52 protein-coding genes and 8 pseudogenes (2 of these 60 running past the window's edge) are annotated in these 56,938 nt (G+C 67.7%); 30 read left to right on the top strand and 30 right to left on the bottom strand.

The annotated features are described in order from the left end of the window. Positions 1–54: pseudogene (locus QF035_RS01055) on the top strand (IS5 family transposase) (it extends 773 nt beyond the left edge of the window). Between the two features lie 521 nt (positions 55–575). Here the strand turns inward: QF035_RS01055 and QF035_RS01050 are convergent. The 6 genes and pseudogenes from QF035_RS01050 to QF035_RS01025 form a co-directional block, all read right to left on the bottom strand. Continuing rightward, positions 576–1,103: a DUF6262 family protein gene (locus tag QF035_RS01050; protein ID WP_307517506.1), complete on the bottom strand. Its 528-nt coding sequence runs from the start codon at positions 1,101–1,103 to the stop codon at positions 576–578. Then, a complete protein-coding gene (locus QF035_RS01045) occupies positions 1,100–2,350 on the bottom strand; it encodes a site-specific integrase (RefSeq protein WP_307517504.1) in 1,251 nt (416 codons plus the stop codon). The genes QF035_RS01050 and QF035_RS01045 overlap by 4 nt, the downstream gene beginning before the upstream one ends. Positions 2,351–2,376: 26 nt before the next feature. Continuing rightward, the gene (locus QF035_RS01040; RefSeq protein ID WP_307517502.1) at positions 2,377–3,561 is read right to left on the bottom strand and encodes a hypothetical protein; all 1,185 of its coding nucleotides are present in this window, start codon (positions 3,559–3,561) and stop codon (positions 2,377–2,379) included. Then, positions 3,558–4,715, bottom strand: a complete 1,158-nt coding sequence (locus tag QF035_RS01035; protein ID WP_307517501.1) for a tyrosine-type recombinase/integrase — start codon at positions 4,713–4,715, stop codon at positions 3,558–3,560. The genes QF035_RS01040 and QF035_RS01035 overlap by 4 nt, the downstream gene beginning before the upstream one ends. A gap of 64 nt (positions 4,716–4,779) precedes the next feature. Next, positions 4,780–5,016 carry a hypothetical protein gene (locus QF035_RS01030; RefSeq protein ID WP_307517499.1) on the bottom strand — a complete coding sequence of 79 codons (237 nt, stop codon included), beginning with the start codon at positions 5,014–5,016 and terminating at the stop codon, positions 4,780–4,782. A gap of 4 nt (positions 5,017–5,020) precedes the next feature. Further along, positions 5,021–7,237 (bottom strand): annotated as a pseudogene (locus tag QF035_RS01025) (helix-hairpin-helix domain-containing protein); the annotation flags it as partial. 135 nt (positions 7,238–7,372) lie between these two features. Between QF035_RS01025 and QF035_RS01020 the strand changes: the two are divergent. Together QF035_RS01020 and QF035_RS01015 are read left to right on the top strand one after the other, a co-directional pair. After that, entirely contained in the window at positions 7,373–7,519 is a 147-nt protein-coding gene (locus QF035_RS01020; protein ID WP_306943964.1) for a hypothetical protein, read from the top strand. A 421-nt stretch (positions 7,520–7,940) separates the two neighbouring features. Further along, on the top strand, positions 7,941–9,614 hold the full coding sequence (locus QF035_RS01015; protein ID WP_307517498.1) for an FAD-binding dehydrogenase: 1,674 nt from the start codon (positions 7,941–7,943) through the stop codon (positions 9,612–9,614). A gap of 119 nt (positions 9,615–9,733) precedes the next feature. Here the strand turns inward: QF035_RS01015 and QF035_RS01010 are convergent, their stop codons facing one another. The 3 genes from QF035_RS01010 to QF035_RS01000 form a co-directional block, all read right to left on the bottom strand. Further along, positions 9,734–10,453: an IS6 family transposase gene (locus tag QF035_RS01010; RefSeq protein WP_307517496.1), complete on the bottom strand. Its 720-nt coding sequence runs from the start codon at positions 10,451–10,453 to the stop codon at positions 9,734–9,736. A 283-nt stretch (positions 10,454–10,736) separates the two neighbouring features. Beyond that, on the bottom strand, positions 10,737–11,972 hold the full coding sequence (locus QF035_RS01005; protein ID WP_307517495.1) for an MFS transporter: 1,236 nt from the start codon (positions 11,970–11,972) through the stop codon (positions 10,737–10,739). 288 nt (positions 11,973–12,260) lie between these two features. After that, a complete protein-coding gene (locus tag QF035_RS01000) occupies positions 12,261–13,088 on the bottom strand; it encodes an SDR family NAD(P)-dependent oxidoreductase (protein WP_307517494.1) in 828 nt (275 codons plus the stop codon). Positions 13,089–13,275: 187 nt separating this feature from the next. On the opposite strand from QF035_RS01000, the gene QF035_RS00995 reads away from it, so the two are divergent. Both QF035_RS00995 and QF035_RS00990 read left to right on the top strand, forming a co-directional pair. Beyond that, positions 13,276–14,481, top strand: coding sequence for a serine hydrolase domain-containing protein (locus tag QF035_RS00995; RefSeq protein ID WP_306934875.1), 1,206 nt, complete (start codon positions 13,276–13,278; stop codon positions 14,479–14,481). A gap of 25 nt (positions 14,482–14,506) precedes the next feature. Next, positions 14,507–15,250 carry a TetR/AcrR family transcriptional regulator gene (locus tag QF035_RS00990; RefSeq protein ID WP_306934878.1) on the top strand — a complete coding sequence of 248 codons (744 nt, stop codon included), beginning with the start codon at positions 14,507–14,509 and terminating at the stop codon, positions 15,248–15,250. A 12-nt stretch (positions 15,251–15,262) separates the two neighbouring features. Here QF035_RS00990 and QF035_RS00985 read toward each other — a convergent pair whose 3' ends face one another. Both QF035_RS00985 and QF035_RS56185 read right to left on the bottom strand, forming a co-directional pair. Further along, positions 15,263–15,433 carry a hypothetical protein gene (locus tag QF035_RS00985; RefSeq protein ID WP_306934880.1) on the bottom strand — a complete coding sequence of 57 codons (171 nt, stop codon included), beginning with the start codon at positions 15,431–15,433 and terminating at the stop codon, positions 15,263–15,265. A gap of 42 nt (positions 15,434–15,475) precedes the next feature. Beyond that, a pseudogene (locus QF035_RS56185) lies at positions 15,476–15,937 on the bottom strand (IS1634 family transposase); the annotation flags it as partial. Between the two features lie 213 nt (positions 15,938–16,150). On the opposite strand from QF035_RS56185, the gene QF035_RS00975 reads away from it, so the two are divergent. After that, complete coding sequence (locus tag QF035_RS00975; protein WP_307517493.1) at positions 16,151–17,578, top strand: non-reducing end alpha-L-arabinofuranosidase family hydrolase; 1,428 nt, start codon at positions 16,151–16,153, stop codon at positions 17,576–17,578. Positions 17,579–18,594: 1,016 nt separating this feature from the next. Here QF035_RS00975 and QF035_RS00970 read toward each other — a convergent pair. From QF035_RS00970 to QF035_RS00960, 3 genes and pseudogenes are all read right to left on the bottom strand, one after another. After that, positions 18,595–18,813, bottom strand: a pseudogene (locus QF035_RS00970) (YceI family protein); the annotation flags it as partial. Positions 18,814–18,921: 108 nt separating this feature from the next. Next, entirely contained in the window at positions 18,922–20,649 is a 1,728-nt protein-coding gene (locus QF035_RS00965; RefSeq protein ID WP_307517492.1) for an LPXTG cell wall anchor domain-containing protein, read from the bottom strand. 448 nt (positions 20,650–21,097) lie between these two features. Then, positions 21,098–21,480: pseudogene (locus tag QF035_RS00960) on the bottom strand (RNA polymerase subunit sigma-24); the annotation flags it as partial. Positions 21,481–21,870: 390 nt separating this feature from the next. Here QF035_RS00960 and QF035_RS00955 point away from each other — a divergent pair. The 6 genes from QF035_RS00955 (at position 21,871) to QF035_RS00930 (ending at position 30,627) form a co-directional block, all read left to right on the top strand. Continuing rightward, complete coding sequence (locus QF035_RS00955; RefSeq protein ID WP_307517490.1) at positions 21,871–23,343, top strand: non-reducing end alpha-L-arabinofuranosidase family hydrolase; 1,473 nt, start codon at positions 21,871–21,873, stop codon at positions 23,341–23,343. A gap of 203 nt (positions 23,344–23,546) precedes the next feature. After that, positions 23,547–24,752: an IS256 family transposase gene (locus QF035_RS00950; protein WP_307530821.1), complete on the top strand. Its 1,206-nt coding sequence runs from the start codon at positions 23,547–23,549 to the stop codon at positions 24,750–24,752. A gap of 45 nt (positions 24,753–24,797) precedes the next feature. Further along, entirely contained in the window at positions 24,798–26,486 is a 1,689-nt protein-coding gene (locus QF035_RS00945) for an SsgA family sporulation/cell division regulator (RefSeq protein WP_307517489.1), read from the top strand. 118 nt (positions 26,487–26,604) lie between these two features. Next, positions 26,605–27,168 carry a hypothetical protein gene (locus QF035_RS00940; protein WP_307517488.1) on the top strand — a complete coding sequence of 188 codons (564 nt, stop codon included), beginning with the start codon at positions 26,605–26,607 and terminating at the stop codon, positions 27,166–27,168. A 674-nt stretch (positions 27,169–27,842) separates the two neighbouring features. Continuing rightward, entirely contained in the window at positions 27,843–29,375 is a 1,533-nt protein-coding gene (locus QF035_RS00935) for an ISL3 family transposase (RefSeq protein WP_307517486.1), read from the top strand. Between the two features lie 460 nt (positions 29,376–29,835). Then, the gene (locus tag QF035_RS00930; RefSeq protein WP_307517484.1) at positions 29,836–30,627 is read left to right on the top strand and encodes a hypothetical protein; all 792 of its coding nucleotides are present in this window, start codon (positions 29,836–29,838) and stop codon (positions 30,625–30,627) included. Between the two features lie 211 nt (positions 30,628–30,838). Here QF035_RS00930 and QF035_RS00925 read toward each other — a convergent pair whose 3' ends face one another. Together QF035_RS00925 and QF035_RS00920 are read right to left on the bottom strand one after the other, a co-directional pair. Then, complete coding sequence (locus QF035_RS00925) at positions 30,839–32,089, bottom strand: IS701 family transposase (protein ID WP_307517482.1); 1,251 nt, start codon at positions 32,087–32,089, stop codon at positions 30,839–30,841. Positions 32,090–32,170: 81 nt separating this feature from the next. Next, positions 32,171–32,449: pseudogene (locus QF035_RS00920) on the bottom strand (flavin reductase family protein); the annotation flags it as partial. 298 nt (positions 32,450–32,747) lie between these two features. On the opposite strand from QF035_RS00920, the gene QF035_RS00915 reads away from it, so the two are divergent. The 4 genes from QF035_RS00915 to QF035_RS00900 all read left to right on the top strand — a co-directional run bounded on the left by QF035_RS00915 (position 32,748) and on the right by QF035_RS00900 (position 35,341). Further along, positions 32,748–33,221 (top strand): hypothetical protein, encoded by a 474-nt coding sequence (locus tag QF035_RS00915; RefSeq protein WP_307517480.1) that lies wholly within the window; start codon positions 32,748–32,750, stop codon positions 33,219–33,221. Between the two features lie 418 nt (positions 33,222–33,639). Next, entirely contained in the window at positions 33,640–33,873 is a 234-nt protein-coding gene (locus tag QF035_RS00910) for a hypothetical protein (protein WP_307517479.1), read from the top strand. A 55-nt stretch (positions 33,874–33,928) separates the two neighbouring features. Then, a complete protein-coding gene (locus QF035_RS00905; RefSeq protein WP_307517478.1) occupies positions 33,929–34,312 on the top strand; it encodes a hypothetical protein in 384 nt (127 codons plus the stop codon). Between the two features lie 195 nt (positions 34,313–34,507). Next, complete coding sequence (locus QF035_RS00900) at positions 34,508–35,341, top strand: DDE-type integrase/transposase/recombinase (RefSeq protein WP_307517476.1); 834 nt, start codon at positions 34,508–34,510, stop codon at positions 35,339–35,341. A gap of 506 nt (positions 35,342–35,847) precedes the next feature. On the opposite strand, the gene QF035_RS00895 is transcribed toward QF035_RS00900, so the two are convergent. Both QF035_RS00895 and QF035_RS00890 read right to left on the bottom strand, forming a co-directional pair. Beyond that, positions 35,848–37,008: a hypothetical protein gene (locus QF035_RS00895; protein ID WP_307517475.1), complete on the bottom strand. Its 1,161-nt coding sequence runs from the start codon at positions 37,006–37,008 to the stop codon at positions 35,848–35,850. A 395-nt stretch (positions 37,009–37,403) separates the two neighbouring features. Continuing rightward, positions 37,404–37,676: a hypothetical protein gene (locus tag QF035_RS00890; RefSeq protein WP_307517473.1), complete on the bottom strand. Its 273-nt coding sequence runs from the start codon at positions 37,674–37,676 to the stop codon at positions 37,404–37,406. Positions 37,677–37,874: 198 nt separating this feature from the next. Here QF035_RS00890 and QF035_RS00885 point away from each other — a divergent pair, with 198 nt between their 5' ends. From QF035_RS00885 to QF035_RS00870, 4 genes and pseudogenes are all read left to right on the top strand, one after another. Then, positions 37,875–38,177, top strand: a complete 303-nt coding sequence (locus QF035_RS00885) for a Pycsar system effector family protein (RefSeq protein ID WP_307517471.1) — start codon at positions 37,875–37,877, stop codon at positions 38,175–38,177. Between the two features lie 109 nt (positions 38,178–38,286). Next, positions 38,287–38,796: a hypothetical protein gene (locus QF035_RS00880; protein WP_307517469.1), complete on the top strand. Its 510-nt coding sequence runs from the start codon at positions 38,287–38,289 to the stop codon at positions 38,794–38,796. Positions 38,797–39,510: 714 nt separating this feature from the next. Next, complete coding sequence (locus QF035_RS00875; RefSeq protein ID WP_307517468.1) at positions 39,511–39,747, top strand: hypothetical protein; 237 nt, start codon at positions 39,511–39,513, stop codon at positions 39,745–39,747. A 66-nt stretch (positions 39,748–39,813) separates the two neighbouring features. Then, positions 39,814–40,640, top strand: a pseudogene (locus QF035_RS00870) (IS5 family transposase). 336 nt (positions 40,641–40,976) lie between these two features. Here the strand turns inward: QF035_RS00870 and QF035_RS00865 are convergent. The 5 genes and pseudogenes from QF035_RS00865 to QF035_RS00850 form a co-directional block, all read right to left on the bottom strand. Further along, positions 40,977–41,321, bottom strand: a complete 345-nt coding sequence (locus QF035_RS00865; protein WP_307517466.1) for a peptidase inhibitor family I36 protein — start codon at positions 41,319–41,321, stop codon at positions 40,977–40,979. Between the two features lie 149 nt (positions 41,322–41,470). Continuing rightward, positions 41,471–42,394: an IS5 family transposase gene (locus QF035_RS00860; RefSeq protein WP_307517465.1), complete on the bottom strand. Its 924-nt coding sequence runs from the start codon at positions 42,392–42,394 to the stop codon at positions 41,471–41,473. Positions 42,395–42,589: 195 nt separating this feature from the next. Beyond that, a pseudogene (locus tag QF035_RS00855) lies at positions 42,590–43,557 on the bottom strand (IS5 family transposase). 275 nt (positions 43,558–43,832) lie between these two features. Continuing rightward, on the bottom strand, positions 43,833–44,183 hold the full coding sequence (locus QF035_RS55555) for a peptidase inhibitor family I36 protein (protein WP_373466910.1): 351 nt from the start codon (positions 44,181–44,183) through the stop codon (positions 43,833–43,835). Positions 44,184–44,307: 124 nt separating this feature from the next. Beyond that, positions 44,308–44,430, bottom strand: coding sequence for a hypothetical protein (locus tag QF035_RS00850; protein ID WP_307517463.1), 123 nt, complete (start codon positions 44,428–44,430; stop codon positions 44,308–44,310). 515 nt (positions 44,431–44,945) lie between these two features. On the opposite strand from QF035_RS00850, the gene QF035_RS00845 reads away from it, so the two are divergent. Continuing rightward, on the top strand, positions 44,946–45,698 hold the full coding sequence (locus tag QF035_RS00845) for a GGDEF domain-containing protein (RefSeq protein WP_307517461.1): 753 nt from the start codon (positions 44,946–44,948) through the stop codon (positions 45,696–45,698). An 82-nt stretch (positions 45,699–45,780) separates the two neighbouring features. Here the strand turns inward: QF035_RS00845 and QF035_RS00840 are convergent, their stop codons facing one another. After that, complete coding sequence (locus tag QF035_RS00840; RefSeq protein ID WP_307517460.1) at positions 45,781–46,278, bottom strand: ExeA family protein; 498 nt, start codon at positions 46,276–46,278, stop codon at positions 45,781–45,783. On the opposite strand from QF035_RS00840, the gene QF035_RS00835 reads away from it, so the two are divergent. Then, positions 46,214–46,975, top strand: a complete 762-nt coding sequence (locus tag QF035_RS00835; protein ID WP_307517459.1) for a DNA polymerase III subunit beta family protein — start codon at positions 46,214–46,216, stop codon at positions 46,973–46,975. The two genes, QF035_RS00840 and QF035_RS00835, sit on opposite strands and share 65 nt — an antisense overlap. A 119-nt stretch (positions 46,976–47,094) precedes the next feature. Here the strand turns inward: QF035_RS00835 and QF035_RS00830 are convergent, their stop codons facing one another. After that, positions 47,095–47,565: a peptidoglycan-binding domain-containing protein gene (locus QF035_RS00830; protein ID WP_307517297.1), complete on the bottom strand. Its 471-nt coding sequence runs from the start codon at positions 47,563–47,565 to the stop codon at positions 47,095–47,097. Between the two features lie 331 nt (positions 47,566–47,896). Further along, positions 47,897–48,250, bottom strand: coding sequence for a peptidoglycan-binding domain-containing protein (locus tag QF035_RS55550; protein ID WP_373466591.1), 354 nt, complete (start codon positions 48,248–48,250; stop codon positions 47,897–47,899). 68 nt (positions 48,251–48,318) lie between these two features. Between QF035_RS55550 and QF035_RS00820 the strand changes: the two genes are divergently transcribed. The 7 genes from QF035_RS00820 (at position 48,319) to QF035_RS00790 (ending at position 52,962) form a co-directional block, all read left to right on the top strand. Further along, positions 48,319–48,936, top strand: coding sequence for an RNA polymerase sigma factor (locus tag QF035_RS00820; protein ID WP_373466590.1), 618 nt, complete (start codon positions 48,319–48,321; stop codon positions 48,934–48,936). Position 48,937: 1 nt separating this feature from the next. Then, positions 48,938–49,885, top strand: a complete 948-nt coding sequence (locus QF035_RS00815) for a CU044_5270 family protein (RefSeq protein WP_307517455.1) — start codon at positions 48,938–48,940, stop codon at positions 49,883–49,885. A 431-nt stretch (positions 49,886–50,316) separates the two neighbouring features. After that, a complete protein-coding gene (locus QF035_RS00810; RefSeq protein WP_307517454.1) occupies positions 50,317–50,568 on the top strand; it encodes a hypothetical protein in 252 nt (83 codons plus the stop codon). A gap of 50 nt (positions 50,569–50,618) precedes the next feature. Further along, complete coding sequence (locus QF035_RS00805; protein ID WP_143645069.1) at positions 50,619–50,960, top strand: hypothetical protein; 342 nt, start codon at positions 50,619–50,621, stop codon at positions 50,958–50,960. A 227-nt stretch (positions 50,961–51,187) separates the two neighbouring features. After that, positions 51,188–51,316 carry a hypothetical protein gene (locus QF035_RS00800; protein WP_307517451.1) on the top strand — a complete coding sequence of 43 codons (129 nt, stop codon included), beginning with the start codon at positions 51,188–51,190 and terminating at the stop codon, positions 51,314–51,316. Between the two features lie 240 nt (positions 51,317–51,556). After that, positions 51,557–52,291, top strand: coding sequence for a hypothetical protein (locus QF035_RS00795; RefSeq protein WP_307517450.1), 735 nt, complete (start codon positions 51,557–51,559; stop codon positions 52,289–52,291). Beyond that, on the top strand, positions 52,288–52,962 hold the full coding sequence (locus QF035_RS00790; RefSeq protein WP_307517448.1) for a hypothetical protein: 675 nt from the start codon (positions 52,288–52,290) through the stop codon (positions 52,960–52,962). The genes QF035_RS00795 and QF035_RS00790 overlap by 4 nt, the downstream gene beginning before the upstream one ends. 466 nt (positions 52,963–53,428) lie before the next feature. Here QF035_RS00790 and QF035_RS00785 read toward each other — a convergent pair whose 3' ends face one another. Then, the gene (locus QF035_RS00785) at positions 53,429–53,605 is read right to left on the bottom strand and encodes an HTH domain-containing protein (protein ID WP_307517447.1); all 177 of its coding nucleotides are present in this window, start codon (positions 53,603–53,605) and stop codon (positions 53,429–53,431) included. 340 nt (positions 53,606–53,945) lie between these two features. Here QF035_RS00785 and QF035_RS00780 point away from each other — a divergent pair, with 340 nt between their 5' ends. Beyond that, a complete protein-coding gene (locus QF035_RS00780) occupies positions 53,946–55,184 on the top strand; it encodes an alpha/beta hydrolase domain-containing protein (RefSeq protein ID WP_307517445.1) in 1,239 nt (412 codons plus the stop codon). A 288-nt stretch (positions 55,185–55,472) separates the two neighbouring features. On the opposite strand, the gene QF035_RS00775 is transcribed toward QF035_RS00780, so the two are convergent. The 3 genes from QF035_RS00775 to QF035_RS00765 all read right to left on the bottom strand — a co-directional run. Continuing rightward, positions 55,473–55,754, bottom strand: coding sequence for a hypothetical protein (locus tag QF035_RS00775; RefSeq protein WP_307517444.1), 282 nt, complete (start codon positions 55,752–55,754; stop codon positions 55,473–55,475). A gap of 71 nt (positions 55,755–55,825) precedes the next feature. Further along, a complete protein-coding gene (locus QF035_RS00770; RefSeq protein WP_307517443.1) occupies positions 55,826–56,776 on the bottom strand; it encodes a ParB/RepB/Spo0J family partition protein in 951 nt (316 codons plus the stop codon). Then, positions 56,773–56,938, bottom strand: partial view of a ParA family protein gene (locus QF035_RS00765; protein ID WP_444968424.1) — the final stretch only. 539 nt of this gene lie beyond the right edge of the window; 166 of the gene's 705 nt are visible here — the last part of the coding sequence; its start codon lies beyond the right edge, outside the window; it ends in the stop codon at positions 56,773–56,775. The genes QF035_RS00770 and QF035_RS00765 overlap by 4 nt, the downstream gene beginning before the upstream one ends.

The raw sequence follows: 56,938 nt of genomic DNA, 5'->3' as shown, positions 1-56,938 counted from the left end.
CTGGCCTGCGGCATCATCTGCTGGCGCCGACTGGTCAACCTCTCACTTTGTTAGGAGTTCTTAGAGGTGATCTCATTTGGGTGCGTATCTTCCGAGGGAGCAAGTGATGCGCTCTGACCTGGGCAATCAGTGATCGACCTTAAGGTGCTCCGACCAGCCGCGCTTCCATCTGCGCAGGCTGATCGGGGGTCGCACGGATCTTCCGCGCTCAACGTCGCTGAACCCGCCCCGACGGCACGTCATTCGATCACGACTCTGGTCGGGTCGTTCATAAAGCCGCTGGTCAGAGTGTCGCAAGCCGCCCAGGGAAGATACGCACCCAAACCGGTTGGAGCGAAACCCCGGCGATCGCGGCCGCCGTGGCTGGACTGCACTGGCTACACGCAGGATGCCCGGACACGTGTGTCACGAGGGATTTAGCTGCGACGACCCGACGTGTTTGTGTTTGCCGTCAGGAACTGGACAGAGCTGGCACCGGAGGCGATGGGTTCGACGACGTCACAGATGAACCTGTGCCACTTGGCGTAGTGGTTCGCGGTCTGCCTGGAGCCACGTTGACGGACACCATATCGTTGTCACAAACGAGCGGGGCGGTGGTTCAGCGACCGGGTCATCTCACGATTGGCCGCACGAGCCGCCTCGAGCTCTTCGGTGCGTTCGTCGAGTTCGCCCTGCATATTCGATACCTGCTGTTCCAGCGTGGTGATTCGCCGCTGGAGCTGGTCAACATCGGCCGACGCTCCGAGCCCGGAATCTGCCCAGACCTTCGCCCCTATCGACTGAGACAGTCGCTTTTCCAGTTGACGCACACGGGCGGCCAGGCGGTTGTTGCGTTCCAGGGCGTTGGCCAGATCGGTCTGCAGCGAGGCACGGCTGACTGCTGTCATCGCCTCGTCCCCGGCTGGGGCGGTGGCAGCGGCGTGGACGCGTGCGAGCAGGTCACGGTGGCGGTAGAGGAAGGTACGGTCAACCCGGGCGGCGCGAGCGAGACCGGAGACGGTGATGTCTCCACCCGTCCGCAGTGCCGTGTCGAGGGCCTTGAGGACCCTTTCGCGGCGGCGGGCGGAGTCCGCACGTCTGCCTTCGGTCAATCGGCTGGTCACACGGAGGGCCTCTCGGGACGGGGGTTGAGCACTGGCGCAGCGACGCGGGGCATGCCGAGGGTGACGACCTGGCGGCTGCGGCGGACCACTGCGACGGCTTGCTGGATCTGCGTCTGGTCCTCATCGGTGAGGTCGTCAAGGTCGGTGCGGACGCGCCGGATAAGCCGCCGTACACGAGTGATTTCCTCATCGGACGGCGTTGCCTCGTCCCTGGCCCAGGTGTCGGCGCTGAAAGCGGCGAGCCGTTCCCGACTGCGCAGCAGATCGGTGAGATAGGCCTCCAGATCGGGAAGGTAGGACACGTCGGTGCGGAAGTGCCCGCAGCCCACACAGCGGAAGCGGACGGGGCAGTCGTGACCGCCGGCCGCAACGTTCGAGGGCTCGGTGCACACCCCGTACGGCACCGCGACCTCCCCGACCGCGCGGCGGGCATGCTCGGAGTCCAGCAGGGCCTTCGCCCTCCGCCAGATCCGATTGCCGTGCCGGTCGAACTGCATCGCGGTGACCCTCTCGACGGCCTCCCGGCGGCGCTGCTCGCCGACCCGGTAATAGCGTTGAGTGGTGGTCAACTGCCGGTGGTCCATGAGCTGGCGCAGCACGTCGACCGGTACGCCGGCGTCCGCGTGCCGCTGGGCGTAGGTGTGCCGGTAGGCGTAGGGGAAGATCTTCTCCTTGTCGAAGCAGAACTGTTTGGCCACGGGTTTCCCCTCCTCATGAACTGGCATCGTTAGCGCCACGTCCGGCAGCGCTGCGACCCAGTCACGATGCTGGGTGAGCACATCGGAGATCGCCTTGGTCCCCTCGGGGTTGGACACGACGGACGGCAGCAGAACAAGCCGGCCGGGCGCCGTGGCGGGGAAGCGGGCGCGGACCCGTTCCTGCTGCGCGATGATCAGCGCTGCGGTGGCTTCAGGGATGGGCAGGCGACGGCGCAGGCGCAATTCCTTGTGGTTGTCGTAGAGCAGGACGGGCTTGCCATCGGTGTCCCGGGTCAGGCAGTCGTAGGGCAGGTGGCAGATCTCGAAGGGACGCCGCCCGGTGTCGATGAGCAGCTCGACGGCGACGCGTACCTCGCGGCTGGACCTCTCCTCCAGGAGGTAGAGGTGGGCGCAGAGCTGACGCATCACCTCATCGGGCAGGTCCTTGCCGGCTTCGGAGTCCTCGGGCTCGTCGGGGATGTCCTGGGTGAGCAGCATGAAGTCGGCGGGCAGGCCGTGCAGGGGCTGCCCGGGCCGGGTCAGGCCCATGCTCCGCATCAGACTGAGCCACTTCCTCACCGCCCGGGCGATAGAGATCCACGTGTAGGTGCTGATCCCCCCTGCTCGGCGAGGAAGGCCAGACGGTTGCTGAAGTTGACGATGTCCTGGCGTTCCAGGAGCGCGGGGTGGGTGCCGCGGTCGTCGCGTTGCAGGTGCAGGCTGTCGGAGAGTTTGACGAAGGCGTTGATGTGGGTCTGCATCTGTCCGCGAGCCTGAACGCCGCGACGCCGGGGCAACTCGTCGCACACGGCGGCTTTGACGGCTTCGCGCAGCCAGGGCTGACGTACCCCAGTGAAATTGAGGCTTCCGGACCGGCCGAACGCCGCCGCATCCCACACATCCTTGTGTCGCTCGCTCTCGGGCGTCATGCCGAGCCGGCGTGACGCGGTAGTGAGCGCGTTGAGAAGCGCCTGACGGCGTCGGCACAGCGATGCCGGGTCGAGCTCGTCCAGGGTCGATACCTGCCGGGTACGGGCAAGTTCGCACACCGGGCGCAGATGCCACGGCGGCGTCTTGGTACCGCCCCGGATGCGTTCCTGCAGGCCATAGATCACCTCGGCGACCACCAGCGGCGCCAGACCGCGCAGATTGACGTCGACGAACTTGCTCACCGCCCGCATCGCGCGCCGGAAGGCCTCGTCACCGGGGAATGTCCCTTCCTTGATCATGCGGGTGCGGCGCTGTGTGTGCTGCAGGCAGTAGGCAGAGACCTTCCCTGACCGCTGCCGGTCACAAGCCGCAACCTCGCATGTCCCAAACGACGGCAGAGGGTACACTGCCGGGTGACGCAAGAATTCTGGAAGGTCGAGATTCATCTTGACCCGCTGGTACTGGTGGGCGCTGCACAGCTGCCGCGTCCGTGTCACCCATGGCCGGGAACAGCCGCCAACGGCACAGTCCTCCACCCCGTTGCGTCGACGGACAGGCCGTGGCGCTGCGACGAACACCTCAAAGGCCCCGTCTGCGCTTTTCCACCGTTTCTCGCAGTTGCGGCACAGCCCGCTCGTGGAGTACGCGACGCAACCGCACTCCACCACCCGGCACAGCGGCATCCCGAGGAGCGGATGTCCGATGGGGAAGGTCAGGACGCTGCGATCAGGCGACCAGCCCAGCAGGTCCAAGAACTCGGGATCGACGGCAGCCATGAGCTCTTCCGCCCGGCCCACGAACACGCGCGCAGATGCCGCATGGATGCTCACGATTCGGCCTCCGCGCTCATCATGCGCGGAGAGGGCACCCGCTCGATCGCCTCGCGCAGCCGTCCCGCCGCGGGGTGCAGATAGGGCCGAGGCGAGCCAGGATGGCTCTGCCCCAGCAACGCCTGCACCTCGTCCAGAACCCCGCCGGCGTCGGCGACGTTACTGGCAAAGGCATGGCGCAGCATGCGCGCAACGACCCTGCGCCCCAGGCCAGCCCGGCGTACGAGCGCGGCAATCAGCTCGCCGATCGCATCCGTAGTCACCGGCGACCCCAGCGGCGCGCGGAAGAGATTCACCAGCAGGAAGTCGCTGCCCCCGGCGCCGACCATGCGGTGACGCTCAGCGGCGTACTGGTCCATCGCCTGGACGACCAGGAAGTCGACCGGCAGCACCCACTTCTTCCGCGACTTCGACCAAGCACCGTTCTCATTCGCCCGCCGGATGATGTGCAGATGCGGACCTTCCACGTCGCACCCCAGGGCCCGGGAGTCCATCAGGAGGTGACAGTCGCTGCGGCGTAGCCCCGCCACTTGCCCGGGACGCAGCCCGACACGCGCCAGCAACAGCACGATGAGCCGGTCGCGTGCGTTATGGCACGCCCGAAACAGCGCCACCGCTTCTTCATCACTGGCGCGGTCCACGTCCGACTCCGGCTCCTGCAGCCGGTGGCGCGCCTTCAGGCGCGAAACCATCCCAGGCGCCTCACCGAGCGCCTCGGTGGGCAAGTCCCGAGTGCTGACCACCTCGTAGAGCAGGCTGAGCACCCAGCGCTCCACCTCGCCTGTAGTGACAGCATGCGACAGCAATCCCCGCACGCCCGTCAGAACACCGTTGATGCGGCGCTCTCCACGGACCGGCGCGCTGCCCGGCCCTGCCGACACCGGTTCGTGCGGATTCCCTGGGGCGTACTTGAGCCAGACCATGAACAGGCCCACCTCGCTCGCGGCTTCGCGCCAGTCCCGGCCCGTCCGCTCACACCATCGCAGATACAGAACGACGGCACCCGCATAAGACTTCGTCGTCAGCTCAGCACGATGCTGGCCGAACCGAACGTGCCTCAGCCACTGATCAGCAGCGGGAAACACCCCCAACTCCGCATCCAGCACCGTCCAGTACCGGGCGCCCGACGGCAAACACACCGGAAAACTCCGCACAGCTCACGTCCTCAACTCCATAGCCACCTGCAACGGCACACCACAGAGCCACACCCCCGGAGATTCACCGTCCAGCGCCTAACGAGGCACCTTCCGGCAACGTCACACCACACCCACGGAGCCCCAAGAGAAGCTTGAAGTACGGGATTGCTCCGGTGAGGTTCAGAGCAGCCGAGTCCGGCTCGATCATCTGCACGCGGGGCGTGATGTCCTCCAGCAAGCGGCGCAGCCGCTCGGGGAGTTCGGCGTCAGGGTCGGCCGGGACCTGGAAGCGAAGGTGAAGGATATGGCGGCCGCTCATCGTGTCACCCTGCGCTTCCCTGAGAGCGGTGGCCGAGCCGTCGCAGGTCCGCCGAGCGGGTGCCGGCGGGCTGGAGGTCGGCGTACGGGTGGAGGCGGGCGCCGGCGGTTCCGTCGGCGAGGGTGCGCTGCGGAGCGTCCGGCTGGACCGGAGTGGGGGAGGGGGTGGTGCGGCCGAGGAGGTCGAGGGCGGCTTGGGGGCCGTGATCGCGGCGCGCTGCGGCTACTTCGTCCAGATCCCAGGCCATCTCGCCGACCACGGTGCGGCGCGGGCCGCGGGCTGTAACGGTGCCGCGTACCAGCAGCAGGCCGGAGTGGAACACGGTGTGCGCGCACGCGTCGTGGGAGTCCTCGAAGAACGCGATGTCGACCAGGCCGGAGCCGTCCTCAAGGGTGGTGAAGATGATCCTCTTGCCGGACGGGATCGGCGGGGTCTGGGTGGAGGCACGCACTCCGGCGACGAGGATCTTCTGTCCGGGGATCATGCCGCGCAGGTGGGCGGCATCGGTCGCGCCGAGCTCGCGCAGCAGCCGGTGGTGGTGCTCCATCAGGTGGTGCGTGACGTCGATGGACAGCGTCTCCAGCTCCGCGGAGAGCTTGTCCCGGCTGGTCATCTCCGGCAGGCCGCTCGGGGTGGCGGTCACCAGCTCGCCGCCGAGCGGCAGTTGTCCGTCGGTGGCGGAGCGGGCACGGGAGTGCCGGTGCAACTCGGTGGCCTGGAGCATCAGGTCCCGCCGCGTGAGATCTCCCGCGAGCGGGCCGAGCGCCCCGATGCGGATCAGGCGCTGCGCGAGGGGCAGGGAAGGCCGGGCCCGCTGCCATAGGTCCTGCAGGCCGGCATACGGCTGTCCGACGGCGAGACGCGCGGCCTCGGCGTCGCTGATGCCCTTGACGGTGGAGAAGGCGAGCCGCACGCCCCAGCCCTGATCGGTCTGTTCGACACTGTGCTGGGTGTGGGAGTGGTTGACGTCGACGGGCAGGATCGGCACGCCGTGGCGGCGGGCGTCAGCCACAAGAACGCGCCGCGGCCACATCCCCGGGTCGTGCTCAAGAAGTCCGGCGTACAGGAATGCCGGGTACCGGGCCTTGAGGACCGCGGACTGCAGGGCGGGCACGGCGAAGGCAACGGCGTGTGCCCTACAGAAGCCGTACGCACCGAACGAGGCGACGGTCTCCCACACCTCGTCCAGCACGTTCTTGCTGTAGCCGCGCTCGCAGGCCGTACGGCGGAACCACGCCTCCACCTTGGGCAGGCGGTCGGGGTCGGCGAGGGCGCGGCGGGCAACGTCGCCCGCCGCGCGATCGCAGCCCGTCAGCTTCGACAGGATCGCGATGATCTGCTCGTGCCAGATCACTACGCCGTACGTATCGGACAGGATCGGTTCCAGGTCCGGGTGCGCGTACTGCGGTGCGGCGCCGTGCCGGGCCGCGATGAAGATCGCAGGCATGCCCCCGCTGACCGGGCCGGGCCGGAAAAGCGAGATGTCGGCGATGACGTCCTGCATGTGTCGCGGCTGCAGCCGCCCCAAAAGATCTTGCTGACCAGGCGACTCCAATTGGAACAAACCCACCGAATCGGACGCCTGGATGAGTTCGAAGGCCAGTCGGTCGTTCAGGTCGACGTGATCGGGGTTGTCGAGGTCGAGGACCCGGCCGGTTGTACGACGGATCTCCGCGACCGCGTGCGCCATCGCACTCTGCATGCGGACGCCCAAGACGTCCAGCTTCAGCAGGCCGTAGCCTCCGAGTTCGATGTCGTCCTTGTCGGCCTGCACCATCGCGTACCCGGCGGGAGTCGGCTGCACCGGCAGTCTGTCCAGGAGGGACGCATCGGACAGGATCACCCCGCAGGGGTGCATGGCGTAGCCGCGCGGCAGCGCGTCCAAGCCTTCGGCGAGCTCCCATAGCGGCCCGAACTTCTCTGCCTGGGCGGCGAGTTGCCGCAACTCCGGGAGTTCGGCCAGGGCGCCGCGGATGTCCCGGGCACGAATGTGCGGAAAGCTCTTGGCGATCTCGCCGACGACCTGGGGCGGAATCCCGAGGGCAAGTCCACTGTCCCTGAGGGCGTGCCGCGCCCGGTAGGTCTCGGGCATGCCGGTGACCGCCGTTCGCTCCCGTCCGAACCGCTTGATGATCGCGTCGTACACCTCCAGACGACGCTCGGACTCCACGTCCAGGTCGATGTCCGGCAGTGACGTGCGGCGCTCACTGAGGAACCGTTCTTTACCGACTGTCGAAACGAACAGATCGGCTCTGGCCTGCGCCGATGCGTCGCGTGGGTGTCCGCGACGCATCGGGCTGCTTGGAAACAGGGCGTTGAGGGATGCGGGACGTCATCGGAGTCTGCGCGGTCGGGCATGACCGTGAACGTGCAGATGGTTTCTCACCCGCCTCGCGTACCCGTGATCAGCTCGCCGCTCGCCGAAGCCGACCTGATCATGGCCATCGACGGGTATCCCACCCTCGGCCACCTCACTCCAGAAGCCCTCCAGTGTGTCATGTGAGACGCCACAACACGTTCGGCTTGAGGAACCGGGGCGCACTCACGCCGACTCGCCACTCCATCGGTGTCAACAGTGGTAGTAACGATGGTGTCAGCAACGATGTCACCAGTGTTGACATGACTTTGGGTGAGTGGTCATGATGACGGCGGTGTCGTTGGACCCCCTCTCTGGCACTCCACGAAGGACAGCCATGACAGCAATCCAAGAAGAGCTGTGCCGCAGACCCGCCTCGGACGGACGCACGGTGAAGGCGCTCGCGGATCACAGGAACGGTGACCGATGAGCGGCACTGAACTGCCCAGGACGTCGACAGCGCCCGCGTCTGGCTCCCATAGCTACTCAACGCGCTGCTGACCAACGGCAGCGGCACCCCGCCGTGAGTTCCCCAACGAGTCCTCCAACAAGAAAGGCATCGGTCGCCATGGATGCGGACGTCATCGTCGTCGGAGCGGGCCTCGCGGGCCTGGTCGCCGCGCACGAGCTCACCAGCCGGGGCCGCAGGGTCGCGCTGGTCGACCAGGAGAACGCCGCCAACCTCGGCGGTCAGGCGTTCTGGTCCTTCGGCGGACTCTTCCTCGTCGACTCCCCGGAGCAGCGGCGCCTGGGCATCAAGGACTCCTTCGACCTGGCCTGGAACGACTGGCAGGGCAGCGCGCAGTTCGACCGGGTCGACGACGAGGACTCCTGGGCGGTGCGCTGGGCGCGCGCGTACGTGGAGTTCGCGGCGGGGGAAAAGCGGTTCTGGCTGGACGGGCACGGCATCAAGCTGCTGCCGACGGTGGGCTGGGCCGAGCGGGGTGACCTGCGGGCGGACGGGCACGGCAACTCCGTGCCCCGCTTCCATGTCCCCTGGGGCACCGGCACCGGCGTCGTGGAGCCGTTCGTCGACCATGCCAAGCAGGCCGCCCGCGATGGGCTGCTCACCTTCTACCACCGCCACCAGGTCGACCAGCTGGTGATCGAGGAAGGCTCCGCGCGCGGGGTGCGCGGCACGGTGCTCGCCGAAGACCGCTCGCCCCGGGGCGTCTCCTCCAACCGCGACCGCATCGGCGACTTCGAACTCACCGCCCAAGCCGTCATCGTCACCACCGGCGGCATCGGCGCCAACCACGACATGGTCCGCCGCTACTGGCCCGAGCGCCTCGGCACCCCGCCCACGAACATGGTCACCGGCGTACCCGCATACGTCGACGGCCGCATGCTCGACATCAGCGCCGAGGCGGGCGTCCGCCTGGTCAACCGCGACCGCATGTGGCACTACACCGAGGGCATCCAGAACTGGGACCCGATCTGGCCCGGCCACGCCATACGCATCCTGCCCGGCCCGTCCTCCCTCTGGTTCGACGCCCTCGGCCGCCGCCTGCCCGACCCCTGCCTGCCGGGCTACGACACGCTCAGCACCCTCAAGTGCCTACGCACCACCGGGGACGTCGCCGGGTACGACCACTCCTGGTTCATCCTCACCCAGAAGATCATCGAGAAGGAGTTCGCGCTGTCGGGCTCCGAGCAGAATCCCGACATCACGGCCAAGGACAAGGGTGCCGTCCTGCGCGACCGTCTGCTGGGCAAGGGTGCCCCCGGCCCGGTGGATGCGTTCCTGCGCAAGGGCGCCGACTTCGTGACCGCGCCCACCCTGGAGCAACTCGTCACCAGGATGAACGAGTTGACGGACAAGCCGCTGCTCGACGCGGAGGAGCTGCGCCGCCAGATCGAGGCCCGCGACATGCAGATCGCCAACCCCTACAGCAAGGACTCCCAGATCCAGGGCATCCGCAACGCCCGCCGCTACATCGGCGACCGCCTCGGCCGCGTCGCGACCCCGCACCGCATCCTCGACCCTGCGGCCGGCCCGCTCATCGGCGTCAAGCTCCACGTTCTCACCCGCAAGACCCTCGGCGGCATCCAGACCGACCTCGACTCCCGTGCCCTGGGCGTCGACGGCACCCCGATCGACGGTCTCTACGCGGCGGGCGAGGTCGCCGGCTTCGGAGGCGGAGGCGTTCACGGCTACAACGCCCTGGAGGGCACTTTCCTCGGCGGCTGCCTCTTCTCCGGGCGAGCGGCGGGACGGGCGGCGGCGAAGCAGGCCGCCTGATCGACGAACGTGCGGCAGGGGTGGTCGGGGAACCTGACCGACGGCGCTGTCACGTTGTTGGCTGCGTGTGCCTCTGACGGCGCGTCGGGGCGTGGTGGGGGCCGGGTTCGGGCTGGTGCTCAGGCTCCGGCGGCCTGGTCGGTGGCGCCGGTGGCCTGGTCCCAGATGGCGAAGCGGGTGGTCATCTCGGCGCGGTATTCGGTGGCGGTCATCAGGTGGCGGCGTGGTCGGAAGTGCGGTGAGATGCCGCTGAACGCGGACAGGAACCGCTGGGCCCCGCCGGTACTGCGGAAGCCCTTCATCGCGCGTTCGCGCTGCCTCGTCGGCTGATGACTGTTCTCGGCCCGGTTGTTCAGGCCCTTGTGGGCGCGGTGTTCTACGGAGGGCCTGACCTCGCGGTGGGCCGCGCCGTAGGAGCGCAGCTTGTCGGTGACGACCACCCTCGGCACCGAGCAGGTCTTCTTGAGCAGTTTGCGGAAGAACCGCCTGGCCGCAGCGGTGTCCCGCCGGTTCTGGACCAAAATGTCGAGCACGTTGCCATCGGCGTCGACGGCCCACCACAGGTACTTCTGCTCTCCGTTGATCCTGAGGAAGACCTCGTCCAGGTGCCACTTGTCGCCCGGCTGCACACGCCGGCGGCGCAGGCCGTTGGCGTAGGCCTGCCCGAACTTCGTACACCAGCGGCGGACCGTCTCGTGGGAGACGAGCACGCCGCGCTCGCGCATCAGCTCCTCGACCTCGCGGAACGACAGCGGGAAGCGGAAGTACAGCCACACGCAGTGCGCGATGATCCCCACCGGGTACCGGTGCCCCTTGTACGACGGCGGCGCGCTGTCCACGGACCACCCCTCCCAGCATGACCAACCAGAAGATCATCCCACCCGGCCAGTCAACGTGACAGTGCCGTCCCTATTCATCCGTACGAAGGTGGGGACGTAACTGTGTACGCCGACACGCGTGCTCCCTGACGGGCATGACCGCCGCACCGAGCTGGCCGCTCGCCGTTCTCACGACCGGGTGGTGGGCCTGGGAGCGTCAGTCCTGGCTCCGCAGTATCCCGCCTGGCGTTTGAAGCACACCGGTCAGGATTCAGCCGCCGTGGACGCACGTGGGGCGGGTGTTTCATTCCGCTGGTGAGGTTGGTTTCTCGGTGGTCGTCCTCGCGATGGGCGTGGCCTGCGCGTGGGGTGAGGCGGATGCGGTGTCTGCTGCCGCGTCGGTCATCTTGAGGAGGGGGAGTGCGGCGATGAGCGTTCCCGCGGTGAGGAGGATGCTCAGGACGCCGACGCCCATGTTGTCCATGATCGCGCCGACGGCCAGGGGGCCGATGCCTCCGCCGAGTGCTCCGGCGCCGCTGAGGGCGGCCACCCACCGTCCGGTGGAGTCGATGACCGAGGCGGCGGCGAGTATCTGGACCAGGACGGCCAGCCAGCACGTCTGCCAGATGACGGCGGTGGCGATGAACAGGGTGGGGCTGTGGGTGACGATGAGGAGCCCCGTGCTGAACGCTTCGACGACGACGAACCCGGTCATCGAGCGCAGGCGGCCGAAACGCTTCACGGCGAGCGGTCCGGCTACGGCTCCGGCGAGTGCGACGACGCTGGAGAGGGCCAGGACGGCGGAGAGCACAGAGGCAGACATGCCGGTGTGGCCGCGCCCCAGGACGGAGGCGTAGGACCAGATTCCCTGCGTGACGGCCATCAGGAGGCCCGCGCCGACCAGTAGCACGGCGGAGGGACGGGCCGACCGGGAGGCTGCGTCGGGGGCGGTCGCGGAAGGACTGCCCGCCGGGCCCGAGCCGTCGGGGAGGTGGCCCACCAGGAACCAGCCAGGCAGGCAGCACACGGCCAGCAGGAAGAAGCCGGTTCCCCCGCCTGCGGACTCGTTGACGGCTGGGACGGCGAGGAGCAGCAGGGCACTCGCGAACAGCGCTCCGGTGATGGCGATCGAGGAGGTCTTGTCGGCGTCGTCGCCGACGCCGGCCAGGGCGGCGGTGGAGGCGGCGTAGACGGCTCCGAGTCCGGCGCCGAGCAGCAGACTGGCCACGATCAGCGTCAGCATGTCGAAAGCGATGGCGGCGCCGATGAATCCCGCGGCGGCCACGGCCAGCCCCTGGCGGGCCATCCGGACGCGTCCGGGGCGGGCGGCGCGGTTGGCGAGCAGGAGGGTGGTGATCGCGACCGCCGTCAGCTGGCTGGCGGCGACGAGTCCGGCGCTGGTGCTGGGCAGGTCGAAGCGGTCGGCGAAGTCGTCCACGAAGACGGGCATCACGTTACTGCCGCTGCTGCCGAGCGTGACTCCGGCGATCAGGGCAGCGGCGACGGTGAACGTCAGCGCGCTGTCGCTGTTCGTTTTCACTGAATGCCCTTTGCACGGAGGGCCGCCTGGCAGGCGGGTGTGGGAGCGGGAGGGAAGGGGAGCATCGCCGAACCTCAGAACTGGTAGGCGGTCGGGTGCCGTGTCCAGTACTGGAGCGGCGAAGGGAGCCTCCGGGCATAGGGAACCGGCCGAGGCTCGGGAGCGGGCAGATGCCGGGTGGCACCAGGGCCGGGTGTGCGGTGTGCGCCGAAGGCTTGGCCCGGCCCGACGGTCACCGGGTGATGCCGGCTCGGCACCGGCGCGTGAGTGGTACCCGGGCCTGGGCGGTCAGGCATTGACCTTCCGCAGCAGACGGGGCGGGAGCCGGGCCAGCAGGTATTCGACGACGGTCCAGGGCACTCGGGGCACTGTCGCGTGGACGGCGCCGGACTCGATGCGGTCCATGATCTTGCGGGCGCCCGTGCGGGTGTCGATGAGGAACGGCCGTTTGTCGCCCAGGGCTTCGTTGATCGGGGTGTCGATGTAGCCGGGGGCGACCGTGGTCACGGTGATGCCGCTGTTCCACAGCTCGCCTCGCAGCGACTGAAGGTACCTCGTGATCCCTGCCTTGGAGGCGCAGTACGGCGCCCCGCCCGGCAGGCCCGCCCCGGCCACGACGGAGGAAAAGCCCACCACCTGCCCGCCGCCCGTGCCGCGGAAGTGTGCGACGGCCGCGTCGATGGTCGCCATCGCACCCAGCAGATTGACCTCGACCACCGCGCGGTGCGCCTCGAAGCGGCCCTCCCCGATGTTGCCCCCCATGTCGACCCCCGCGTTGGCGATGACCATTCCGAGTCCACCGAACTGCCGGGCCGCGTCGTCGATCGTCCGCGCCACGGCCTCATGCTCGGTCACATCGAGGGCGGCCACGGTCACCGAACGCTGCGGGAAGGCGGCGGTGAGCTGTGCCCGCAGTTCTTCCAGGAGCTCGATTCTGCGCGCGGTGAGGTACACGTCGTAGCCGCGGACGCACAGCTCGGCTGCGAGCGCCTTGCCGATGCCCGAACTGGCACCGGTCAGGAACGCGGTTCTCGCGGGCAGCGGAGGCCGGCCCGGGTCGACGAAGGGCAGCTTCCCGAGCAGGCGGCGCGCGGTGGGCAGTCGGGTGGCTGTCATGTGCTGTCCTTCGTGAGTGTCGGAGAGGGGTAACGACCCCCAGCATGACCACTCGCCCAAAGGCCTGTCAACAGTGGTGACACCCATGATGACACCAACGTTAGCACCGTTGTTGACATCGATGGATCGGCAAGCCAGAGTGAGGTCGCCGAAGCTCGACATGTCCATGCGATGAAGGGGCTCAGTAATGCGCAATGAAGTGGGTGGATGGCTGCTGGGAGCCGCCGCGGCGGGCGCCGGGGCAGTGTGGCTGTGGCGCCACCAGGACGAGGTGATGACCCGCCGCCCGGTCAATGAGTGGACGTTCACTCACATGAATCTCCTCATGCCCACCGAAGACGTCCGCCGCGGCGGGAATATGTTCCCCCTGCCCCGGCGACCGCGCCCCCTGGAAGTGGCCTACGGCTTCGAGGGGCGGGAGCGGAGCCTTGCCGAACTGCATGCTCGAACGAACACCACCTCCTTCGTCGTGCTGCATGGCGGCGAGATCGTCCACGAGTCGTATCCGGGGTACTTCGCCGGCGACGACGTACGGTTCCAGATGTTCTCGATGACCAAGTCGGTGACGTCGATGCTGATCGGGATCGCCCTCGACGAGGGGGCGATCAAGGATGTGACCGATCCGGTGACGGTGTACTGCAGGGAGCTGGTGGGCTCCGCCTTCGACGGGGTGACCATCGAGCATCTGCTCGACATGAGCAGCGGGGTGGGTGACCTGGTGGAGGACTACACCGTTCGGGACAGTCTGATCAACCGGTTCGCCGAGGCCGCCACAGGGGGTGGCTCGCTGTACGAGGTCGTGTCCTCGGCCGAGCGTTCGACCGAGGCCGGCACGCAGTTCAGCTACTCGACGATCGACTCCCAGGTCCTGGGATGGGTGCTGGAGTCCGCCACCGGCCGCTCCCTCGCGCAGTACGCCACGGAGCGCCTCTGGAGCCGTATCGGCGCTGAGCACGACGCGTACTACTGGCTCACCCGGGGGCGTCCGCGTACCGCGATCGGCGGCGGCTCGCTCAATGCCACCGCCCGCGACATGGCCCGGCTGGGGCTGCTGATGTCCCGTGGCGGGGAGCTGAACGGGCAGCGCATCGTGCCCGGGGAATGGGTGGCGCGCAGTCGGGGTCGAGGGGTGGCGCACCTGGAGGTCGGCGCGCTGGGTCCCAGCGGCTACCCGCATTACGGGTACAGCAACAAGTGGTGGACACTCGGCGGCGAGCGACGTCCGTTCACCGGGGTGGGGATCCACGGCCAGTACCTGTATGTGGACCCGGAGGCCGACGTGGTGATCGTCAAGACCAGCGCGTGGCCGACGGCGGACGACCCCTCGCGTGACGCGGAGTCCGTCACGGCACTGCGGGCGGTGGCCGACCACCTGCAGGAGAACCACCGTTGACAACGCCGTCGATAAGATGGCAGTCATGACACGCGCGAAGACCAAATCGGCAGGAGCCACTCCCGTAGGACGGAAGCAGCGTCCGGCATCCTTCCTCACCCCGGATCTGATCCTGGACACCGCAAGGGCCGTGATCGAGAGAGACGGTCCGCAGGCGCTCACCTTCCGCCGGCTGGGCACCGAACTGGGCGCCGACCACACAGCCGTCCTGCGGCACTTCCGCGGTAAGGACGAGCTGCTGCTCGGCCTGGCCGCCCGGCTGGTCAGCGACGCCCTGCACGACTTCGCACCGTCGGAAAGCTGGCGCGAAACCCTCGCGTCGCTCGCCCGACGGATCCGCGCCGCATGCCTGCAGCACCCGGGTGTGGCCGTCCTGGTCGCGGCCCGCACCTCGCGGCGCGAGCCGGAGTTCCAGGGCGCCGACGTGGTCATCGGCGCCCTGCTCCAGGCCGGCCTCCAGGGACGCGAAGCGGCCTCGTACTACCGGGTCCTGGCCGATACGGCACTCGCCGCCGGCGCCTTCGAGGCTTCCTTCAACGTGCTGGACAAGGCCGCTCAGGAAGGCGACCGGCTGGCCTGGCGCCGCGAGTACCTGACGGCCTCGCCACAGCGGTACCCGAACCTGGCACAGGTCGCCCCCCATCTCGCGGAAATCGACGAAGAGGACCAGTTCGAGACCGCGCTCGGCCTGCTCCTCGACGCCGTGGAGCTCCGCGCACAGCGCGCCCGCGCAGCCCGCGCAGAAGGAAGCGAACACACGGAGAACTGACGCCTCGTCGGGTCAGCTGTAAGCCCCGGGCAGGTTCGAGATCCAGTACTTCACTGGCTCTGCATCTGCCTCGTCCTCGGGCCACTGGGCGATCAGGTGGACGAGTCCGATGACACCATCTGCGGCAGGCTTCGGCCGCCACCCCGCGAGCCGGACCCGCAGGAACACGAAACGGGAGGCCATGGAGGCTTTCGAGCCCTTGCGCCAGGTCACCGTCCCGGCCCGGCCGGTGTTGCCGGGCCAGGACCAGACGCGGACCGGATCCCGTCCCTTATGACGGCCATACCGATCACGATCTGCGGCAGGTCATCGCGGGAGTGCTTCGACTTGCCGAAGGTGCGGAACCCGGCCTGATCCGCGGGCTCGCCGTCCTCTTCAGCGAATGGGCGGTCATCCGTCAGGAGGCGGGGCCCTTGTCGTCGCGGGCGACGGACCCATCCGGCCCCTCCAGCTCGAAGTAGGTGCTGGTGGTGTCGAAGAACAGCAGATCGACCTCGAGGATGAGGAGTTCGCGACCTCGTCGAACACCCGCTTCTCCGGGTCGTCGGTCACCTCGTGGAGCCAGTCCATCGCCCGGTAGCATGCGTCGTCGCCGTTGGCCGGCAGGCCCTCGACATGCACGTCGTGCGTGACCCGGTCCGCGGCGGCCAGCTTCGACGACGGAGCCAGGGCCCGGTTCGCAACCACGGGACTTGAAGCCGCCTGGTTTCAGCCTGCGAACGTTTCTGCCCGCGAATCGTGCGAGACGTATTGACGTTGATCACCGGAACCTTAATCATCCAGTTGCCCGACACTTCGACCCTTGTTCGACATATCGGACAGGCGGTTGTGTCACACCGCCTCCGGACAGCCCCCGACGGGCCAAACCGGAATCGCCTGCTCAAGGATGACGAGGTCCCTATGCCCAGACACAGCTTCACCCGCAGACATCCGTCTGCGATGCTCGCCGCCGCGGTCGCGGCCCTGGCCGCGTTGGCGGCGCTGCTCGTCGCCAGCCCGGCTCAGGCGGCCACCACCGGCGACTTGCGCGGTGTTGATTCCGGCCGGTGTCTCGACGTGTCGGGCTTCAGTCAGACCGACGGCGCGAACGTGCACATCTGGGACTGCCACGGTGGAGTCAACCAGCAGTGGACGTTGACGGACAGCGACCAGCTGACCGTGTACGGCAACAAGTGCCTGGATGTCCGGGGCGGCGCCACCACGGCCGGGGCCCCGGTGCAGATCTGGACGTGCAACGGCAGTGACAACCAGCAGTGGCGGGTGAACCCCGACGGCACGGTCGTCGGCGTGCGGTCCGGGCTGTGCCTGGAGGTCTCGGGCTGGGGCAAGGCCAACGGCACGGGGGTGCAGATCTGGTCGTGCCACGGCGGTGCCAACCAGAAGTGGACCGGCCTGTCCGGGGTGAGCAACGCGTGTGCTCTTCCGTCGACGTACCGCTGGACCTCGACCGGCCCGCTGGCGCAGCCGGCGAACGGGCAGTCCGCGGTGAAGGACTTCGCCACCGTGAAGTACAACGGCAGGCACGTGGTCTACGCGACCACCGCCAACGAAAGCGGGTGGGGCTCGACGATGTTCAGTCCCTTCACGAACTGGTCGGACATGGGGGCGGCCACCCAGACCAAGACGAACCACACCGCGGTGGCGCCCGAACTGTTCTACCTCTCGACCAAGAACATCTGGGTGATGGTGTACCAGTGGCCGGCGTTCCTCTACAGCACGTCCAGCGACCCCACCGACCCCAACAGCTGGTCCGCCCCGCAGTCGCTGTTCACCGGCACCCTCCCCCCGAACCCCGATCCGAACAAGCACGACGCCCCGCTCGACGCGACCCTGATCGCCGACAACCAGAACATGTACATGTTCTTCGCCGGTGACAACGGCAAGATCTACCGGACGAGCATGCCGCTCGCGAACTTCCCCAGCAGCTTCGGCTCCTCGTACACGACGGTTATGAGCGACGAAACGGACTTTCTGTTCGAGGCGCCGGAGGTCTACAAGGTCCAGGGCCGGAACCAGTACCTCATGATCGTTGAGGCGTCGGGTACGAACCGCTACTTCCGCTCGTTCACCGCCTCCAGCCTGGACGGTCCGTGGACCGTCCAGGCCGGCAGCGAGAGCAGCCCCTTCGCGGGCCAGGCCAACAGCGGTTCCACCTGGGCCCAGGGCGTCAGCCACGGTGACCTGATCCGCAACAACCCCGACCAGACCATGACCATCGACCCCTGCAACCTGCAGTTCCTCTACCAGGGCCTCCTCAAGGACGTCCCGCCGGGCACCGAGTACATGCAACTGCCGTACCGGCCGGGCCTGCTCACCCTGCAGCGCTGACCCGCCTGATCACGGTGATCGCGATGTGGTGCGGTCCGCCGACGCGTGGACGAGCTGTCTACGGCGTGGGCGACTCCACCCGCTGACCGATACTCACCGCCTCGAGGAACCCCAGCCGCGCGTCGGCCGGGGTTCCTCCCTTTCGTGGTTCTCCCCCGCTGGCGCATGGCGGCGTAACGGGCAAGCGTGCACTGATCCGTACCTGACATCCGTGCGCAGTCCGGCAGGATGCGATGACGATCCCGCATTCGAGGAAGCCGTGGCCGAACGCCGCTGGTGCCCGGCTGGTCGGCCTGGTGGATCAAGTCGATGACGTCGTCCACCATGCCCTGGCGATTTGGCCCAGAGGCGGCCCAGCCCCGCCAAAAAAGCGAGGCATTATCAAATCCTGTGGACTGGCCGGGCAGTGGACGCACTGGCCCGCCCGCGTCCCACCGGGCTCCGCACCACAAGCCTGGTCCACGAGAACGCCCTGCTGGCCGTGCCCGACCGGCACCCGCTCGCCCAGCCGGAGTACGTGCCGCCGGACAACCTGCGAGGCCAGGTCTGGGCCAGCTGCCCACGGGCACGAGGTCCGCGAACAACCTTGACCGGGAGCGGTACCTCAGCTCCTCGCAGTGATCAACAGCTGGTCGCCCCCGGAAAACCTGGCACCGGTACTCGACTGGTTCATCCAGGCCTTGCGTGCCCAGGATATCGGGGTAGCGGCCCGGTCACGACGCGGCGTGTCCGGACCGGTTCACGTCACGCTGCCTTCGCCTGGACGGCGGGTACTGGGCTGGACCGCGGCCTGGCGGCAACTTCTGAGTGTCGGCGCGGCCGCCGTTACCGCGGGAGGCGATGCCGCGCGGCTTGACGTCGACCGGCCCGCCGCAGCCGCCGGACTCCTCCCGATATCACGCTGTACGGCAGCCAGGACGGTGTCGACATCCTGCTCAGCCGCCAGGAGGCACCGGCCACGGACGGCTCAGCCCCCTGCTTCCCGAGTGAGGCAGGGGGCCGAGCCGTCTCCGCCGTCAGGCGAGCGGCGGAAGCTGTTCGCCCTGGACGGCCTGGAGGTCGATCCCGACGCGGAGCGTGGTGCCGATGGCGGCCATGCCGACCTGGACGACCTGGTTGTAGTTCATCGCGAAGTCCTCGCGCGGCAGTTCCACGGTGGCCCGGAACGCGGCCCGTGGGCCGCCCCACGGGTCGGGACCGGTGCCGAGGCAGGCCAGGTCCAGGGCAACGACCCGGGCCTTGTTTGTATCCTGACCGCCGACGCCGGCGCGGAGGCCGACGGCCCGGCGCGCACGCCACGGGTGGGTGGCGTTGCTGCCGGGCCGTCAGTCACTCACGCGGTCTCACTTCCCGTGCACAGCCCTGCGGCGACGTCCGCGAAGTACCAGCACGCCGCCGGCGACGATGACCAGCAGGCCACCGATGGCGCTGTACGTGACAGCGGTGCTCGCCCCGGTGGAAGCCAGGGGGCCGAACGTGTTGCTGCTGCTGCCGCTCGGAGACGGCCGGCCGACGGGCGCGCCGTTCTCCGCCTGCGCACGGCTGCCGGTCTTGCCGGCGGCGGAGACGAGCGGCGCGGCGGCGGTCGGCGTGGGGGCGGGCGACGGCTTGTCAGCGCCGGCGGTCCCCGACGCGGGCTTCAGCTGAAGAGTCGTGATCGAGTACGGCGGCAGCTTCTGTGCGCCCGCCGTGCCCCGCTTCGCCGTCGTCAGGGAGGTGTCTCCCTTGGCATACGAAACGGTCGTGACCGCCCCTGCGGCCGGGGTGAATCCGGCGTACGAGAGCGACACCTGCGCCGCGTCCTTCGGGCTCTTGTTGATCAGCATGACGTTCAGACCGCCCTTGCTGCTCCGCACCGCGTGCACGGCGACCGACGAGTTGCGCGAGGACGACTTGACCATGGTGTCGCCAGGCTTCGCCAGTGCGGTCAGCGAGCGGATACCCCAGTAGGTGGGGAAGGGCGTGTCGCGCGGCGGTTCGCACTTCCCCCCGGCGCAGGTTCCGGCGGAGAGAATGCCCCCGTCCTGGTAGTCGGTCTCGCCGTGGACGGTGGTGGGAGCTTCGCCCGAGCCGTTGCGCAGGTTCCACCAGTCCACGTGGGTGGCACCCTGCTCGAACCAGGTCATGTAGGTGTCCGGCGCGAACAGGGCCGCGGCCTGGCTGGTCAAGGCGGGCGAGCCGACGGCGTCGGTCTCGGTGACCGCGATCTCCACCGAAGCGGCGTTCGAGCCCGCGTACTTGGCGATCAGCGAGCGCAGCGAGGACCTGACACCGGCGATCTGGGAGGGGGTGTTCAGCAGGTCGGCAGTGGTGGTGCCGCCCGGATACCAGTGGACGATGACGAAGTCGATCGAGCGTCCCGCGATGGAGAGCACCGTGTTGTTCCAGTCGGCGGTGTCACCGGGAGCCTTCTCCGCATCCGGCCAGAAGCCGGGGGTGGTGAGCACCGCTCCGATCTTCACCTTCGGGTCCACGGCCTTCATCGCCTTCGAGTAGGCGACGAGGTTCTTCCCGTACTCCTTCGGGCTCTTGTCGGCGTGGTTGTCAGTTTCCCAGCCCTTGCCGTCGCCGTAGTGCCCGTTGCCGTAGACCTCGTTGCCGATCTCCCAGTACTTCACGCCGTAACCCTTGTCGACGTTAGCGTACTTGACCCAGTCGGCGGCCTCCTTGGGGGTGCCGGAACCGTAGTTCGCGGTCAGGATCGGCTGGGCGCCGACCTTCTTCGCGATGGCCATGAAGTGGTCGAAGTCGGTGTTGGAGGGGATCCAGCCCTTGCCGTCGCCGTAGGTATGGGTCTTCCAGTGGTAGTCGTCCGCGCCGGAGCCACCGGGATAGCGCAGCTGCCGAACTCCCGCGGCCTTCATCAGCGATGTCGCCTTGGCGCTCCCCATGTGCTCGTCGCCGTAGCCCGTGTTGAGGCCGAAAGCACTGCTGGGCACCGTGCCCAAGGAGGTACCGGCATCCACACGGATGCCGACGGTCGGCGCGGCGCCTGCGCTGGGCGCCAGGGCGCCGACACCGGCCGAGGCGGCGAGCACCGCCGCCGCCCCCACGACACAACGCCGGAGCATCCGGCTACGGCGGCGGGGCGTGCGACCCCGAGGCATCGGCTGCTCGGCGGATCTCGGGTCGTCTGGTGACACGTAGTGCTCCGATCGGGTGTTGAAACAGAGGGCGTAGCGCCGCTGACCACGGCTCGCCCTCGTCGGTACACCCCTAAGTGGCCAGTCGGAGCGGAAAGGTTGCCATCTCAATCGTTTTTCGCCGAGACGCGGTCGCACCGTCTCACCGGACCCCGTGACCCGGTGACACGCCCGGGCTCCCTTTCCACCTCGACGGCGCGAACCATCACATGCTTCCGGCCGCACACCGCCCCGCGGTGGCCGAGCGGCCGCACAGGAAGCACAGGAAAAGACAGACGGCGGCCGCCGCCACCGCGACGGGCGGCGGCGCGGCCCAGGCCCCACCGGCCGGCCGGAGCGTGGTGGCCGGAGCACCCGACGACCCGGCCACGCCGCATCACCACGCCCAGGAGAACACCCTTGGCAGGCGGGCGTTGAGCCGAGGGCCTGGCGTGTCAGGTGGTCGCGCTCGGCGAGGTTGGGTGCCTTGTGGGCCGCCTCGGCGTACAGCCGAGCCGCCGTCGCCAGGTCGCCGTCGCGCTCGTGGAGGTACGCCGCCACCGCGGCGTGGCGGGGCATGGGATATCCCCTGCTCGAAGAGCTTGGGGAGGAGACGTCCAGCGCCGCGAGCGCCGCCAGGCCGGCGCGGTGGCCGTCGGCCAGGCCGACGGCCACCGCGCGGTTGAGCCGGACGACCGGGCTGTCGGTCAGGCGCATCAGCTCGTCGTACCACTCGACGATCTGCATCCAGTCGGTCTCCTCGGAGGTGGGCGCGTCGGCCTGGTCGTGGGTGGATGACTTCGGTGAAGATCGTCGGTCACCGGGAAACGTCGCGGTTTGTGAGGACGAGCAGGGACCTCACCAGGGCGGTCGCCCACGTCGGGTCGGTGCGGACCTTGCCGAGCCCGCGCCCGCACTGCTACCTACCCCTCACGCCAAAGACCCTTGCACGACGGGAACTTGAAGCCGCCTGGTTTCAGCCTGCGAACGTTTCTGCTCGCGAATCGCGTGAGAGGTATTGACGTTGATCACCGGAACCTTAATCATCCAGTTGCTCGACACTTCGACCCTTGTTCGACATATCGGGCAGTCGGGGTCGTGCCACACCGCCTCCGGACAGCCTCTGACGGGCTAAACCGGAGTCGCTTGCTCAAGGATGACGAGGTCCTTATGCCCAGACACAGTTTCAGCCGCAGACATCCGTCTGCGATGCTCGCCGCTGCGGTCGCGGCCCTGGCCGCGTTGGCGGCGCTGCTCGTCGCCGGCCCGGCTCAGGCGGCCACCACCAGCGACGTGCGCGGTGTTGATTCCGGCAAGTGTCTCGACGTGTCGGGCTTCAGCCAGGCCGACGGCGCGAACGTGCAGATCTGGGACTGCCACGGCGGTATCAACCAGCAGTGGACGTTGTCGGACAGCAACCAGCTGACCGTGTACGGCAACAAGTGCCTAGATGTCCGGGGCGGCGCCACCATGTCCGGGACCCCGGTGCAGATCTGGACGTGCAACGGCAGTGACAACCAGCAGTGGCGGGTGAACCCCGACGGCACGGTCGTCGGCGTGCGGTCCGGGCTGTGCCTGGAGGCCTCGGGCTGGGGCAAGGCCAACGGCACGGGAGTGCAGCTCTGGTCGTGCCACGGCGGCGCCAACCAGAAGTGGACCGGCCTGTCCGGGACGGGCAACACGTGTGCTCTTCCGTCGACCTACCGCTGGACCTCGACCGGCCCGCTGGCGCAGTCGAAGGCGGGGTGGGCCTCGCTCAAGGACTTCACCAGCGTCGTCCACAACGGCAAGCACGTCGTCTATGCCACGACGCACGACACCGTCGCCGGTGAGAATGGGCGCTGGGGATTGACGACCTTCAGCCCCTTCACGAACTGGTCCGACATGGCCACCGCCACCCAGAACAAGATTCCCTTCGACGGCATCGCGCCGACGCTGTTCTACTTCGCCCCGAAGAACATCTGGGTGCTCGCCTACAACGGGGGCTGGCCCTACAGCTTCTCCTACCGCACCTCTAGCGACCCCACCAACCCCAACGGCTGGGGCCCGCAGCAGGATCTCTTCACGACCACCCTCCCGGACGTTATTGATCCCGACGGCACGCGCCGGAAGAGGGGCCCCCTCGACGTGACCCTCATCGGCGACGACACGAACATGTACATGTTCTTCGCCGACGACGAGGGCGGCATCTACCGCGCCAGCATGCCCATCGGCAACTTCCCGGGCACCTTCGGTTCGTTCACGAAGATCATGAGCGACACGGCGCTCAACCTGTTCGAGGCGCCGGAGGTCTACAAGGTCAAGGGCCAGAACCAGTACCTCATGATCGTCGAGGCCCAGAATTACACCGGGTATGGTCGCTACTTCCGCTCGTTCACGGCCACCAGCCTCGACGGCACCTGGACACCGCAGCCGCAGGCCAACACCGTGACCAGCCCCTTCGCCGGCAGTGCCAACAGCGGCGCGACGGCCTGGACCAGGGACATCAGCCACGGCGATGTGGTTCGCACCAACCCCGACCAGACCAAGACCATTGACCCCTGCAATCTGCAGTTCCTCTACCAGGGGCGCGACCCCCGCACCGACGGCGGGGACTACGGCACCCTGCCGTACCGGCCGGGCGTGCTGACACTGCAGCGCTAGCCGGTGGCGTGACACAGGTCCGGCTCCGCTGTTCCTGACCTTCGCGGGCAACGACGTAGGGAGTGTAAATCTAACGGCGGATCCGACGATCATGGGAGCGACGTCAAGTGACTGACACCGCCGTGGAGTTGGAGACCGTGGAGCCTGTCGAGAGTGCCCAGTGTGGGCAGCCTGAGCCTGTGTCCGACGAGCAACTGGTCGCGATGCTGGTGGAGCGGGCCCGGTCGGAGGGGCTGCAGCTGACCGGGCAGGGTGGGCTGCTGCAGCAGCTGACCAAGCGGGTCCTGGAATCGGCCCTGGAAGGCGAGATCACCGATCACCTCGGTTATGAGAAGCATGATCCGGCTGGGAAGAACAACGGCAACAGCCGCAATGGCACCCGTGCCAAAACCGTGCTGACCGACGTCGGGCCGGTGGAAGTGAAGGTGCCTCGCGACACTGCCGGCAGCTTCGAGCCGCAGATCGTCAGGAAGCGGCAGCGGCCTCTGACCGGTGTCGACGAGATGGTGCTGTCGTTGTCTGCGAAGGGTCTTACGCACGGAGAGATATCGGCTCATCTCGCTGAGGTGTACGGCGCCGAGGTGTCCAAACAGACGGTCTCCACCATCACCGACAAAGTGATGGAGGGCATGGCCGAGTGGCAGAACCGGCCGCTCGACCGCGTCTATCCGGTCCTGTTCGTGGACGCCATCAACGTCAAGATCAGGGACGGGAAGGTCGCGAACCGTCCGGTCTACGTCGTGATGGCGGTGACCGTGGACGGCACCCGCGACATCCTCGGCATCTGGGCCGGCGACGGCGGTGAGGGCGCGAAGTACTGGCTGCACGTGTTCACCGAGCTGAAGAACCGCGGCCTGGATGACGTGTTGATGCTGGTCTGCGACGGGCTCAAGGGCCTTCCCGAGGCCGTGGAGACCGTCTGGCCTCGCACGATTGTCCAGACGTGTGTGGTTCATCTGCTGCGGAACTCGTTCCGATACGCCGCCCGTCAGGACTGGGACAAGATCGCCAAGGCTCTCAAGCCCGTCTACACCGCGCCCAGCGAAGACGCGGCTACGGAGCGGTTCCTGGAGTTCCAGGAGGCGTGGGGCCGGAAGTATCCAGCGATCGTGAAGCTGTGGTCGGACGCCTGGGCCGAGTTCGTGCCGTTCCTCTCCTTCGACGTCGAGATCCGCAAGGTCATCTGCAGCACCAACGCGATCGAGAGCGTCAACGCTCGCATCCGCAGAGCCGTCCGCGCCCGCGGACACTTCCCCAACGAAGCCGCCGCCCTCAAGTGCATCTATATGGCGCTGATGAGCCTGGACCCGACCGGGAAGGGTCGCAAGCGGTGGACCATGCGCTGGAAAGCGCCCCTGAACGCGTTCCAGATCGCGTTCGAGGGCCGCCTGACCCCGAGCAACACCTGACCACTCAACAACCAAGATCAGCCGTTAAATTGACACACCCCCAACATGGCAGGTCCTTCGAGTGACAACCGGATCAGCATTGCTGTGGTCGGGGAATACTCTGCGGGTAAATCCCTTCTCCTCAACGAGCTGTTGGGCGAAGCGGTTCAGGCCACGCACGGCATGAACGCGGCCGATGGCGGCACCGTCCTCGTCGACTTTCCGGGTATCGGCTTGACGATGGCTGAACCGGGGCCTTCCCCGCGCCTCGCCGCGGCGCAATCGCCACGGGCGCGCGATGCGGTGCACTATCTGCGACTCAGGAAGCACCTGAGGATGGCCCGGCAAAGGGCTGGCCTTACGCAGGTTCAGGCGGCCGAAGCTCTGGACTGGTCACCGGCGAAAGTCATCCGGATCGAAAACGGATCCATCGGTATCAGCGCGGCGGTTCTCCAGGAGCTGCTGCGCGTGTACGGAGTGAGCGATCCTCACCAGGTGGAGCGCTTCGCGGAAGCCCAGTGTCGAAGCCGGTGTGTCAGGCGGACAGCGTCTCCTTACGCCGAGTTCGGCACCTATGCCGAGCACTGCCTCGAAGCTGCGGTCCGTCGGAGCACGGATATGGCCGCGGCCACCTTCGGCGTCTGGCTAGCAGGCCGGGATGCAGCACAACAGTCCTGGGCGGACTATTGCGCAGCCCTCATGGCGCGGCGACCTTTCGGCCGGCTTGAGGAGTCCGTGTTCCGTGCTGTCTGCCTCCACTTGGTGAGCGGAAGGGGCGATGAGGCGGCAGGCCACATCCGCTACGGTAGGCCCCTCCTCGGCCGGCCTGCGGACCTGGGGGCGGTGTGGAGCCCGGACGCCTGTGCGGCAGCAGCCTGCCTGTCGTGGCCGTCGATGCCATCGGTATGCGAGGGCATGGAGTGGGGTTTGACGCTGGAGCCCCTCGCCGGGACGACCGTGCTGTCGGCACACATTGTTGGCCAGTGGTGGGACTCCGCCGTGACACCGCGGTGGTGCGGGAACTCTCCACATCGGGGTGGTGGGGATACCGCCACACCGCACTACAGCCCGCCCGCGTGGCTACGCATGGAGGCGGCTTGTGCGGGTGCCGCCCTGCAACCCTCAGCCGTCGTGCCGGTGGAGGACGGATGGACACCGGGCTGCTGGCACGACACTTCGGACCGGCCGCGTTCGTCGGCATCCCGAGAGCCGTCTTTGAGTCGGGATCTGGCTCTGGCGCGGACAGTGCATCCGTCCACTGCGCGGCCCCGGGAACACCCGCCCGGTTCCGGGCAGTACCGCCTCGACGGAAAGCCGGAACTGCACGCCGAATTGATAATGGCGCTCTACACCGAAGGTCACAGCAAGAACCTGCGCCTGCGCGGGCTTTTGACCTACCGGACCAGTGACCCCTACGCCGTGCACGCCGCCTTCCATGACGGCCGCGGCGAGACCATCTGGCGGCTGGCCCGCGACCTCCTCACCGACGGCCTGGAGCAGCGGGTAGGCCTCGGCGATGTCGCCGTCTGGAGCCAAGGCGCGGACACGGACGTACATCACCGGTGCACGTTCCTGCAGCTGCGCTCAGTGCAGGGCAACGCCTTGCTCGTCATGTCGAGGCAAGAACTGCGTGCCTTCCTGCTGCAGACACAACGCCTTGTTCCCCAGGGAGGGGAGTACCCGCACTGCCAGGGTGCCTTGAGCACGGTGGAAGACCAGATGCACCGGCGCGCCCGCCTCCCGGGCCGAGGCTGAGCAAGACGACGACACCGTTGCAGGCAGCGCCGGAGGAAGCGGCGTGCCCAGAACCGGGAAGAACGCGAAGCAGGCACAGGTGGGTGCATGCAGTCCTTGAAGAGGATGAGGGAAGGGCATGGCGGTTCCTGATGACGAGTGGGGACGTCCCAGACTGATCGGCGAGCCGCACGCTGCTGAGCAGGCGCAGTTCATCGCGGCACCGCTGCTGGCGGGAGCCGCAGTGGCGCTCATTGGCGTACTCGCCGCGGACGGGGCGCGGTTCCGTTGGCCTGGTCCTGCCATCCTGTGTTTCACGGCAGCTGCGATCTGCCTGATCGGCAGCATCCAGCTGGCTTTCCGCGCCCGGCGGCATCTGTACAGCCCGGCCGAACTTTACGACTGGTGGAAGGGCCAAACCCCGCCCGAGCAGGAGGTGCTGGTAGAAGAGCAGCAACGCAATTTCGAACTATGGCTGCGGTGGACCAACCGTGCTGGCACCGCCTACAACCTGGGTGTCACCGCCCTCGGAGTGGGCGCGGTCGGGCTGCTTGCTCCGCCTGAGGCGGCATCCCAGGATCACGCGATCATGCGGTGGCTTGCTACTGCTGCAGTAGCCGCCTCGGCTGGCTGGGAACTGGCCCTCACCGTGCAGCCGTGGACGAGCCGAGCAGCAGAGTGGCTCAGGAGGGAAGATCCATGATCCATCCCCCGGGAGCGTACGGGAAGCTACCGGTTCACCGCGAGGTGCGGTGCCTGCTCTGCGATCGAACTGACGAGCATCATGGCAACTGCGCCGCCCCGTATTCCGTGCGGTACGCCAGAACACGGCCTCCCCTGTGGGTTCGCATGCTGGTCGCAGAGGGCACGAAGCTCACCCCGGGGAACGTTCTTGACGTGGGCCTGCACATGAGAGAGACAGCCCGTCATCTCACCCGCACTGGTGTGAGCTACTTGCGAGAACGACCGCTGCTGCCGGAGACGCCCGGATGTCCACACTGCGGAGCGGACACTTGCACGGCACACGTGCCAGCCGGGCGGCGCCTGTACACAGATCTCGCCTTCATCGTCCACCAGGACGACTGCCTCCTGAGGGAGGTCCCAGCAGCGTGGATCGTTGCCGCGGTGGTGGCCGCGGTCCCTGTCCCGGCTGACCTTCCCAACGAGCTCCGCCCTGGCATCTCGCTGCCAGGGCTGGAGCGGATCGCCGCTGTCGGTGGGTTCTTCTCGCACCTTGTCCCTCCGGCGCAGCGCCGATGCGCGCTGTGCACCGGGCCGATCGGAGCCGACGGTTCCGGCACCGGGTCTGTCAAACGAGCGGCCCTGTCTCACATTCGGTGGTGACGGAGAGTTGTCAGGGTCGTTGACCTTCATGTGATGGGTGTCAACGAGCTTGTGCAGACGGTGTTTTCGGGTCTGTCCCCGCTGGTCATGGAGGATGTGGTGGACGAGGGTGAGCGGATCGTGGTGCGGGCCCGGACGCCGCTGGAGACCGCGGTCTGCCCGGTGTGCGGGGCCTCGTCGGGACGGGTGCACGGCTATCACTGGCGGACGGTGGCCGACGTTCCGGTCGACGGGCGACGGGTGGTGGTCCGTGTGCGAGTGCGGCGTCTGGTGTGTCCCACGCGAGGCTGCCGCCACACCTTCCGCGAACAGGTGCCCGGGGTGCTGGAGCGATACCAGCGACGCACCGCTCGTCTGACCAGGCAGGTCAAGGCCGTGGTCAAAGAGTTAGCGGGCCGGGCGGGATCACGTTTGCTGGCGATACTCGCGGTGGGCCTGTCCCGTCACACGGCCCTGCGCACCCTGCTGCGCATCCCGTTGCCCACCGGGCGGGTGCCCCGCGTGATCGGCGTCGACGATTTCGCCCTGCGCCGGCGGCACCGCTATGCCACCGTGGTGATCGACGCCGAGACCCATGAGCGGATCGACGTGCTGCCCGACCGCACGGCCGACACGCTGGAAGCGTGGCTGCGCGGACATCCGGGCATCGAGGTCGTGTGCCGTGACGGCTCAGCCACCTACGCCGAGGCCATCCGCCGTGCTCTGCCTGACGCGGTGCAAGTCGGTGATCGCTGGCATTTATGGAAGAACCTGTGCGAAGCCGCCCTGAGCGAGGTGAAAGCACACAGCACCTGCTGGGCCACCGTACTGGACGCGCCGATCTACGACGGGCCCCGCGCTCAGACCACCCTCGAACGCTGGCATCAGATTCATGGCCTGCTCGAGCAGGGCGTGGGCCTGCTCGAATGCGCCCGCCGCCTGCAACTGGCCCTGAACACCGTCAAGCGCTACGCCCGGGCCGACCGGCCCGAGCGCATGCTCCGCGTCCCCAAGTTCCGTGCCGGCCTGGTCGATCCCTACCGCGAGCACCTGCGCAAACGCCGAAGTGAAGACCCCGGCGTCCCCGTCCAGCACCTCTTCGAAGAGATCAAGACCCTCGGCTTCACGGGCTGCCTGAACCTTCTGCACAAGTACATCAACCAAGGCCGCGCGGACGCCGACCGCAGCCATATCTCGCCACGCCGGCTCGCCCGGATGCTGCTGACCAGACCCGACAACCTCAAGCCCGAGCAGCACGAACTCCTGGCCAAGCTCACCGCCGCCTGCCCCGAGATGACCCAACTGGCCTCAGATATCAGAGACTTCGCCCCGCTCCTTACGCCACACACCGACAACGCCGATGCGCTCACGCACTGGATCGCCCAAGTCCGAACAGCCGACCTGCCCCACCTACACGCCTTCACCCGGGGCCTGGAGCGGGACATCGACGCCGTGATCGCCGGGCTCACGCTTCCGTACAGCAACGGCCCCACCGAGGGCGTCAACACCAAGACCAAACGGATCGCGCGCCAAATGCACAGACGAGCAGGCTTCACCCTGCTCCGGCACCGCATCCTCCTCGGATAACAGCACACTCCGTCACCACCGAATGTGAGACAGGGCCGTTAAATTGACACACCCGCAACGCGAAGCGTAGGGCCGGTGATCTCTCCTCCTTTACGCAGTACGAGTGAATGAACCGATGGTTCCGTTCGGGGCCGGTGCCAGGTCTTTTACGGTTTCTGAATGGATCCGGGGGCTGCGGGGGAGGCCCTGCGGGCGGGGGACCGGTGGAAAGGTGCACCTGATGTCGGGGTTGGGGAAGTCGCCGGACGTGCTCAGGCTCCGGGCGGGCCGCTGCCATCGGACCTGGGCACGGACCTGGGGCGCGGTCGGTGTGGCATGTCTCGTGGGAACAGTGCTGACGTTCGGCGGGTCGTGGGCCGCCGGTAGCGGGGCGGCGCGGATGGTGACTTTCGGGCCGTCCACCGGTTGTTGGGGGTTAGCGGTCTCCCTGATGCTCCGCGCGAGGGGAACGAGCGGACGGGTGCGGACGCGTCTGCTGCTGTTGGGGGGTTCCGCGGTAGCCGGAGGTGTGTACCGGGGAGCGGTCACCGTGCTGTCGGCTCAGCCTCCGGCTTCGGGACGGGGCGCGCGATCGTTGCTGGGTTCGGTGGTGGTCACCGGAGTGACGCTGGCGGTCGGCCTGGGGATGGCCGGTCTGGTGGTCGCGGCCGATGCCGGTACAGGTCGGCACGTGTTGCTGCGGCGCGTGCTCGACGGGGTCGTCACAGCCGGGGCCGTGTTCATGACGGGATGGGTACTGCTGCGGGGGGCCGGTGACGGCTGGCGGCTGGGGACGGGGATGGTCGGTGTCCTGTGGGCCGCGGAAGTCGTGTTCCTCAGTTTTCTGTTCGCCCTGCGCCGTCTCGTACGGAGCGACCAGAGAGCCACCTTGTGGGTCGGGATCGCCGGGCTGTCCCTCATGCTGATCGGCGACACCCTGCGACTGTGGACGGTCGGCCCGCACGGCCCCGAGGTGATGTCCTGTCAGCTGGTCGACGCCTGCGCTACCGCGGGACTGCTGGTGGTCGCTGTCGGCCCTTGGGCGCCCGGCGGGGCGAGCGCCCTGGGCACCGCTCAGCCCGCGCTGCGATGGGGGATGGAGGGTGCGGCGGCGTTCATTCCCCTGACGGTCTGCACGGCCACGGTGCTGGGATATGTGCTGGCTCCGCCTGCCCGAGACCCGGTGCCGCTGTTGGTCGGCGGAACGGCACTGCTGAGCCTCTGGGCTCGCCAGAGGTTCCTGCCGAGCGAGAACACCAGAAACGACGACTGAGTCCTCGTGCGGCTGCCCTCCCCGTCAGAGGTCGAGCACCAGCCGGGGGCCGCAGCAACGCGAGACGCAGATCAGCATGGTGTTGCCCGAGGCCCGCTAGTAGGGCTTGGTCAGGTCCGTATTGGTGTGGGTATGTTGCGGTGGCAGGTGGGGCAGGCTCCGGACCAGGTGGCGAGGAGTGTCTGCAGTTCGCGGACTACCTGGTAGAGGCTCAGACCTGCACCGGTTCTTTTGGGTCTCGTGCCAGTCGTTGCAGGGTGCAGAAGGCGTGGGCGGCGGAGACGAGGGTGACGTGGTGGTGCCATCCGTTCCAGGTGCGGCCTTCGAAGTGGGCCAGTCCCAGGGCCTGTTTCATCTCGCGGTAGTCGTGCTCGATGCGCCAGCGGAGCTTGGCCAGCCGCACCAGCGTGGCCAGCGGCATCCCAGAGGGCAGGTCGGACAGCCAGAACTGCACCGGCTCACTCTCGTCGGCGGGCCATTCAGCCAGCAGCCACCGCTCGGGCAGTTCAGGATCGTCGCCGGCCTTGCGGATGCCGCGTCCGGCCGGGCGGATCCGCAGGGCGACGAACCGCGAATACATGCGCTTGAAGCCACTTTGGCTCTTGCCCGGCCGGGAGCCTTCCCGCCAGGACACCGGTCGTGCGGCCGCCTTCCCGGCCGCGATCACCAGATCCTTCACGGTCTGCGCGGGCTCGGGGTACTGCATTTTCGGTGGCCGGCCGGTGCCCGCATAGGCGGGCTGGACGGGCCGGGCGCCGGCGGGCCGGGCGCTGTGGCGAGAGGAAATCCCCACCACATAGGGCACGTTGCGCTCCTCAAGCCCCAGGCGGAAGGCAGCGGCATCACCGTATCCGGCGTCCGCGACGACAAGCGGAACATCAACACCCCAGGACCGCGTCTCATCGATCATGTCCAGGGCCAGCTGCCACTTCTCCACATGCCCCACCTGGGCGGGAATCCCGCAGCGACCGCGGCGGCCGACCTTGTCCACATCAGCCTCCGGCGAGGCCGGATCCCAGGATGCGGGCAGGAACAACCGCCAGTTCACCGCGGCCGAGGCATGATCACGGGCCAGGTGCAGCGACACACCCACCTGGCATTTGGTGACCTTGCCCGCGGTGCCGGTGTACTGCCGCGACACACACGCCGAGGCATCCCCGTCCTTGAGGAATCCGGTGTCGTCGATGATCAGCGCTTCGGGACCGATGACGTCCTGCATCCTCCAGGCCAGCCGGGCCCGCACATGCGCGGGATCCCACGGACTGGAGGTGACGAAGTGGGCCAGGGCCTGCCGGTTGCCGTCCTCGCCCAGACGGGCCGCCATCGGCTCCACCGACTTACGCCGCCCGTCCAACAGCAGCCCACGCACATACGCCTGCCCCCAACGCCGCTGATCCGCACGGAAGAACCCATCGAACAACTCCGCCGTGAACGCCGCCAAGTCCTCCCGGACCGAGGCCATCTCCTCAGGTGTCACACCATTCCAACGACGCTCACAGAGCAGTAGACACGCACCCAAAGCGAACATGACCAAGCCCTACTAGTCCTCGTCGAGAGTTGAGTCCCGGTGGTCCGGCGTACCGTCCAGCACGTCCGTCTCACAGGTGCCGCAGGTGCCTTCCCGGCAGGAGAACGCGGCCTCGGCGGTTGGCCGGACCGGGGCGAACCGCTCGATGCCCAGGGTGCCGGCGGGCCAGTCGACGCACCTCTCCTGCAGGGCTCGAAGCAGCGGCACCGGGCCGCAGGCGTGCACCAGCGTGCCCACGTGGGGCGCGCCGAAGGAGGCGAGGTCCAGCGGGCCGCACGCGTCCTGCGGCCGGATCCGACCGGTTCCAGCGCAACCGGGCACTCGCCACAGCGCGCCTCGCCCTCGCGCAACTTCACCAGGGTGACGTCGAACTTGGGTGTGCCACAGCGTCCAAAGTCTTCGACATCATGGGATGGCTGTGTCACCTTCTCCGGGAGGCGTTTATCGCCGTCTTCGGGAGTCACACATCGCCGTTGGAGAAGATCAATATCGGCGAGAACTGAAGCCGCTCACGCGTGCGAGTGCTCGTGCCGGCATGGAGGAGGCAGGGCCGTAGAGTGGACTCCTCGACAAGGCGGTAGGGGCAACGGCTGTGGAGATCACCGTCCAGTGGATCCGGACGACCTGGACGAAGGAATCACGGGGCGGGGACGCTGCGGCTCGAAGGAACGCGGCCCCGGTCGGCTTCGCACTCCCGCATGAGGCGGCTCCTCTCGCGCATGTGATCCGGATGCATGAGCGCGACGGCTTCGAGCCGTATGACAGCCGGGAAGCCCTGAGCAAGGTCGATGTCCAGCTCCGTGAAGCAGATGATCGACTGCGGGTATTTCCCCGAGTGCAGCCGCTGTTTGCCCTGCCGCCTCGGAAGCGGCGGCCACCGGGTGTCCGGCTCGTCCCTGGCCAATGGGTCCGCTGGCAGCTCAACTACCGATTCAGCAGTGCACTGGGGATTCGGGGCTGGACGTACTGGCTGGACACGTTCAACATCGCATACGGCCCGGTGAATGCCGATGTGTTCTTGTCCGCACCCACCCTGTTCATCGATGAGCGCGGACCACTCCGGTAGTTCGAGCGGACGTGGTCACCCGATGGATCGTCCTCCAGGTCGCCCCGTACTTCCGCTCCAAAGCACGCATCGACAGACCAGCACGATGGTCACGGCGGATTGCCGCGTACAGCTCGACCTTGCTCGTCGATATGTACATTCGGACCCCCAACGGGAGAAGCACACCGATCGTCCCACTGCAAGGCTTTAAGGGCCGTCAAAACTGGGCAACATCGCCCTCCGCGATACGAAGCCTCCTGCCGCATCGGACGACAAACGCCTCCCCTACTCACCTACATAGCCAATGGGAGGTGACCCAATACCCGGTCGGATGCGAACGCTGCTCGGCGACTTCCACCGCGACCTACTTAGCCTGGCGCCAAGATCACCACGCGCCTACGAATGGGCCGATGAGCTGCGCACGAAATGGAGCTGACGAGTGATAGACCTTCGCCACTACGGGCACGACGACCTGTCCCAGATTCGGCAGGTGCTCCTCGACGTGCATGCCGACATCCCCGAGTACCACGTCGGGAGCGAGTTCGACGAACGCTTCCCCTGGTTCGTCGACCACTGGGGCGGACAACCTGAGTACCGCTGTGTCATTGGCTATGACGAAACTGAGCCGGTGGGCTTCGTCTACGGCGCGCCCCTCTCTGTCAGCCTTGGGTGAGACATCCCGTTCTGCGGGGTTAGCCTGAGAGGGCCCGACAGGAGAATCGCCCCTTATGCCAAGCACCGAGCCCGTCGGATCCGACCCGGCGCCGAGGCCGAAACGCCGTACCTTCACCTCGGAGTACAAACTGCGGATTGTCGCCGAGTACGACGCCGCGCCCAGGAACGAGAAGGGTGCGGTCCTGCGCCGGGAACGGCTCTACCACTCGCATGTCAAGGAGTGGCGGGCCGCCCGGGATGCCGGGGCCCTGGAGAACCTGGTCGATCGCCGGACCAGCCCGGCCCGTGCGAAGAAGTCCGCCGCGGAGGTGGAGAACGAGAAGCTGCGCCAGCAGGTCGAGCGGCTGCAAAAGGACCTGGCCCGGAACAAGGCCGCACTCGAGGTGATGGGAAAAGCCTCCGCGCTCTTGGAAATGATCTCCGAGAGCACGGACTGAAGCACGCCGTCGATCCGGTGGTGGACACCGCGTTCACCGGCGTCGAGGACCAGCTCGGCATCACGGCCGCGTGCCGGCTGACCGGCCGGTCCAGGGCCACCCACTACCGCAGGCTGAAGCCCCCGGCGGCCCGCACACCCCCGCTCCCACGCCCAGGCGCAACCGTCGGCTCTGACCGATGAAGAGCGTGCAGCGGTGCTGGAGTTGATGAACAGCGCCGAGTACGCGGAGCTGCCACCCGCCCAGATCTGGGCCCGTGAGCTGGACGCGGGTCGCTATCACTGCTCGGTTTCCACGATGTACCGGATCCTGCGCGACAAAGGCCAGTCCGGCGAGCGGCGCCGTCAGGCCACCCACCCGGCCAAGGCCGTACCCGAACTGGTCGCCACCGCCCCCTCGCAGGTCTTCACCTGGGACATCACCAAGCTGGCCGGACCGGCCAAGGGCAACTGGTACCACGCCTACGTCATCATCGACATCGTCAGCCGCTACATCGTCGGCCACACCGTGGAACGCGCCGAATCAGCCGACCGGGCCGAGGAGTTGATCCGGGACACCATCGAACGCAACGGCATCGTGCCCGGGACCATCCACGCCGACCGGGGCACCTCCATGACGTCGAAAAAGGTCTCCCAGCTGCTGATCGACCTCGGTGTCACCCGCAGCCATTCCCGGCCCAAAGTCTCCAACGACAACCCCTACAGCGAGGCCCAGTTCAAGACCACCAAGTACATGTCCGACTACCCGGAACGGTTCGATTCCCTGGCGCACGCCCGCGAATGGTTCGACGCGTTCACGTCGTACTACAACCATGAGCACCGGCACTCGGGTATCGGCTGGCACACGCCTGTCAGCGTCCACTTCGGCACCGCCGAGGAGGTCCGCGACCAGCGCGCTGTCACCCTCGCCGCGGCATACACCCGGCACCCCGAACGCTTCGGCCGCCGCCCCACACCACCCGAGATACCGCAGAAAGCGTGGATCAACGACCCCGCCAAACGCAGGGAACCAACACCACAGATCTCATAGCACCACAAACGTCTCACTGGACTTGAAATCTTCCGCCCGGTCGTCCACCGGCTGGCCGCCTGATCACGAGCTTCCCGAAGGAGAACCCCGCCCATGACGGCCTCTACGGCCCCGTCTCAGGCATCGACAAGTACCTGGACGCTGCCTGCGCCGCGGTCGGCAGCGAGATCGCCCGCACCGACGGCAAGTCGAGCCTGTTCTCCGAACCAGCTCCGGGGTCCAAGGGCGAGCGGACAAAGCGGGCGACGCGCCAGTTCACGTTCCGGGTCACGGTTGCGAAGGCAGGGGCTGTGGTGCTGTCCGGGCATGATGCCTACCAGTGGGCGGATACCTTTGCGCTGCCATCGGTGTTCGATGAGGTGCGCACGCTCATCGAGCGGTACGCCAAGACTGCGCCTGGCGGTTTCACTATCGGTCCTCCTGGAGCTTGAGCATCTCGAAGAACACGGAGGTCGGTCGCTCCCCGGCCTACGAGGTCGTTGCAGCTTCAAGGTTCTCCGAGCGGTCTACGAGTTCTCCCTGCGTAGCGCTGGTAGTTCCCCGAGTGTGGTCCGGGCCACCGAAACTGCCCGGTCCAGCCCGTCGGGCAAGTTGAGTGGAAGCTGGCTGATCTCGCGACAGATGCGCTCAGCGTCATCCAGGAACAGTCTGATCGCGCCCTTAGGATCCCAGAAGTTTGCGTTCACTCGATACCCACGGCTGAGTGCGTCCAGATCGGCGGGCAGATCCCCGGGCGTCCGCGGGGGGTTGGCGATCCAGTCGGACGGTTCCATTCCGCGTGTCGCCATCTCCTGGTCGATCCTCCGCCGAAGCTCATCGACCTTTGCTCGGAACTCGGTGATGCGTTTCCTGATCGCCTTCTTGGTGGGCACCGGGAGGAGGTTTCCCGGGCAAGCCACGGCGAGCGGGCGAAACTTCACTTGCCGGTCGTCGGCGTTATAGAGCACGTGCAGGCGCAGCATATACAGCGAGATTGCGCCGGGGGCTTCGTGTGGATAATCGTCGCCTGGCGGGATCTCGGTATTCAGACGGACATGGAAACGGTCGGCCTCGCCTGCACCGATTACCTGGGAGAGGCCAACGGTGATTCGGGTGCCATCGGCGTCCTCGGGCTCCGGGAGCTCGACGTCGTAAGTCGCGGACGGCGGCAGCCACACACCCCCTGAGGTGTCCGCGTAGGGCAGCAGATCGCCGAACGCCGTGATCCGGCATGCCCACAGCACCTCCACGACCATTCTCTTGAGTACTGCGGACTCACCGCCGCGGTTTCGCAGCTTCAGGTCAACCACTGGAGGGTCCATCCATCTGGCCGGGCGGTCCGGCACCGAGACGTCGATCAGCTCCACCCGCGGACCCTCGCCCGACGGTGACACTGCCCTCCGAGCCGGGGCGCGCGGTGCTGGCTGGGGCGGCTGGGAGGTGGCCCGCTCGCGGGCGGCTTGATCGCGGGCGCGCTGCAACTCGGTCATCAGCCGCCTCGCGTCCTCATCATGTCCGCGCACGAACTCCTGCATCGCGTCCCGCTCGTGTTGGCGCGCGATCTCCAGGGGGGTCGCGTCGACTGCTTCCACATCCGCCCGTCGTGGCCGGCGCGCACGCAGGACGGCCCACGCCCCGATAGCCGCCGCAATGACCGCACCCGACACGCCGATAAGTACGTCCATCATGTTAGAGAGTATGACCGAGCCCTCGACGAAATTCCTTGGCTCCAGGGGGAGGTGGCAGCGACCGAAGCCACGTCCAGCTCTGACCAGAGGAAACCCCCGATCAGCCATATCTACCCGATGTTTTTCCGTGTACTACGGCGACCCGCACCAGAGCCCCGGCCAGTATGGCCAGCGCGATCTGGGAGACCTACGGCGCCGATCACAGTCCACTATTTTCTGCCACCAGATCGTCCTCATCCACAATCGCCGACAGCTTCGAGGAGGCAGCTGGTCGAAGAACACCGAGCCAGCATCACACCATCTCCCTGACCAGCTACGTCACGATGGCGCAGCTTCCTTGTTCCCGAATGCGGTCTTGGTCAGGACGATGATGCGGTCGGCGAAGCGGAGGTTGGTCAGCGCCCGGGTGTCTCGCCGTACTCGAAGCGTGCAGAGTTGGCCTCCCGAACGGCCCTCTGAAGCCGCCGGCCAAAGCGCCGCCGAAGGTCAGTCGCCTCGATGTCCCAGCTCATCGCGCCGGACTCTGGATCCTCCTCCACGTACTCCAGCCAGTCCCCGCTGATCGGTCGCCAAGGACGTTCGCCCTTGGACGTGAAGTAGCCGCACGTCCAGTCGTCGGCACGCTGATCCGGCAGGAACAGGTTGTACGGACGGCTCCCACGGGTCATCGATCCTTGCTAATCGCCCGACCTCGGGCAGTACGAGTTTCCTCAAGTCCGTGACGGACTCGCTCCGTTCAGGCATGCCCGGAAGCTAGCACAACAGCACTTTGACCTGCACAGATGCTCAGTTAGTTCGGTCAATACTCACTGCTCGCCTTCACCGGAGCCGTCCTCGCCGGACTCACCTCCCTCGCCAACAACCAGTTGCCGGGCGTCACGAGGGTCTTCGGCGCAGCCGGCGTCCTCGCCCTGGCCGCCGCGGCCGTGCTGCTGCTCCTTGTCGTGAGGCCGCGTCTGCGCGGCGACGACCGGGCGTCGATCCCGTACTGGGCACGCCTGGACGAAGACTCGATCCGCGCCTGCATGGACGGCGACACCCGGGCCGCCCGCATCCAGGTCCTGTCCGTGATCGCCCTGCGGAAGTTCACGCACCTGCGGCGCGCGGTCGACCTGATCCTGACCGCCCTCGCCCTGCTCCTGGTGGCCGCGATCGGCGCTCTGGCCTGACGGTCCTGCGTCCCGCCCCGCACCCCGCCCACGCTGGCGGCCGGTGTGGGGCCGGGCGCAGGACCGGACAGCCCGGCCCGCGCACCACCCCACCCGGACAGGAAAGCCAATGGCCGACACCCTGCACCCCACAGTCCGCCCGTACGATCCGCACTCCCCGCTGGCCCACCTGATGGAGATTGCCGCCGCGGCCGTCGACGAGGCCTCCGAGGAAGAAGAACGCGACGCAGCCGAGACGAGTGCAGTGCACCTGGTCTACCGCGCCTACACCTACTCGCTCGCTCAGGCCGTCGACCCAGAGACCTGGCAGGGCTACCCCGCCGTGCGCGAGCACGGAGCCCGCCGCTTCGAGGCGTCCGCGGTGGCGTGCCTGGGTGGCGGCCTGTGGCTGCACCACACGCTGCGCATCACGGAGGCCGACGGGGCGAGCGACGTACTGACGCTGATCGTGCCGTGCACCTGCGGCCGTGGCTACACCGACACCGTCCTCGACACGGAAGACGTCCTCATTGAGGTTCTCGCGGAACCCCAGCCCACCCACGGCCTGTCCCCGCACGACGACCGCACGTCGGACTGCCGCAGTGTCTGGTCAGCGCCTCCGCTGGGCAACCGGCCGTAGGCATGGCTTCCGGCCGCCCACAGCCTCAGGCGTCATCCCACGTTGCCGTTCGGTTCGGGGTCTACCGGCCCCGAACCGAACCCGCCGCGTTTCGGATCAGACCGGGCACGGAGCTGGGTCCCACCACGGGCATGTCCAGAGAACGGTCGCCCACGCGTAACCCAACGAACCGTTGTACTCGCAGGAGTACGCGGAGATCCTGCCGTTCGCGCGCTGGACCCTTGCTGACTCGTCGCATTTGGCGCATGCGGTTGCCTGGCTGCCGCTGAAGCGCCCCCATGGCTGGGAATCGTCTACAGGGCGCGACGAAGTGCAGTACACGAGTATTCCCACGTCACCACTGTCGGTGGCGCGGGCGGTCTGAGGGGCTGCAGACGCTGTCGGTGAAACTGTGAGGCCGGCGAGGACAATCCCGACGGCTGCGGCGCCTGTGGCGAATGAGCGCCGCGTGAAGGGGCGGAGGCCAACTGCCGGTAATTTCCGCAAGGGGTTCTCCTTAGATCGACGGTACCGGCCACAAGCGAGCACGACCGGTAGGGACGGCGAGCTTTCCAACCAGCTCTGCCTCAGCGTTTGGTCGCAACCGGCCGACAACATGGCTGTTGTGGCCGCAACGTCCACCACAGATATAGGGGTCCAGACGTTGTTCGCGTTCGAGGCACCGGCGCCGAACAAACAACTCCCGAAAAATGCACCCTCGCCCTGCGCACCGACGTGGACGGCGAGGGGGACATCGGGTTGAACGTGATGCTGCCGTGCCCGCACGACGACGAATGCACCGGCTACGCGTGGGCGCCCGCCTACAGCGTCACCTGCCTGTTCCGGGCGCTGAACGGCGAACTCGACGGTCACGAGGACATCGTCTGCACCGTCCACGGCGCGCTCGACGACGTCGACCAGGAGGCCGACGACCACGCCCTGGAGGAATCCCGCGAACCGATGACCGTCTAAGAACTCCTAACAAAAAGCTGCAACTTACCTTGGAATGTTGGTGTCTGATGGGTTATTAGCCTGCGCATGAGAAGGGGTGAACAGCCGCCGTGGATCGTGACGGATGAGCTGTGGGCGCGGATCGAGCCGTTGCTGCCGGTTGTACCGCGTCGCCCACATCACCCGGGGCGCAAGCGTCTGGACGACAGGAAGGTGCTGTCGGGCATCCTGTTCGTGCTGTACACCGGTATTCCGTGGGAGTTCTTGCCCCAGGAGCTGGGCTTCGGCTCCGGCATGACCTGCTGGCGACGTCTGCGTGACTGGAACGACGCGGGAGTCTGGCAGCGTCTGCACGAGTCGCTCCTGGCCGAGCTGAATGCCGCCGGCGCGCTGGACTGGTCGAGGGCGGTGATCGACGGCTCGCACGTCAGGGCGCTCAAAGGCGGCCCAAAACAGGACCGAGCCCGGTCGACCGTGCCCGAACAGGCTCCAAGCACCATCTGATCATCGAAGGGCACGGCATCCCGCTGGCGGTCTCGCTGACCGGCGGAAACCGCAACGACGTCACCCAGCTCATCCCCCTGATCCAGGCCGTCCCGCCGGTACGCGGCCGGCGCGGGCGGCCCCGACAACGACCGGTCACGCTCTACGCCGACCGCGGCTACGACCACGACAAGTACCGCAAACAGGTGCGGGCCCTGGGGATCACCCCGGTCATCGCGCGGCGCGGCGTCGAGCACGGTTCCGGACTGGGCGTGCACCGCTGGGTGGTCGAGCAGAGCTTTGCACTGCTGCACTGGTTCCGCCGACTGCGCATCCGCTGGGAGATCCGCGACGACATCCACGAAGCTTTCCTCAGCCTGGCCTGCGGCATCATCTGCTGGCGCCGACTGGTCAACCTCTCACTTTGTTAGGAGTTCTAAGGGCCCCGAGGCGGGCCGCAGCATCGGCTAAGAGGCAGGCCGGCCGCCCCGGACACTTCTGATCCCGTCACGAGACAGAAGCACCATCCAGCATGCCCGACCGCTGGTCAGACCAAGAAGCGAATGATCAAAGACAAGAGGCGCACCCCGCCTCGACAGCTCGGGGTGCGCCTCTCTGATGCCTTAGCTCCCAGCAGATCAGGGGCCTTTGCCGTGCTGCCCGTTTGCTGGAACCTTCGTCATGGCGGCACAGCGGTTTTCTGCTGTCACCCGACCGGAGCGTTCACGTCGCTCCTGATCAACATTCGCCACGCCAGACGAGACTCTTCAGCTCCACTCCCGTCGGAAAGGAGAGCTTGTACTCGCCGGGGCCCGGGTTGAAGTGCAGACACCTGTCCCAGGTACGGCCTTCGAAGACCCAGGTGGCCTGGATGTGATCGGATCCGGGGCTGGGAAAGCCGTTGTTCTGATGAAGCCCACTCGTAGCGACCCGGACCAGTTGCCCTCTGTCTTCAGAATCGTAGGACCGTGATAGCCGTCGGACGACCAGGCGCAGACGTTTCCTGTGGGGCAGTCCGGAGGGCTGGGCTCGGCGGATGCGTTCGGCGCGATGGCGATGACGCTGAGGATGGCGGCAGCGGCAGCAAGCGCTGCGGAACTTCGCTTGAGCATGACGATCTCCCAGAGATGTGACTTGTGAACAGGCTTCGACTCCAGCCGTCTTAACGGCCAAGAGGTCGCCCCGAGCCGACGCCTCGAACGGTAGATCGCGTCAGGGACGTCGCGTCCCTGACAGATGTCAGACCCCGTGAACAAACTGATCATTTCCGGTGTTTGGCGTCCTTCGTGCCCGCCAGGCGCCGTGACATCAGCATGATCATGGACCACTTGACCATGGCTTCGTGGTGCTCGGGTAACCGTTCGTAGTCGCGTACGCAGCGGCGGCGCTGGAAGATCCACGACAGCGTGCGCTCCACCACCCACCTGCGTGGCAGTACCACGAAGCCCTTGACGTCGTCGTTGCGCTTGACGATCTCGATCGTGAACTGGAGCTTCTTCTTGGCCCAGGTGACGAGTTTCCCGGCGTAGCCGCCGTCGGCCCAGACCAGGCTGACCGATTCGAAGAGGTCACGCAGGTGCGTCAGCGCAGGGCGGGCGCCGTCGCGGTCCTGCACGCTCGCGCTGGTGACCATGACGACCAGGAGCAGGCCGATCGTGTCCACGATCACGTGGCGCTTGCGGCCTGCCACCTTCTTGCCCGCGTCGTACCCGCGGCTGTCGGAGCCGACCGTCTCCGCAGCGCGTACCGACTGCGAGTCGATGACCGCGGCGGTCGGGTCGGTGTCCCGGCCCTCGGACCGGCGGACCTCGTCACGCAGGTCGTTGTGGATGGCGTCGACGCTTCCGTCCTGCCACCACCGGGTGAAGATGGTGTGCACCGTGCGCCAGTGCGGGAAGTCGCCCGGCAGGTTGCGCCACTTGTTGCCGTTGTCCGCGACGTAGAAGATCGCGTCCACGATCAGACGGCGGCAGTACTCCTCCGGCCGCCCGCCCTTGCCGTCCAGCCAGGCCGGCCACGGCAGCACCGCCGCGATGACCTGCCACTCCGCATCCGTGGTGTCCGAGGTGTAGCGGCGGGACCGGGCCGGATGACGGCGGCCGTGACCGAACCGGCAGGCCAGGCAGGAGCAGTCAGCTTGAGCATCCGGGGTGACGGCGGTGATGGCAGGGGCGTACAACGGCATGACAGGACCTCTTGGCGCGACTGGGCTTCGACACCGCAGTTGCTACCAAGAGGTCCTGGCCGTTCACGTCACTTCACCGATTCCCACCCACCCGCAACGATCAGTTTGTTCACGGGCTCTCAGGGACGCCCGCTATCGCGGTCGTCTGGCGTAGCTGACCGGCCCGGGAAACCTAGGGCCTGTGCGGAGTTGTGATCAAGGCTGTGATCCGAGGTGTCGGATCCAGAGGAGGCCGGCGCATAATTCGAGTCCGGCCTGGTAGCTTTCAGGCTTTTTGTCGTAGCGGACAGCGAGACCGCGCCAGTCCTTGATCTTGTTGATGGTGCGTTCGACGCTGTTGCGGAGCTTGTACAGCTGCTTGTCCCAGGTGACGGGCCGTCCGCCGCGTGAGCCACGGTTCTTGCGGTGGGCGGCCTGATCCTTCTTCTCGGGGGTGACCGCTTTGATCCCGCGTTTGCGCAGGTGAGAACGGTTCTGGCGGGACGAGTACGCCTTATCGCCCGCGACTGCGTCGGGCCGGGTGCGGGGCCGGCCGACCGGGCCGGGGACGCGGATCCTGTTCAGGACGGGGATGAACTGCGGACTGTCTCCGGCTTGCCCCGCAGTGATCTTGAGCGAGAGGGGCAGACACTGCGGCACACAGGACAGATGCGCTTTGGTGGTCAGTCCGCCGCGGGAACGTCCCAGGTCGGCGACGGCGAGCCGGGCCCTGCGGCGACGCCTCACGCGCCGTCGTTCTTCACGCTCCGGGTCCGGTTGCCCGTCTTGGCCGGCGCCCCTTTTTCCGCGGCGGCCTTCTCCAACGCGTCCAGGATCCCGGGCTCCACGATCATCCCGGCAGCATCATGATGGGCCCGGACCGTGGTCGAGTCCACGCTGACCAGCGACAAGTCCACCAGGCCCCGCTTCGCCGCCTCGGCGATGGCACCCTGGAACACCGCGGCGAACACCCCGGCATCCCGCCACTGCCGAAACCGGCCGTAAACGGTGGACCAGTGCCCGAACCGTTCGGGCAACTCCCGCCATTTCGCACCGTTCCTGAACCGCCACACGACGCCCTCGAAGTGCGCCCGCAGGTTCTCCGGGTACGGCCCGTACTCACCGACCGGCAGAAACGGGGAGATGAACTCCCAATCGGCATCCGAAAGTTGAGGTCGAGACACCCCACCGTTTTACTCCAAGGCCCCCGACTTTCCCAGGTCGGGGGCCCACGAGATCACAACTCCGCACAGGCCCTAGAGCCCCGCACCCGGGGCACTGCCCCGGGTGCGGGGCTCTAGAAGCGGGTCAAGCTTGGCTTTCGAGGTTCGCCACCGTTGCCTAAGAGCAGATGCGCCGGGGCGAGGGCTGATGGCGGGTGCATTGAGCGCCCTTGGAACGGTTGAGGCCGTATCGACTTCACCGAAGCGAGCGTGGCCATCACGTCACCGCCAAGGTGTCAGCACTCCCCTCCCCACCGGTAGGAACCGATGTTCACGGCGCCAGCAAAGTTGCCGCGCCCTTCCGCCCACCCGTAGTGGAGACACCCATGCATGGTGCCCCCGTAGTTGGCGTAGTCGTACACGCGCACGTGATCTTGGCCGGGAGATGCGTAGCCGTTGTTGAAGAACGAGCGACGGATGCCACATCCCGAGTCCGGTATTGAAGATGCCGACCCGCACCAGCTGCCGGTTCCGTCAGCGCCCTCGTAGAAGCAGACATTCCCCTGCGGGCAGTCCCAGGCTTGTGCCGAGCGCCCGAACTGCAGACCAGTCGACTCTTGGGCCGCGGCACTCGAGGGTGCTGTCATCAGACCGACGGCCGCGATAGTTGCGGCGCCTCCGGCGAGGAGCATGCGCAGTTTCATATACGTCCTTCCCCCTTCATGGATGAGCCCGGACTTCGGTCAGATCCGAGCTCGCGGTGAGTGCCCTTTACGTCTGGCCGGGCGGCCGGCCGCAGCAGGCGACGGTCTGGGTCTGGTCGGCGCCGGCGAGCGGTACTACCGCGAGCACCGCGGCCAGTGCCACGAACAAGCCCAATACAGCTTTGCGCACTGTCTTCTCCTGTGTTTCCCGGGATCCGGTGCCGCTTGGAGCGGTCACGTGCCGGCCTCTTTGCGGGGCGCAGGGCATGAGCTTCCACGGTTGACCGATTGTCTGGCAGCTCCCTTTCACTACTTCAGACAATGTTTCGGCCAGTACTGACGAATTGTTGTGCCGTGACTGTCAGCGGGCGAAGGGGAGCCGCCCGTGAGGGAAGTTCTCGTGAGGGGCAAGCTTCGTCGCCCGCACCAGCCCCCGCGCGACATGAGGACAGCGTCAGAAGCTGTGTCGCCTACGGGGGTTCACCAGCTGGTCTATAGGCCTGCATCCTCCCGGACGCGAGCCAGGGGCAGCAGATCCTCGCCACCGGCAACGCCGGCAGCGTTACGCCGCGCGTTGGCTCGGCCCCACGTCAAAGCCGTCCTCTGACCACACCCGTACACAGCAAGAGGCGCACCCCCTACGCCTGGACAGCTCGGGGTGCGCCTCTCTCATGCCCGCCCGCAAGGGCGAGAACGGAGAACATCATGCCTGCCCCCACTGTCTTACGGCAGCACTCCCGCACACTCGTCATCGCCGCGGCCGCCGTGCCGCTCGCCCTGGCGGTCCTCGCGGATGACGTCCGCGTACGCCGCCAGCTGCACATCGCCCGCCGCGACCCGCTCACCGGCCTGCCCGTCCGCGACGCTCTCATGGAGCGCACCGACCGGCTCGCCCGCACCAGCCGCGAGCTCCTGCACGTCCTGGTCGCCGACGTCGACGGCCTGAAGACCGTCAACGACCGCTTCGGGCACGCCGCCGGTGACGCTCTGATCGCCACGACCGGCCGCCGTCTGAGCATGTGGGCCGCCAGCCGGAGCGGGCTCGCCGCGCGCCTGGGAGGTGACGAGTTCGGGGTCGCACTGCTGTGGCCGCGCGCCGCGGCGGTCCGCGAGGTCCTCGCGCTGCGCGAGCTGCTGGCACAGCCCGTCCATCACGACGGGCAACCGCTGCGCGACATCGAGGGGCGGATCCTGCGCCCGGCGGTGTCCATCGGTATCGCCCGCGCATCCGACCTGCCGGACGCGGCCGGCGCCTCCCGCCTCCTGCGCGGCGCGGACACGGCGATGTACCAGGTCAAGACCGGCCAGCAGCCGCTCGGGTACGTGGCGACCCGTCAGGACGCCTACGCGCCTGCGGTCCACGGCCGCCGCCCGGGCCGCCCCGGCACCCACCTGCCCACCGTGTTGGGCGACGCTGAAAATGCCGACGGCTGCGGCACTGTGCATGCCGATGAGTGAGAACGGGGTCGCCCCGCTGAGGGGGTCTCAGCGGGGCGATTGTCGGCGAGGTGTCGCGTGGGTCGGCAAGGCGCCGGATGGTTCAGTCGAGGACTTCGGTGACGGCGGACTGGGCGGCCTTCTCGTCGACGAGGGACTTTCCGGCGGCGAACGTGGCGACGAGGGATTGCAGGCAGAGGTTGTTGACCGCGCGGGGAAAGCCCCGGGATGTGGTGTGGATGAGAGTGACCGCGTCGTCGGTGAACAGTTGGTCGCTGCGGCCGGCGAGTCCGAGGTGGTGCTTGATGTAACTGGCGGTCTCGGCGGAGGTCATGCCAGGCATCGTGTAGCGCAGGGCGGTCCGCTGTTCGAGGGCGGCCAGGACGGCGAGTTTCATGGTCCGCCGCAGGGTCGGCTGGCCGACCAGCAGGCAGGACAGCGGCGAGTCCTGGTCCATGGCGGTGTTGGTCAGCATCCGGATCGCTTCGAGCTGTTCGTAGTTGAGCAGGTGCGCTTCGTCCAGGACCAGCACGGGGGTGCGGCCGCGTTCTTCGCGTTCGGCGGCCAGCGCCAGACCGGTCTGCGCGGTCAGCAACGACACCGCGGTTCCGTCCCTCGCCGGTATCTCCCTCGCACACGACCAGGACGCCGGCACCCTCACGCTCACCGCCACTGACCGCTACCGGTTCGCCGTGCGCACCATCGGCTGGAAGCACTGCAACCTGGACGCCGACCACACCGCCCTCGCCCCCGGCAAGGACCTCCTGGACGCCGCCAAGGCAGCTGCCGAAGCCGCCACCCTGGACCTGACGCTCGCTGGGACTCCCGGCGCCAGCGGCCTGTTCACCCTGCGCGACGCCCACCACACCACCACCCTGCGCTCCCTCGAAGGCGCCCTGCCCGCCTACAGCGCGCTGTTCCCCTCCGAGTTTGCTCACACCGCCACCGTGGACATCGCGCCGCTCAAGGAGGCCGTCCAACGCGTCGCCCTGGTCGCCACAGGGAACACCCCGGTGCGGCTGACCTTCACCACCGACGGCACTCTCGTGCTGGAGGCCGGGACCAGCGACGAAGCCCAGGCCGTCGACAACGTGACCACCGCCCTGACGGGCGGCGACCTGAACATCGCCTTCAACCCCGGCTTCCTCATCGACGGACTCAACGCCCTCACCACCGAGTCAGCTGAAGCCGTCGACTTCCACTTCACCTCCAGCACCAAGCCGGCCATCCTGCGCGGCCACGGCAGCGACGAACAGGGCCTGCGCTACGCGCTCATGCCCGTCCGGCTCACCGGCTGACCGACCGGCCCCTGACGTCTGCGGGGCGGCCGTCGACACTGGCTCCGGCCGCCCCGCAGCACCATCCCGCCCGCACACTCCGAGATCGGCAAGAGGCTGGCTTCCCATGTGCCTACGCGTCAGTTGACCGACTCGCAGCCGCTGCGGTCACCGTTGATCTCCCGGTATCGCGGAAACTTCAAGTACTCACGACTTTGAGTGCCGTATATGCCGTCAGCGGTGATGCGCTCTTGCTGCTGGGCGGACGCAAGGGCACTGCGAGTGTTCGACCCGAACTCGCCGTCCGTCGCGAGGTTGAACCCATAGCAGGAGTTGAGCGTGAACTGGAGCCACTCCACGCCGAATCCCCTGCTGCCGTAATCCATCCAACAGTTGGCCGTTCTGCTGTAGCTGCCTTCAGGCATGTAAGCCGGCCGAGTGATGGAGTAGCCGGGGGTGACACCGACCGATGTCACCTGATTGACATTGCAGTGCCCGGCATAGGCAGCAGCTGCTGGGGAAGCGAAGACTGCGGAGCCTCCAAGGAGGCTGGCGGTGAGGGCGCCGATTGTCATAACGCCCTTGACTCGTCGGATCGAGCGGATACTCATGGAAATTCCTCTCGTGGATGGGGAGTTGGCCCTGGCGACAGGCGCGCGGCGAGCCTTTCCATCCTTGGTCTGAGCTGGCGTGATGCAGGCAGGGGATGGCCTGGACAAGGCTCGTGATGCGGGCGGGTTACGCCCCTCTCTCTGGCCTCGTCCAGGGACCTTAGGGTCATCGTGGGCCTTGGGACTGTGTCGTCCGTGCAGGGAACTTTGTCAGTCGTGCAGCGCCTCAAGTTGACGCCACGTCAGGCGAGGGTCGCCCTGCAAAGTGAGGTCATGCGCGACCGCCATGGCCGGTGTCAGCCCGTACGACGAGCACCGTAGCCCGGCACGGTCACTGAGTGTGCCGGTCGTTTGACCCACAAGGAACAGCCGACCGGACCCACCCCTGGCGATGAGGCTTTCCTGCCCCTACGCACCACTGTCGTCCTGGCTCACCACCGAGTCTGCTGAGGCCGTCGACTTCCACTTCACCTCCAGCGTCAAGCCGGCCATCCTGCGCGGCCACGGCAGCGACGACCAGGGCCTGCGCTACCCGCTCATGCCCGTCCGGCTCACCGGCGTCAGCGGTGAGCCTCTCCTGCTGCTGGGCGGACGCAAGGGCACTGCGAGTGTTCGACCCGAACTCGCCGTCCGTCGCGAGGTTGAACCCATCGCAGGAGTTGAGCGTGAACTGGAGCCACTCCACCCCGGATACCTGCGCGTGAACCCTCCTGGCCGCTTCGGACAACAGGGGGTGGAATGCACTCCACTCCTATGACACGAAGAAGCGAGGGCCTCGTGGGGGACCCACCCACCGACGACGCGCTGGTCATCCAGGAATCCCTGGAGCGGCCGGAGGTATTCGCCAGGCTTTACGACAGACACGCCGCCGAGATCCACCGGTATGTGATGCGCCGGCTGGGCGACAGTCACGCCGACGACATCACGGCGCAGACCTTCCTCATCGCCTTCCGTAACCGCGCCCGCTACGACGTCGCGCGCGCCAGTGCCCGGCCGTGGCTCTACGGCATCGCCGGCAACCTCATCGGCAGCCACCGCCGCTCCGAAGTGCGGGCGCTGCGGGCGCTGGCCCGTACCGGCGTCGACCCGGTGGCCGAGTCCTGGTCGGAACGGGCCGACGAGCGGGTGACGGCCGAGGCCTCGCAGCAGGCGCTGGCCGGGGCGATCGCGGCCTTGCCCGGGAAGGACCGGCATGTGCTGCTGCTGGTCGCCTGGGCGGACTTCACTTACCAGGAGTGTGCCGACGCCCTCGGGGTGCCGGTCGGCACGGTCCGCTCCCGGCTGAACCGGGCGCGGCGCAAGATGCGTACGGCGCTCGGCGCCGACCCCACCCTCGTAAGCTACCACAACGGGGCGGTAACCCATGGATGACATGACCAAGATGCACGAGCTGCGCGCCGATGCGCCGACGCCGGACCGGGTGCGGCTGGTTCCCGGCCGCCAGAAGCTGCTGAGTGCAGCGCAGCAGGGCTCTGCTCGCAGGATGCGGCTGGACTGGCGCGTGACGGCTGCGGGGGTCGCCGCGACGGTGATCATCATCGCGGTGCTGGTGACCACGCTCGTCGGTGGCGATGGACCCGAGCGCGGTGTGCAGCCTGCCAGGCCTGACCTGACGTCCGCGACGGCACTCCTGGAGCAGGCGGCGAAAGTGGTGTCGCGGCAGCCGGATCTGCATCCGCGCGACGGCCAGTGGGTCTACCTGAAGACCGCGCAGTGCCGAAACGGAGCGCCGGACGCGGCGCCCGATGCCAAGCCCGAGGTGAGCGAGGAGTGGGTCCGGTACGACAGCCCCGTGAGGGAGGACGACACGGACGGCGACAACGAGCCCTCGCAGCGGCGGCTGTATCGCCTGCTCGCCTCGCTGCCGGACGACCCCGCCGAGATCCGGAAGCAGGCGGCGGACATGTTCCCCATGGGCAAGGACACCGGCTTGACGGGTGAGCAGATCGAGACGTTCGCGCTCCTGGCGACCCTCGACGAGGCCTATCCTGTGCCTCCGCAGGGGATGGCCAAGCTGTACCGGGCCCTGGCCGCGGACCCCGGGATCGAGGTGGTCCCGCACCTGGTGAAGGACCCCATGGGGCATGACGCCATCGCCATATACCCAGACCTGGGCAGCAAGGCCGTTCAGCGCCGGGAGTACCTCCTCGACCCCGACACCTTCCAATACCAGGGGAACCAGTCGGTCGCGGTGCGCGACTACGAGGACAAGTACGAGGACGGCTCGTCGGCTGGGTCCTCGCACAAGAAGGGCGAGGTCACATTCTGTGAGATGAAGACGACCCAGTCCCTCGTCGACCGGGACGGCGAGAAGCCCTAAACCGGCCGGGCGGGGCGGCCCACAGGCCGCCCCGCCCGCCGCCCGAGCCCAAGGCCTGCTGCGTGCCCAGCGCCACGCCGATCTGATCAACGCGCGCCTCGCCGACCTCGGCATCGAGCCGATCGCGGCCGTCGGCGTCGACGGCCGCGGCAACCTGACACCCGCCCGCCTCACCCAGCCCGAATTCGAGCCGTACGGCTACTACGAGGTGCGCGCGGCATGGAGCGAGGACGACAAGGAAGTCGAACTCCACACCTCCGACTGGGAGGACGACCGTCCAGTCTTCGGCCGGGTCGGGCTGCTGCCTGCGTGACCTGCTGCGCACGGAGAGGGAGCGGGCAGATGCCGCGATCGGGCGGGAGGAGACCGCCGACGAGGCCGCGGCCAAGGCGCAGCGCGGCCGCGACCAACACGCCGCCGTCCTCACCGAGGTGCTCGCCACCTTCGTGCACAAGGCCGATGGCATCCTGCCCAGCCTCCGATCAGGCCCCGTCGACATGCAGACCCTGAAAAAGTGGCGCAGCGTCGTCGCGCCGACCGTCGAACGGCCGTGGTGGGAGCAGCTCGCCGAGGCGCAGGCCGCCATCGAGCGGGTGCGCGCCCTGGCCGAGGGCGAGTACTACAGCATCACCGGCCGAGCGTTCCTCGCTGCCCTCGGCGGCCCGGCCGAGACGGAGGGCTAACTTTCCGCAACCCATCACATCCCACCCTTCAGCCCAAGTACGTTCACCACATGACCAACAGCGACAAGCTGCTCGAACGCCTCGTCAAGCGCGTCAACGACAACGGCGTCTTTCTCGACATCACCATCACCATCAGCGGGTCGCTGATCACGGGCAGGCTGGCACCACGCGGGGCATGGCTCACAACGATCGCCGAAGAGCTGGAATCATCCGACTCCCCCGACTTCGCCAACGACTTCAAGGCCGAGGCTGGGGCGTTGGACACGACGGAGTACCTCCACCTCAGCGGCGGCCGAGTGCTTCACGGCACCATCTCCATGCCCACAAAGGGAGGGCTCTTCCGTGCGCCGGTTTCGTCCGTTGAGGCGTGGACCATCGGACGCATCGGATGAAGACGACGCACGTCAACGCCCCGTCGCCCACCCGGACGACGGGGCGTCGTCACGTTCGGTGACGGCCGTCGAGACGCGGGCGCGGAGATAGTTACACCTGGGCGTAACAATCTCTGCACGGAGACCCGCCACCGCTGACCTCGCTTGCCGACGTAGCCGCCGCCCGCCGGCAGACCCCCACGTTCCCCGCTCCCGCACGCGACTACCGCCGGGAGGCAATCCGGGCGATGGACGGCCTCAACGTCGACCGCCTCAACGACGCCGGCGGCGAAGCGATCGCGACGGCTATCCACGGCAACACCGCGGCGCTGCTGCACCTCGCCGACACCATCGCCCGCACCAACACCACCGTCTGAACGGTCCCTCGGACAGGGCTCGCCGTGCTGCACAGCGACGGAGCCTCAAAGGACGCGCTGCGCTGCCTCCTCATGCCTGTCCGTCTCTCCGGCTGACCAACACCACACCCGTGCCCCGGCCCCGCTCCGTCGGGCCGGGGCACAGCCATGCCTGCGGGGCGGCCGTCGACATCGGCTCCGGCCGCCCCGCAGCACGCCCCGGCCCCGCGGCCGCCATCACCTTCTCGAAGGAGACCCTTCATGACGGACAGCACCACCCAACTCACACGCCTGCGCACCCGGATGCTGGCCACCGCGTACAGCAACGCCGACATCTGGACCCAGCGCACGGCCTTCCTCACCGACCAGGCCGTGGCCGCGCTCGCCCGCTGCGACCGGGCCGCAGCCGAAACCCTGGCCGCGTCGCTACTGGCCCCCGAATTCCTCAGCGACCCCCAGATCCTGGGAGCGGCGATAGAAGCCGGGATCGACACCAACGGCTGGGAAGAGCGCCGAGAAGACCCGCACCTACACCGCGAGGCCTACGAACTCACTCCGCGGTTCGACCCGGAAACCGAAGCCACACGGATCTGGGCATCGCTCTACGACCACTACCCGCAGATCGCGGCCGCCCTGGCCGCCTACCTCAGCGAGATGCCGCCCACCTGGCGCGAAGACCTGTTCACCAACAGCAGCCCTCACTCCCCCGCCGCCCACCGGCAGACATCGGAGCGTCCCGGACCGGAGACCGCGCCGTACGACGCCCTGGACTGGGAGGACTGCCCGGCCTGCACCGAAGCCCAGGACCAGTGCCGCTACCACGCCGGTTTCTTCGCCGGCATGGAATACCAGCGCGACCTGATCCAGACCGCGTTGACCGACCACACGGCCATCGACCAACTCCAGCAGCGCCACACCGAACTCGAAGGGAGCGCCAGCCAAGCGGCGGCCGCCGACGCGAGCACACCCCTCCACGAACAGGAGCCCGCCCGATGAAGCGCGCCTTCTTTCGCCGCTGCGGCCACGCGCCGCCTGAGGCCCTCGCCCCTGAGGACCAGGCGGTCGTCGACGCGTTCCGTGCGTTGCTTGCGGCCCGCAAGAATCCGCAGCGCTGGACGCCGGGCTGCAACCAGGACGCCGCGGTCAGGGTCGGCCCGTTCATCGAGCGCGTCCTCCCCCGGCCCGGCGACGACCACGGCCCGGACCTCATCGCCGTCTGCCTGGAACACCCCGACTACCCGTACACGCCCTACCCCCACCGCTACACCCGCAAGGGCTGGCTGCGCTGCGAGACGAAGGCGATCCTCGGAGTCTGGAACCCGGCCTACCGGATGCTCACCCACGCCGCCGCGGGCCTGGACCTCCCCGACGACGTCGGCATGGCGCCGGCGCTCTACGGCGTCCACGTCGAAGCCCGACGGAAGAACAACCGCGGCTACATCCTGCTGCGCCTCGGTCCTTACACCCAGGCCCGGCACACGGACCCCGACGTCGACCGCCTCAGCGCCCACCTGGAGGGGAAGGCTGACACAGTCCTGCCCGGCTTCACGCTCACCGTGAAGGGCGCCCCGTTCGACGTCAGCGACCACCTCGCCTACTGCGACCCGTACGAAGCCGACGCCGTCGCGCTCCTCACGGCCGCTGCCGGCAGGGATGGAGCAGCGTGACTGCCATGACCCTGTACGGGATCGAGACCTGCGAGGGTCTCGATGGCATCGAGACCGGCATCATCCCGATCACCGCCCTGCGGCATCCCGCAGCAGCGGCGAACGCTGCAGGCGTTCCGAACCCCGACCATGGCGGGGACGCCGCGGTCGGGGCGGATGTCAGTCGCACTGCTGGGAGGTCAGAAATTTCTGACCTCCCGCTCCTGCATCGAGAACCAGGCCGGCCCTTCACCGGCGATCGACCCGGTACTCGCCGCCCGAGCCGCGACTGTCAGCTGGATGTGGTCTCAGCCTGGCGATGCTGCTGCTGCAGCCGCCCGGCTGGCAGCAGTCAGCCGCTTCGCGATACGGCGCATCTCTGCCTCCAGCGACCAGCCGTTGAGCTGGTCAACGGCCTCGGGGATGGACGCCGCACCCCACTCGGGGTGCCGGTAAGAACCGTGTCACCAGCCGCAAACGACGGTGATCAGTTCTCGGACCTGGCAGGTCGGGGCAGTTCCGGCGTAGTGGTCACCTCGGTGAGTGCGAGGCGACCGCCCTTCAGCTCGGGCACGTAGTTGTAGATCGTGTTCCTGGAGACGCCGAGGAGCTTCGCGATCGAGGTGACGGTGTCCTCCGGGCAGGCAGGTCGAGGGGACGCCACGCCCCCATCCAGCGCAAACCGCTCGCTCCGTTGGGCCCGCCGGAAGGCCGAGGCGGGCTGGGAGTGGTCGGCTGGCTCAAGCGCCAGAGCACCGGATGAGTGCTTCCCGGCGTAGAAGGAGGAGCACCCGATGTTCTGGCAGTGGTTCCGATACAAAGGCCCGGTCACGCTTCCGCGATGGTCACCTCCCGACCGACCGGCCGCTCATTCACACCCCTTCTCGCAGCCGGGGGTCTTTCGCCGAAGGCGGCTCGGGCTGTGGGCCCTGCTGTTGGCGGCACTGATGCCGGCCCTGTCGGCAACGGGTGCCCAGGCCGCCCCCCTTCACCCTCAGTCGCTCGTGGCGCCCCACGACGCCGCCGATGCCCCGCAGGGCGGGACCGGAGACCGGCTCAGCCGTCCTAGGACCACGCCCCTCGGGTCGTTCGGCGGCATCCGCTACGTCCAGTACGACGGTGTGTTCGAAGGGCGGACGTCCACAGGACGGTTCCGGGTGCCCTACCGGATCAGCGCGCCGGCCGAACCGCGCCGCTCCAACGGCACCATGGTGGTGGAGCCGCCGCACTTCGTGGCGGGCCTCGGCATGCTCGACGTCTACCTCGGCAGGGACTTCCTGTTCCGCCGTGGATTCGTACACGCAGGCGTCGGCTGGAGCACGCTCGGCAACCGCATCCTCGACCCGTCCATCTCCGGCACGTTCATCAAGGGAGGAATCGAGGAGGACGGAGCGAGGGTCGACGACGAGATCATCACAGACTTCGCCAAAGCGCTCTCCTCCGGCGGCCGCTCGATGGTCGGCAAGGTGTCCCGGAAGTACGTCACGGGCTTCTCCGACAGCTCGTATCCCATCCTCCGCCTGGTCCATGCCGGTGCCGCCGCCGGCGTGTTCGACCTGGCCGTGCCGGTCACCACGGAGGGTTTCGATCCCCAGGCCGACCTAACGGCCGACCGCTTCGACGGCAAGATCGTCATCGTGAACTCAGAAGCTGACGATTCCACGAACCTGACCGACCGACGCCTCGCCCGGAACCGCTACCGCTTCTACGTCGTCGCGGGTAGTCCGCATATCCCAGATCCGCTGGATGCGCCGCTGGATCTGCCGTTCCCGGTGAGGCGGACGACACCGGCCTCCTTCGTACCCGCGCTGCACGCGCATTTCCTCCAGGGGCATGGCTGGGTCCGTAAGGGTTCGCCGCCGCCGACGAGCACGCAGCTGCGCACCCAGGACGGCACCATCGTCCGCGACCCCAACGGCAACGCGATCACCGAGGACCGCACCGGCCGGCGCGTGCCACGGCTGCCGTTCGTCGAACTCGGCGAGGCGCGCTACATCGCCGGCTTCGTCGGCAGTTATGAAAACGTGCGCACCCTGCAGCAACTCGGCTTCAGCACCCACAAGGCCTACGCCCAGGCCTTCGCCGCCAAGGTCCGCGACTACCAGAAGGCCCGTTACATCCTGCCGGAGGACGCTGGCGACATGCGCCGGCGCGCGCAACTGTGTCCGCCTCTGACGTTCACCGAGACCTATCGCGACCACTACACCGAGTTCGTCGATATCCAGCCCTGCACGGCCTCGTGAGCCTTCCATGACGTTCGCCCACCGGCGTTCCGACGCCGGTGGGCGCCGCGGGTGGGGCTGTAAGAAGAAGCGACGCTGCGGGCACGAGGGCCTCGTTCGCCGCATGCACCAGGCGATGAAGGACACGTTCATCATCGCGGATACCGCCCGCGCGATCCCACACCCTGCGGGCCGTCGACGGCGAGGGTAGGCGGCCATACATGAGGGGGTGGTTTGTTGTCCGCGGACAACAAACCACCCCCTCATGTGTGCTTCAGTGGAGCACCGCATCGTCCAGGACGCCTGGCGTCAGGATGCTGAGACGTCCGTTGCGTGCTCCGCGAGCAGCGCACGCAACGAGTCGGGATCGCGTTGCGCCGCCGTCTGCAGCAGGTCCTTCAGCAGCTCCAGGGACGGCTCCGCGCCGGCCTTGTCCCAGCACCTCGCCGCCATCAACAGCGCGGCTTCCAGGAAGTCCGCAGGCTCCATCTTCTTCTCGAGATGCATGGCCACGTACGTCGGATCGTCGTACGGAAGCTTCTTCGGCTGGCCTTCCTGCTGCTCTGCCGCGTCCGCTGGGTTGGAGACCATGTCATTTCGCTGACCCGGCAGTGGCGAAGAGGTCTCTGCGTGCGTCTTCTCGCCCGACGCCCCGGAACGCTTCACCGCGGCAGAGCTGTCGCCCTTGGCGCCGGCCGGTTCGGCTGGCTTGTTGTCCGCGGACAACAACTTCGGGGATGGCTTCGTCCCGGCAGCGTCTGCCTCCTCCCCCTCGAGTTTGTTGTCCGAGGACAACAACGGAGATCCGGCGGGGCAGACTGCGTGTCCCGCGCCGCTTCCAGAAGCGCCCGCTTCTGCTCCTTGTCCTGGAGAGCTGCCATCTTCGCCAGCTCGAGATGGTCCAGGAGAGCCGCTGCATCAAGGCCCGGATTGTCCTTCAGATGACGGGCGAGGGACCGGCCATCGCGCTCCGGCAGCGTCCCGGCGCTGAGCATCGCCTGCAGTTCCTCCGGCAACTCCAGCAGGGAGAGCTGGTTCGTCACCCAGGACCGGTCTTTGCCCAGCTGCTCAGCGGCCCGGGAACGAGCACCGCGCTCCGACTTCTCAGCGCAGATGTCGACGAGCTGTTGCACACCGCGGGCCCGCTCTATGACGTCGAAGTCCTCGCGGTCGAGGTTTTCCTTGAGCAGGTGGTTGATGAACTCCTCGCGGGAGGAGGCGAGGTCGTCCCGGGCAACGAAGTCCAATGCCTCCAACCCGACGTGGACTCCGCTGCGGTAGCGGCGCTCGCCGTTGACCAGGACGTGCCGTACTGGGCCGATCCGCTCTTCATGGTCGGGCCACAGCGTCAGGTAGGCGTCGCGCGTCACGGCCACGCACGCGGCCAGCTGTGCCTGCCGCAGTTCTTCACCGAAGCGGGTCAGGTCCTCTTCCGTGCCGAAGTTGCGTCGGGGGTTGAGGGGAGTGGGGGAGACCTCGGTCAGATGCAGCCGCACGAGTTCGTAGGCAGGCACGTCGCCTTGAGTGACTGCCTTGGCGCGGCCGCGGGCACTGCGGCCTCGGGGCACCTGGCCGAATGACGATCCAGTGCCCAGCTTGTCGGCGACGCTCATGCGCTGATCCTCCGGGCCACGGTCCGCATTACATCTGCCTGGTCGCCGTAGGGCGCGTGCACGAGCAGCGGTTGTTTCACGCGGACGGCCTCTCGCTGGTCCTTGAGTTCGGGAACGACAGCAAGGACAGGCGGGTCGCCGATGTTTTTCCACTCGTCGAGG

Source organism: Streptomyces umbrinus, from assembly GCF_030817415.1.
In the GTDB taxonomy this organism is placed as follows: domain Bacteria; phylum Actinomycetota; class Actinomycetes; order Streptomycetales; family Streptomycetaceae; genus Streptomyces; species Streptomyces umbrinus_A.
Note: the sequence above shows the minus strand (reverse complement) of the source record. Positions and strands in the feature narration are given on the sequence as shown.

Bases quoted from the DNA above. Each gene is read 5' to 3' on its own strand.
- QF035_RS01045 (WP_307517504.1), bottom strand. From the start codon at position 2,350: ATGGGCCTGACCCGGCCCGGGCAGCCCCTGCACGGCCTGCCCGCCGAC.
- QF035_RS01030 (WP_307517499.1), bottom strand. From the start codon at position 5,016: ATGAGCGGCCGCCATATCCTTCACCTTCGCTTCCAGGTCCCGGCCGAC.
- QF035_RS01020 (WP_306943964.1), top strand. From the start codon at position 7,373: ATGACCGTGAACGTGCAGATGGTTTCTCACCCGCCTCGCGTACCCGTG.
- QF035_RS01015 (WP_307517498.1), top strand. From the start codon at position 7,941: ATGGATGCGGACGTCATCGTCGTCGGAGCGGGCCTCGCGGGCCTGGTC.
- QF035_RS01000 (WP_307517494.1), bottom strand. From the start codon at position 13,088: ATGACAGCCACCCGACTGCCCACCGCGCGCCGCCTGCTCGGGAAGCTG.
- QF035_RS00995 (WP_306934875.1), top strand. From the start codon at position 13,276: ATGCGCAATGAAGTGGGTGGATGGCTGCTGGGAGCCGCCGCGGCGGGC.
- QF035_RS00990 (WP_306934878.1), top strand. From the start codon at position 14,507: ATGACACGCGCGAAGACCAAATCGGCAGGAGCCACTCCCGTAGGACGG.
- QF035_RS00985 (WP_306934880.1), bottom strand. From the start codon at position 15,433: ATGGCCTCCCGTTTCGTGTTCCTGCGGGTCCGGCTCGCGGGGTGGCGG.
- QF035_RS00975 (WP_307517493.1), top strand. From the start codon at position 16,151: ATGCCCAGACACAGCTTCACCCGCAGACATCCGTCTGCGATGCTCGCC.
- QF035_RS00965 (WP_307517492.1), bottom strand. From the start codon at position 20,649: ATGCTCCGGCGTTGTGTCGTGGGGGCGGCGGCGGTGCTCGCCGCCTCG.
- QF035_RS00955 (WP_307517490.1), top strand. From the start codon at position 21,871: ATGCCCAGACACAGTTTCAGCCGCAGACATCCGTCTGCGATGCTCGCC.
- QF035_RS00950 (WP_307530821.1), top strand. From the start codon at position 23,547: ATGCTGGTGGAGCGGGCCCGGTCGGAGGGGCTGCAGCTGACCGGGCAG.
- QF035_RS00945 (WP_307517489.1), top strand. From the start codon at position 24,798: ATGGCAGGTCCTTCGAGTGACAACCGGATCAGCATTGCTGTGGTCGGG.
- QF035_RS00940 (WP_307517488.1), top strand. From the start codon at position 26,605: ATGGCGGTTCCTGATGACGAGTGGGGACGTCCCAGACTGATCGGCGAG.
- QF035_RS00935 (WP_307517486.1), top strand. From the start codon at position 27,843: ATGGGTGTCAACGAGCTTGTGCAGACGGTGTTTTCGGGTCTGTCCCCG.
- QF035_RS00925 (WP_307517482.1), bottom strand. From the start codon at position 32,089: ATGGCCTCGGTCCGGGAGGACTTGGCGGCGTTCACGGCGGAGTTGTTC.
- QF035_RS00905 (WP_307517478.1), top strand. From the start codon at position 33,929: ATGCCAAGCACCGAGCCCGTCGGATCCGACCCGGCGCCGAGGCCGAAA.
- QF035_RS00895 (WP_307517475.1), bottom strand. From the start codon at position 37,008: ATGATGGACGTACTTATCGGCGTGTCGGGTGCGGTCATTGCGGCGGCT.
- QF035_RS00890 (WP_307517473.1), bottom strand. From the start codon at position 37,676: ATGACCCGTGGGAGCCGTCCGTACAACCTGTTCCTGCCGGATCAGCGT.
- QF035_RS00880 (WP_307517469.1), top strand. From the start codon at position 38,287: ATGGCCGACACCCTGCACCCCACAGTCCGCCCGTACGATCCGCACTCC.
- QF035_RS00865 (WP_307517466.1), bottom strand. From the start codon at position 41,321: ATGCTCAAGCGAAGTTCCGCAGCGCTTGCTGCCGCTGCCGCCATCCTC.
- QF035_RS00860 (WP_307517465.1), bottom strand. From the start codon at position 42,394: ATGCCGTTGTACGCCCCTGCCATCACCGCCGTCACCCCGGATGCTCAA.
- QF035_RS55555 (WP_373466910.1), bottom strand. From the start codon at position 44,183: ATGACAGCACCCTCGAGTGCCGCGGCCCAAGAGTCGACTGGTCTGCAG.
- QF035_RS00845 (WP_307517461.1), top strand. From the start codon at position 44,946: ATGCCTGCCCCCACTGTCTTACGGCAGCACTCCCGCACACTCGTCATC.
- QF035_RS00830 (WP_307517297.1), bottom strand. From the start codon at position 47,565: ATGAGTATCCGCTCGATCCGACGAGTCAAGGGCGTTATGACAATCGGC.
- QF035_RS00820 (WP_373466590.1), top strand. From the start codon at position 48,319: ATGACACGAAGAAGCGAGGGCCTCGTGGGGGACCCACCCACCGACGAC.
- QF035_RS00815 (WP_307517455.1), top strand. From the start codon at position 48,938: ATGACCAAGATGCACGAGCTGCGCGCCGATGCGCCGACGCCGGACCGG.
- QF035_RS00805 (WP_143645069.1), top strand. From the start codon at position 50,619: ATGACCAACAGCGACAAGCTGCTCGAACGCCTCGTCAAGCGCGTCAAC.
- QF035_RS00800 (WP_307517451.1), top strand. From the start codon at position 51,188: ATGGACGGCCTCAACGTCGACCGCCTCAACGACGCCGGCGGCGAAGCG.
- QF035_RS00795 (WP_307517450.1), top strand. From the start codon at position 51,557: ATGACGGACAGCACCACCCAACTCACACGCCTGCGCACCCGGATGCTG.
- QF035_RS00790 (WP_307517448.1), top strand. From the start codon at position 52,288: ATGAAGCGCGCCTTCTTTCGCCGCTGCGGCCACGCGCCGCCTGAGGCC.
- QF035_RS00775 (WP_307517444.1), bottom strand. From the start codon at position 55,754: ATGGTCTCCAACCCAGCGGACGCGGCAGAGCAGCAGGAAGGCCAGCCG.
- QF035_RS00770 (WP_307517443.1), bottom strand. From the start codon at position 56,776: ATGAGCGTCGCCGACAAGCTGGGCACTGGATCGTCATTCGGCCAGGTG.